50 protein-coding genes and 1 tRNA gene (2 of these 51 running past the window's edge) are annotated in these 57,671 nt (G+C 64.9%); 20 read left to right on the top strand and 31 right to left on the bottom strand.

Features of this window, described 5'->3' with window-relative positions:
* The 3 genes in view from J1N50_RS10465 to J1N50_RS10475 are tightly spaced (at most 10 nt apart) and all read right to left on the bottom strand, a layout consistent with a single transcriptional unit that may run on beyond the window.
* On the bottom strand, window positions 1–995 hold the 5' portion of the coding sequence (locus tag J1N50_RS10465) for a glycoside hydrolase family 1 protein (protein WP_234715579.1). It extends 334 nt beyond the left edge of the window; only the first 995 of its 1,329 coding nucleotides appear in the window; it begins with the start codon at window positions 993–995; its stop codon lies beyond the left edge, outside the window.
* Window positions 992–2,359: an alpha/beta fold hydrolase gene (locus J1N50_RS10470; protein WP_149037677.1), complete on the bottom strand. Its 1,368-nt coding sequence runs from the start codon at window positions 2,357–2,359 to the stop codon at window positions 992–994. Before J1N50_RS10470 ends, J1N50_RS10465 begins: the two co-directional genes overlap by 4 nt.
* Before the next feature lie 10 nt (window positions 2,360–2,369).
* Window positions 2,370–4,859, bottom strand: a complete 2,490-nt coding sequence (locus J1N50_RS10475) for a TonB-dependent receptor (RefSeq protein ID WP_082665233.1) — start codon at window positions 4,857–4,859, stop codon at window positions 2,370–2,372.
* Between the two features lie 139 nt (window positions 4,860–4,998).
* Here J1N50_RS10475 and J1N50_RS10480 point away from each other — a divergent pair, with 139 nt between their 5' ends.
* A complete protein-coding gene (locus tag J1N50_RS10480) occupies window positions 4,999–6,036 on the top strand; it encodes a LacI family DNA-binding transcriptional regulator (protein WP_235588039.1) in 1,038 nt (345 codons plus the stop codon).
* Window positions 6,037–6,496: 460 nt separating this feature from the next.
* Here the strand turns inward: J1N50_RS10480 and J1N50_RS10485 are convergent, their stop codons facing one another.
* The 5 genes from J1N50_RS10485 to J1N50_RS10505 form a co-directional block, all read right to left on the bottom strand.
* Window positions 6,497–6,685 carry a hypothetical protein gene (locus tag J1N50_RS10485; protein ID WP_082665232.1) on the bottom strand — a complete coding sequence of 63 codons (189 nt, stop codon included), beginning with the start codon at window positions 6,683–6,685 and terminating at the stop codon, window positions 6,497–6,499.
* Between the two features lie 69 nt (window positions 6,686–6,754).
* On the bottom strand, window positions 6,755–8,470 hold the full coding sequence (locus J1N50_RS10490) for an ATP-binding protein (protein WP_215353422.1): 1,716 nt from the start codon (window positions 8,468–8,470) through the stop codon (window positions 6,755–6,757).
* Window positions 8,471–8,550: 80 nt separating this feature from the next.
* Entirely contained in the window at window positions 8,551–9,027 is a 477-nt protein-coding gene (locus J1N50_RS10495; RefSeq protein WP_054588738.1) for a hypothetical protein, read from the bottom strand.
* Between the two features lie 74 nt (window positions 9,028–9,101).
* The gene (locus J1N50_RS10500; RefSeq protein WP_054588739.1) at window positions 9,102–9,563 is read right to left on the bottom strand and encodes a hypothetical protein; all 462 of its coding nucleotides are present in this window, start codon (window positions 9,561–9,563) and stop codon (window positions 9,102–9,104) included.
* Window positions 9,564–9,574: 11 nt separating this feature from the next.
* Window positions 9,575–10,219, bottom strand: coding sequence for a hypothetical protein (locus J1N50_RS10505; RefSeq protein ID WP_054588740.1), 645 nt, complete (start codon window positions 10,217–10,219; stop codon window positions 9,575–9,577).
* Window positions 10,220–10,511: 292 nt separating this feature from the next.
* Between J1N50_RS10505 and J1N50_RS10510 the strand changes: the two genes are divergently transcribed.
* On the top strand, window positions 10,512–10,703 hold the full coding sequence (locus J1N50_RS10510) for a hypothetical protein (protein ID WP_054588741.1): 192 nt from the start codon (window positions 10,512–10,514) through the stop codon (window positions 10,701–10,703).
* 33 nt (window positions 10,704–10,736) lie between these two features.
* Here J1N50_RS10510 and J1N50_RS17805 read toward each other — a convergent pair whose 3' ends face one another.
* The 11 genes from J1N50_RS17805 to J1N50_RS10560 form a co-directional block, all read right to left on the bottom strand.
* Complete coding sequence (locus tag J1N50_RS17805) at window positions 10,737–11,414, bottom strand: DUF5983 family protein (protein WP_246553349.1); 678 nt, start codon at window positions 11,412–11,414, stop codon at window positions 10,737–10,739.
* Between the two features lie 99 nt (window positions 11,415–11,513).
* Complete coding sequence (locus J1N50_RS10520) at window positions 11,514–11,777, bottom strand: hypothetical protein (RefSeq protein ID WP_058804208.1); 264 nt, start codon at window positions 11,775–11,777, stop codon at window positions 11,514–11,516.
* Between the two features lie 187 nt (window positions 11,778–11,964).
* Window positions 11,965–12,354 (bottom strand): hypothetical protein, encoded by a 390-nt coding sequence (locus J1N50_RS17810; RefSeq protein ID WP_234715582.1) that lies wholly within the window; start codon window positions 12,352–12,354, stop codon window positions 11,965–11,967.
* Window positions 12,355–12,410: 56 nt separating this feature from the next.
* Window positions 12,411–13,604, bottom strand: a complete 1,194-nt coding sequence (locus tag J1N50_RS10530; protein WP_215353423.1) for a DUF932 domain-containing protein — start codon at window positions 13,602–13,604, stop codon at window positions 12,411–12,413.
* 216 nt (window positions 13,605–13,820) lie between these two features.
* Window positions 13,821–14,456 carry a hypothetical protein gene (locus tag J1N50_RS10535; protein WP_054588744.1) on the bottom strand — a complete coding sequence of 212 codons (636 nt, stop codon included), beginning with the start codon at window positions 14,454–14,456 and terminating at the stop codon, window positions 13,821–13,823.
* Window positions 14,457–14,489: 33 nt separating this feature from the next.
* Entirely contained in the window at window positions 14,490–14,714 is a 225-nt protein-coding gene (locus J1N50_RS18085) for a zinc finger domain-containing protein (protein WP_420496811.1), read from the bottom strand.
* A 50-nt stretch (window positions 14,715–14,764) separates the two neighbouring features.
* Entirely contained in the window at window positions 14,765–15,808 is a 1,044-nt protein-coding gene (locus J1N50_RS10540; RefSeq protein WP_054588745.1) for a hypothetical protein, read from the bottom strand.
* A complete protein-coding gene (locus tag J1N50_RS10545; protein ID WP_054588746.1) occupies window positions 15,801–16,283 on the bottom strand; it encodes a hypothetical protein in 483 nt (160 codons plus the stop codon). The genes J1N50_RS10540 and J1N50_RS10545 overlap by 8 nt, the downstream gene beginning before the upstream one ends.
* 313 nt (window positions 16,284–16,596) lie before the next feature.
* The gene (locus J1N50_RS10550) at window positions 16,597–20,892 is read right to left on the bottom strand and encodes a strawberry notch-like NTP hydrolase domain-containing protein (protein ID WP_058804206.1); all 4,296 of its coding nucleotides are present in this window, start codon (window positions 20,890–20,892) and stop codon (window positions 16,597–16,599) included.
* Window positions 20,893–21,031: 139 nt separating this feature from the next.
* Window positions 21,032–23,053 carry a ParB/RepB/Spo0J family partition protein gene (locus J1N50_RS10555; RefSeq protein WP_054588748.1) on the bottom strand — a complete coding sequence of 674 codons (2,022 nt, stop codon included), beginning with the start codon at window positions 23,051–23,053 and terminating at the stop codon, window positions 21,032–21,034.
* Between the two features lie 31 nt (window positions 23,054–23,084).
* Window positions 23,085–23,834, bottom strand: a complete 750-nt coding sequence (locus J1N50_RS10560; protein ID WP_246553350.1) for a DUF7146 domain-containing protein — start codon at window positions 23,832–23,834, stop codon at window positions 23,085–23,087.
* Between the two features lie 391 nt (window positions 23,835–24,225).
* Between J1N50_RS10560 and J1N50_RS10565 the strand changes: the two genes are divergently transcribed.
* Complete coding sequence (locus J1N50_RS10565; RefSeq protein ID WP_054588750.1) at window positions 24,226–24,426, top strand: MerR family transcriptional regulator; 201 nt, start codon at window positions 24,226–24,228, stop codon at window positions 24,424–24,426.
* On the opposite strand, the gene J1N50_RS10570 is transcribed toward J1N50_RS10565, so the two are convergent.
* The gene (locus J1N50_RS10570; protein WP_054588751.1) at window positions 24,423–25,658 is read right to left on the bottom strand and encodes a tyrosine-type recombinase/integrase; all 1,236 of its coding nucleotides are present in this window, start codon (window positions 25,656–25,658) and stop codon (window positions 24,423–24,425) included. The genes J1N50_RS10565 and J1N50_RS10570 overlap by 4 nt on opposite strands.
* A gap of 173 nt (window positions 25,659–25,831) precedes the next feature.
* Window positions 25,832–25,918: transfer RNA gene (locus J1N50_RS10575), tRNA-Leu, on the bottom strand.
* Between the two features lie 202 nt (window positions 25,919–26,120).
* Between J1N50_RS10575 and J1N50_RS10580 the strand changes: the two genes are divergently transcribed.
* The 7 genes from J1N50_RS10580 to J1N50_RS10610 all read left to right on the top strand — a co-directional run bounded on the left by J1N50_RS10580 (window position 26,121) and on the right by J1N50_RS10610 (window position 36,598).
* Window positions 26,121–27,053 carry a complex I NDUFA9 subunit family protein gene (locus J1N50_RS10580; protein WP_215353425.1) on the top strand — a complete coding sequence of 311 codons (933 nt, stop codon included), beginning with the start codon at window positions 26,121–26,123 and terminating at the stop codon, window positions 27,051–27,053.
* 124 nt (window positions 27,054–27,177) lie between these two features.
* A complete protein-coding gene (locus J1N50_RS10585) occupies window positions 27,178–27,978 on the top strand; it encodes an undecaprenyl-diphosphate phosphatase (RefSeq protein ID WP_215353426.1) in 801 nt (266 codons plus the stop codon).
* 159 nt (window positions 27,979–28,137) lie between these two features.
* On the top strand, window positions 28,138–29,580 hold the full coding sequence (locus J1N50_RS10590) for an NAD(P)-dependent oxidoreductase (protein WP_215353427.1): 1,443 nt from the start codon (window positions 28,138–28,140) through the stop codon (window positions 29,578–29,580).
* A gap of 23 nt (window positions 29,581–29,603) precedes the next feature.
* Entirely contained in the window at window positions 29,604–30,761 is a 1,158-nt protein-coding gene (locus tag J1N50_RS10595) for a DUF2059 domain-containing protein (protein ID WP_246553353.1), read from the top strand.
* A 28-nt stretch (window positions 30,762–30,789) separates the two neighbouring features.
* Window positions 30,790–35,319 (top strand): glutamate synthase large subunit, encoded by a 4,530-nt coding sequence (gene gltB / locus J1N50_RS10600; protein ID WP_215353429.1) that lies wholly within the window; start codon window positions 30,790–30,792, stop codon window positions 35,317–35,319.
* Window positions 35,320–35,429: 110 nt separating this feature from the next.
* Entirely contained in the window at window positions 35,430–35,858 is a 429-nt protein-coding gene (locus J1N50_RS10605) for a hypothetical protein (RefSeq protein WP_215353430.1), read from the top strand.
* A gap of 68 nt (window positions 35,859–35,926) precedes the next feature.
* Window positions 35,927–36,598, top strand: a complete 672-nt coding sequence (locus J1N50_RS10610) for a glutathione S-transferase family protein (protein ID WP_058457227.1) — start codon at window positions 35,927–35,929, stop codon at window positions 36,596–36,598.
* A gap of 14 nt (window positions 36,599–36,612) precedes the next feature.
* Here J1N50_RS10610 and J1N50_RS10615 read toward each other — a convergent pair whose 3' ends face one another.
* Window positions 36,613–38,226, bottom strand: coding sequence for a DHA2 family efflux MFS transporter permease subunit (locus tag J1N50_RS10615; protein ID WP_215353431.1), 1,614 nt, complete (start codon window positions 38,224–38,226; stop codon window positions 36,613–36,615).
* A 55-nt stretch (window positions 38,227–38,281) separates the two neighbouring features.
* On the opposite strand from J1N50_RS10615, the gene J1N50_RS10620 reads away from it, so the two are divergent.
* From J1N50_RS10620 to J1N50_RS10630, 3 genes are read left to right on the top strand one after another with little or no spacing between them, the layout of a single operon-like run.
* Window positions 38,282–38,875, top strand: a complete 594-nt coding sequence (locus J1N50_RS10620) for a TetR/AcrR family transcriptional regulator (RefSeq protein WP_215353432.1) — start codon at window positions 38,282–38,284, stop codon at window positions 38,873–38,875.
* The gene (locus J1N50_RS10625) at window positions 38,872–39,288 is read left to right on the top strand and encodes a PaaI family thioesterase (RefSeq protein ID WP_215353433.1); all 417 of its coding nucleotides are present in this window, start codon (window positions 38,872–38,874) and stop codon (window positions 39,286–39,288) included. Before J1N50_RS10620 ends, J1N50_RS10625 begins: the two co-directional genes overlap by 4 nt.
* Window positions 39,285–40,403 carry an HlyD family secretion protein gene (locus J1N50_RS10630; protein ID WP_215353434.1) on the top strand — a complete coding sequence of 373 codons (1,119 nt, stop codon included), beginning with the start codon at window positions 39,285–39,287 and terminating at the stop codon, window positions 40,401–40,403. The genes J1N50_RS10625 and J1N50_RS10630 overlap by 4 nt, the downstream gene beginning before the upstream one ends.
* Here J1N50_RS10630 and J1N50_RS10635 read toward each other — a convergent pair whose 3' ends face one another.
* Window positions 40,404–41,651: an aspartate kinase gene (locus J1N50_RS10635; RefSeq protein WP_215353435.1), complete on the bottom strand. Its 1,248-nt coding sequence runs from the start codon at window positions 41,649–41,651 to the stop codon at window positions 40,404–40,406.
* Between the two features lie 159 nt (window positions 41,652–41,810).
* On the opposite strand from J1N50_RS10635, the gene ubiG reads away from it, so the two are divergent.
* Window positions 41,811–42,536 (top strand): bifunctional 2-polyprenyl-6-hydroxyphenol methylase/3-demethylubiquinol 3-O-methyltransferase UbiG, encoded by a 726-nt coding sequence (ubiG, locus tag J1N50_RS10640; protein ID WP_215353436.1) that lies wholly within the window; start codon window positions 41,811–41,813, stop codon window positions 42,534–42,536.
* Window positions 42,533–43,141, top strand: coding sequence for a DUF1801 domain-containing protein (locus J1N50_RS18090; RefSeq protein WP_425516936.1), 609 nt, complete (start codon window positions 42,533–42,535; stop codon window positions 43,139–43,141). The genes ubiG and J1N50_RS18090 overlap by 4 nt, the downstream gene beginning before the upstream one ends.
* 74 nt (window positions 43,142–43,215) lie before the next feature.
* Here the strand turns inward: J1N50_RS18090 and katG are convergent, their stop codons facing one another.
* Window positions 43,216–45,408, bottom strand: a complete 2,193-nt coding sequence (katG, locus tag J1N50_RS10650; RefSeq protein ID WP_215353437.1) for a catalase/peroxidase HPI — start codon at window positions 45,406–45,408, stop codon at window positions 43,216–43,218.
* Window positions 45,409–45,765: 357 nt separating this feature from the next.
* On the opposite strand from katG, the gene J1N50_RS10655 reads away from it, so the two are divergent.
* Complete coding sequence (locus tag J1N50_RS10655) at window positions 45,766–45,921, top strand: hypothetical protein (protein ID WP_215353438.1); 156 nt, start codon at window positions 45,766–45,768, stop codon at window positions 45,919–45,921.
* 73 nt (window positions 45,922–45,994) lie between these two features.
* Here J1N50_RS10655 and J1N50_RS10660 read toward each other — a convergent pair whose 3' ends face one another.
* Together J1N50_RS10660 and J1N50_RS10665 are read right to left on the bottom strand one after the other, a co-directional pair.
* A complete protein-coding gene (locus J1N50_RS10660) occupies window positions 45,995–48,547 on the bottom strand; it encodes a TonB-dependent receptor (protein WP_215353439.1) in 2,553 nt (850 codons plus the stop codon).
* A 99-nt stretch (window positions 48,548–48,646) separates the two neighbouring features.
* A complete protein-coding gene (locus J1N50_RS10665) occupies window positions 48,647–48,817 on the bottom strand; it encodes a YezD family protein (protein WP_215353440.1) in 171 nt (56 codons plus the stop codon).
* Between the two features lie 191 nt (window positions 48,818–49,008).
* Between J1N50_RS10665 and J1N50_RS10670 the strand changes: the two genes are divergently transcribed.
* The 4 genes from J1N50_RS10670 (at window position 49,009) to ptsP (ending at window position 54,069) form a co-directional block, all read left to right on the top strand.
* A complete protein-coding gene (locus tag J1N50_RS10670) occupies window positions 49,009–50,013 on the top strand; it encodes an NAD(P)H-dependent flavin oxidoreductase (protein ID WP_215353441.1) in 1,005 nt (334 codons plus the stop codon).
* A 32-nt stretch (window positions 50,014–50,045) separates the two neighbouring features.
* Entirely contained in the window at window positions 50,046–50,756 is a 711-nt protein-coding gene (locus J1N50_RS10675) for a hypothetical protein (RefSeq protein WP_215353442.1), read from the top strand.
* Between the two features lie 354 nt (window positions 50,757–51,110).
* Window positions 51,111–51,713 (top strand): hypothetical protein, encoded by a 603-nt coding sequence (locus J1N50_RS10680; RefSeq protein WP_215353443.1) that lies wholly within the window; start codon window positions 51,111–51,113, stop codon window positions 51,711–51,713.
* Between the two features lie 58 nt (window positions 51,714–51,771).
* Window positions 51,772–54,069, top strand: coding sequence for a phosphoenolpyruvate--protein phosphotransferase (gene ptsP / locus J1N50_RS10685; protein ID WP_215353444.1), 2,298 nt, complete (start codon window positions 51,772–51,774; stop codon window positions 54,067–54,069).
* Window positions 54,070–54,098: 29 nt separating this feature from the next.
* Here ptsP and J1N50_RS10690 read toward each other — a convergent pair whose 3' ends face one another.
* From J1N50_RS10690 to J1N50_RS10710, 5 genes are all read right to left on the bottom strand, one after another.
* Window positions 54,099–55,064, bottom strand: a complete 966-nt coding sequence (locus J1N50_RS10690; protein WP_215353445.1) for a phosphatase PAP2 family protein — start codon at window positions 55,062–55,064, stop codon at window positions 54,099–54,101.
* Window positions 55,065–55,151: 87 nt separating this feature from the next.
* Window positions 55,152–55,304, bottom strand: a complete 153-nt coding sequence (locus tag J1N50_RS10695) for a hypothetical protein (protein ID WP_215353446.1) — start codon at window positions 55,302–55,304, stop codon at window positions 55,152–55,154.
* A gap of 45 nt (window positions 55,305–55,349) precedes the next feature.
* Complete coding sequence (locus J1N50_RS10700) at window positions 55,350–55,706, bottom strand: MmcQ/YjbR family DNA-binding protein (protein WP_343227864.1); 357 nt, start codon at window positions 55,704–55,706, stop codon at window positions 55,350–55,352.
* A gap of 2 nt (window positions 55,707–55,708) precedes the next feature.
* Window positions 55,709–57,028 carry a replication-associated recombination protein A gene (locus tag J1N50_RS10705; RefSeq protein ID WP_215353447.1) on the bottom strand — a complete coding sequence of 440 codons (1,320 nt, stop codon included), beginning with the start codon at window positions 57,026–57,028 and terminating at the stop codon, window positions 55,709–55,711.
* Window positions 57,029–57,032: 4 nt separating this feature from the next.
* Window positions 57,033–57,671, bottom strand: partial view of a glycosyltransferase family 4 protein gene (locus J1N50_RS10710; RefSeq protein ID WP_215353448.1) — the 3' portion only. 519 nt of this gene lie beyond the right edge of the window; only the last 639 of its 1,158 coding nucleotides appear in the window; the start codon falls outside the window, past its right edge — the gene reads right to left on this strand; it ends in the stop codon at window positions 57,033–57,035.

The raw sequence follows: 57,671 nt of genomic DNA on the forward strand, positions 1-57,671 counted from the left end.
TACCATTCGCCGCCGCCCGGCCGGCGCGGTACGTCGGCGGGGATTTCGACGTCGCGTTCGGCCCCGACATAGGCACGGCCATAAGTCTGCACGCCGACGAAGTCATCCTTGTCCATCACCGCGAAGAAGGGACCGTAGACGTCTGCGCGCTTGCGCTCGATCGCACTGTTTTCCACGACCGCGACATTGTCGGGAATGGCAAGGCTCAATCCGATCGGAAGGTCGCCGCGCGCCGCGCGGATCGCTTCGCGGCCCTTGACATGCGCGGCAGTGACGCCCGGGATCATCGGCGCCGGATCGCCCGTGTTGAGTAACGAGAAACGGTCGGAACCGCTCGCCTTCGCCGCCGCCGCGACGCAGGCGGCGATGCGATCCATGAAGGCAGGCGGCGGCGGGCTCGCCGACCAGCGCCCGCCCAGCGCCAGATTGGGTTCGTTGAAGGTCAATGCGTGGCTCATCCCCGCCGCCATCGCACGCGCGACCTTGTCGCAATAGCGAGCGAACAAATCGGGTGCATCGCTATTCTCCCACCCTCCCGCCGCCGCGAACCAGCGTGGCGTGGTGAAATGGTTGAAGGTGACGACCGGCGCGAGGCCCTGTTCGCGGCAACGATCGACGATGCGCGCGTAATGATCGAGATAGGCCTGGCTGAACTGTCCCGGTGCGGGCTCGATCCGCGACCATTCGACGGAGAAGCGATATGCGTTGAGCCCCAGCGCCTTCACGATCGCGACGTCCTCGCGCCAACGGTGCAGGCTGTCGCACGCGTCGCCCGACGGTTCGGCAAACACCGTCGGATCGACTTGTTCGAGCAGCCAGATGTCGGCATTGACATTGTTGCCCTCAACCTGATGTCCGGCAGTCGCAGCTCCCCACAGGAATGGCTTCGCGGGTTTCGACGCCGCGCTCACTCGGCCGCTCGCCACCGTCGCGATAGCAGCAGCGCCCAGGCCAAGCATGTGCCGACGATCGAGTGCGAGCCGGTCTTCGGTCACTTTACCGCCTCCGGTCCCGGACGGCGGCCGGTGCGTACCCATGCGCGCATCGCATCGAAGGCATCGGCGTTCTGCTTGGGTGAAAAGCCACAGTGGGTATAGCCGTCGAAGCCCCCGGGCAGCGGCATCTTCGTAGGCGGCACGGCATATTGCGCTATTCGTGCGCCATTACCTGCCGCAGCGACGATCCGCCCCAATCCTTCCGACTGGGAAAAGGGTACCAGCGAGTCGATCGTCTGGTGCACGGTGACCAGCGGAACGCGAAATTTTCCGGTTGGTTCGTGCCATTGCCGCGCATAGGCAATGGCGTGCGGAGCGGCGTTGTAACGCTGCATGCGCCGATTGAAATCGGCTGTCTCCTCCGCGCTCATTTCCGGGGGCGCATAGGTCTTTGAGCCGTTGCCGATCGGCAAACCGCCCATCGTCGCGACGATATCGTCCATACCGAGAACCGCCGCATAAACGGGCGCGCCGATCGCCGCCGGGTCGGGCGCGAAGCCGCCCACTGCCGCGACCTGCCGAATGATCCGCGCCTCGCGCCCGTCAGGCCTCGCCTTGGCCGCCTGGAACAGCGCGAAGATCGGCATCAGGATGCGCATCTTCTGCTGCGCGCGAAAGGCATCCCCGGAGTTCGGGTCGCCCGCAGGCGGCTCAGTCGGCAATCCCGAACGCGTCAGATCATGCGCACCGGGAAGCGCATAGGGCGTTCCTTCGGTCAGAAGATCATAAGCGCCGCGCGTGTCGGCGAGTTGCTGGACGAGCGGCCGCCAGCCCTCGGTCACGCCGCACATCGATACCGCGCCCGCGAACGCCTTCGGATAGAGCTCTATCAGCGCCAGAACGATGCTGCCGCCCATCGATCCGCCGACGGCATAATGCCGCTTCGCACCGAGCCGCGTTGTCAGCGCGTGTAACCGCATCGCGTTCTTGGCGCCGCTTTCGGTCGCAATTCCCGATTTGTCGAACGCCGCGACGCCGACCGCGAGGCCCTCGCCATAAATATGCCGCAGGACGCCGCCGCTTTCGGACGGCGCGGTCGGATCTTCGGGCACCTTCGGGGTCGAATCGGGTGTCGCATACCCCTGCCCGATCAGCACGACCTCGCGGTTCCAGTTCGCCGGAATGGCGAGCACGAAGATACGCCCGTCGAGCTTGCCGTTCACAATCATCCCGCCGTCCGGAGCCGGACGCGTCGTGATGTCGGTCGCCCCCGCGCGGCGCGCCTTGGCGACAAGCGCCGCCTGCGCGGCGTCGGGAACGAAGACGCCCGGCGCAGAGGCGGAGGCGACTGCCTGCCCAGCCTGCGCCGGCCCCGAAAGGCCGATCGCCAGCGCTAGGAAGAAGGGGAAAGCAGATCGCGTCATCGCCGTGCGCTCAGAAACGATAGCGAAGCTGCACGCCATATTGCGCCGGCTCTCCGTAGATCGAGTTGATGAAACCCGAATTATTATAGCCCGGGTTCGCGGTGACGCGATATTCCTTGTCGAAGATGTTGGTGCCATAGATCGCGGCGTCGATGGGCGCACCGAACATGTTGTTCCACTCGAAGCGCAGGTTGACGAGGCCATAGCCCGCGATCGTGTCGAAAGGCTGTGCCTCCGGGGTCACCCGCTGGCTCGACTGGTAGGTCCAGTTGGCGTTGAACGCCATTTCGCCCACGCCCTCGACCGACGGCAGGTCGATCCGTCCGTTGAGACTGAACTTGTGCTTCGGCACGAAGGAGAAGGGGGTACCCGACAGGTCGCGGCTCGGCTGCGCCGCGGTCAACGCCTGTGGGATCGCCGGGATCGCGATCGAGTCATATTCGAGATATTTTGCCGAATTGTAGGAATAGACCGCGCTGAATGTCAGACCGCGCACCGGCACGAGCTGTCCTTCGAACTCGAGCCCCATGACCCGCGCCTTCTTGGCGTTGGTCAATATGTCGGAGCCCGCGATCGATGCGCGCTGGATCACCTGGATGTCGTTGTACCAGGTATAGAAGGCGGATATGTTCGTGCGCGCCCGCGCGTCGCCGCCGAGGTTCCAATCCTTCTTCACGCCGAGTTCGAGATCGGTCACCTGCTCGGGGCGGACCGCGAACAGCGGATGCTCCTCGCCGAGGAACAGCGATACGATCGGGTTGCTGGCACCCGACTTGTAGCCGCGCCGCGACACGGCATAAAGCAATGTATCGGGGTTTGCCTGCCAGTCGAGACCGAGCTGCCAGGTCGGCCCGTCGCTCTTGCCCTTGAACGTCGGTGTTGTGCAGTTCGGATAATAGAGCGTCGGGAAGCCGCCCGCCGCCACCGCCTTGAACGCGTCGTATACGCAAAGATTGGCATTCAGGCCGACCACCTGCGCCGCTTGCGCCGGAGTGATCACCCCGAGCGTGGCAAGCTGGTTGAATATCTGATAGCTTTGCGGATCCTGATAGGCTTGGATGTCGCCGCCGAAACGATCCCAAGTCCAGCGAAAGCCGGCCGTGGCGGTAAGATCGGGGGTCAGCTTATATTGCATCTGCGCATAGACCGCCTTGCTCCGCCCGTCGACATGCGCGGTGGGTTGCAGGCTGAGCGCCGGCGCGAGCGGCGTCGGCAAGCCGAGCGCGGCCTGCAGCGCGGGCGGCAGGATCAGCGGTCCGCCGCCGAGCAGGCCGAGTTGCTGCATCGGGTTGACGGTCTGGAAGGTCAGCGGCGACGGTGTCTTCTGGTCGAGGAAAAAGCCGCCGGCCTGGATGCGCAAGGTGCCATCGTCGTAACGCAGTTGGAGCTCTTCGGTAATCGTGCGGAGATTGTTGTTATAGCTGCCGGGGTAGGCGCCGAGCAGATCGGCGATCGGCAACGGCGTCGAATCGCGATCGGTCGCGCTCGTCGAGCGGGTGCGGGCATAGCTGAAGATATTCTTCAGTGTGAGCGTGTCCGAAAGATCGAACTCCGTATTGTTGAGCGCAAGAAAAGCCTTCGCGACTTCGCGGGTCGGGACGCTGAGCGCCGTCTCGCGCACACCTCGCGCCTGCTGCGCCAGCAGGTAGGGCTGCAGCAGGGCCGCGTAGGGACGTGCCGGATTGACCGCGAGCAGGATGCTGCCGCCGCCATGCTCCTTCACATCGACATAGCTGACCGCAGTATAGCTGCGGATCGTGTCGGTCGGGTTGAACTGCAGCCCGAAGCGCAGGCTGTAGTTGTTGCGGTTGAGATAGTCGAAACCCGTGACGGCATCGCGGACATAGCCATCGCGCTTGTCGAACTGCCCGGCGACGCGAATCGCCAGCACGTCATCGACCAGCGGAATGTTGAGCGCGCCCTGCCCGCTGCGGCGATTATAATTGCCAAGCGTCAAATCAGCATAGCCTTCGACCACGCCCATCTTCGGGCGCGCTGGTTCGAGCAGCACCGCGCCGCCCGTCGTGTTGCGGCCGAACAACGTCCCCTGCGGTCCCTTCAGCACCTGCAGCGAAGCAAGATCGTAGAAGCTGCCCGGTCCGCTGACGCTCGTCGGCACTTCGGCGAAATAGCCGACGACACCCGGGCCGCTCCCGGTCCCCGGTCCCCCATTGCCCCCCATGCCGCGGATCGAATAGGTTTCCTGGTTGCGAGCGACATCACCGAGCACCGACAGTGACGGCGTATAGTTCTGAAGGTCGGTGCCGGTGTTGACCCCCTTCTCGCGCAAGCCGTCCTGACTGAACGCGGTGATCGCGATCGGCACCTGCTGCGCGCGCTCCTCGAAGCGGCGAGCGGTAACAATGATCTCTTCAAGCCCGCCGCCCGCCGAGTCAGCTTGCGGCGCATCCTGCGCTGCGGCCGACGACGGATTGGCAGCGAGTGCCAACGGTGCCACGCCCCAGCAAAGCGACGTCAAAAATTTGCGCGAGATTGCCATCGATCATCCTCCCCATGACGGACCATATCGCCCGTTCGCGCAATTTGATAGGTTTTTATGAAATGCATTTCAATACAAAGTTTCATAATGGCGACTATTGGCGATTGCGCAGGGCCTGCAGCTGCCATATGAACGCAGAATGGCGCAAAAAAGCAGCGATACGACCACGATGCCGCGCACAACCCGGCCGACGATGGACGACGTCGCGCGCATTGCAAAAGTTTCAAAGCCGACGGTGTCACGGGTGTTGAGCGGAAGCCCGCTGGTCAGCGCGGATACACGCGAGCGTGTGCTGGCGGTCGCACGCGAGCAAGGATATGCGCTCAACCGTCATGCCCAGAAATTGCGGCGCGAACGCGCCAATGCGATCGCGGTCGTGCTCGACTTCGGATCGCATCGGCAAGGCGCGATCGGCGACCCTTTCATTTTCGAGTTGCTCGCCGGGATTTCCGAGGCCCTGTCGGTCCGCGATCTCGACCTGCTGCTATCGCCGTCGGGGCTGGACACGATCGACGGCTTTGTCGATCTTTACCAGTCGCGCGGTGCCGACGGCTTCATCGTGCTCGGCCAAGGCGCGCGCGACGCGCTGCTGCAAAAGGTCGCCCGCAAGGATATTCCCATGGTGGTCTGGGGAGCGGTCAATGAAGCGAGCGCCTACTGCGCGGTCGGAAGCGATAACAGCCTTGGAGGACGCCTGGCCGGTGAACGCTTCCTTTTGCATGATCGCCGCCGCTGGCTGTTCGTCGGAAGCCGCCAGCACGAGGAAATCCGCCTGCGCTTTGAAGGGCTGCAGGAAGCAGCCCGCAAAAATTCGGATGTCGAGATCGATGTTCTGTCGATCGAGTCCATGGCTTTTTCCGCGATTCACGACCAGGCCAACGCCTATCTGAAAACCTGTACCGTCCGCCCCGACGCAGTCTTCGCCTTTTCCGATACCGCAGCGATGGCGGTTATCGGCGCTTTCAGCAAAGAGGGGCATTTGACCCCGCGCGACTATTCGCTCGTCGGCTACAACGACATTCCGCCCGCGGCGCATTTTACTCCGTCGATCACGACCATCGCCCAGCAGACCGGAGTCGCAGGCGCGTTACTGGTGGAGAAACTGATGCAAGCGCTGGACGGTAGCAGGCCCCGATCCGCAATGCTACCAACTCAACTTGTCACTCGGCAGACCTAGCTGGCCGGTCGTCATGGCAGCTTTAAAGCGATGGTCCAAATCGGATAAACGACCGGCATCAGGCGCGTAGCTGCCATCCTCGCGGGGGTAAACGAACGACAGCTTATGGGCAGGCCCGCTGATTTCTCGAATGACCGCGATTAGGCGTATTCTGTTGAAAAACTCGGACGACGCACCTCATCCATGCCTCTTCCGTAATAAACATATAATAAGAACCCAATTGGCGATCCAAAGTTATGTAGCAATTAGAAATGTGCTAATATTTTTACTTGTGTCGAGGCGCCCAAAGCCGTGTGGATAGTTTTTCAACAGAATAAGGCGCATTCCCGACCAAATTCCATCGAAGCTCGACGTCTCGACGCTTGGCTTAGGAATCTGACGGACCGACATGCCTCTTGTGACGTCGTTGACCCGACATAAATGGCACCTACACCAAATGTGTGCCCAGGGAATGTCGGCTTCAGGCTACCCAGACCAGCAGATGTTCACCTAGCGGCGGCAATGTCGGAGAGACACGAAATGGCTGAATCGGCTTGCCGGTGCACACGATGAATTGACCACGACCGGTCGCGCCGCGGAGCTGAATCGCAACGGCATAGGCGTGGTCGAACGAGGCGAGCCGCGTCCGAAGGGGTGACAGGGCGGTCATGGATCACTCCGGCTGTGGGGGTAAGGGTAGAAGCGGACGCAAGGTCGCCAGCCTGTCATGGTCCGAATGCTATGCAGCGGTGGGCTCGGTTTCAGGATCAGCGGCTGCCAGATCGATTAGAACCTTGGCGACATCGGCCTTGAGGGTGAGTGTTCGACCCTCGGGGATCAGCCATTGGACATCGTCGCGGAAGGCCGATCGGATCTGTTCCAGAAGCGCCTCGTCCTTTCCGAGGAGGAGCTTGTTCGCCAGGTTACGCGCATCGCGGATGAAATCGTCATGCTGCCTGCCCCAGCTGTCGCTATCGCAATCCTCGTCATAAGTGAAGACCGCATCCTCGATCAGCTGCGCGAGCGCCTGCGGCGTGACGATTGCGCCCTCCCGGACAAAAACATGTGCTTCGCCGATATGGCTGCTCGCGTTCGCGCAGACGAGCATATCGACGGGAAGGCGAAGCGTGGCGGCGGGTTCATCGAGCCCGGCGCAGCGAACTATCGGAACATTAAGGGTGATCGCAGTCACCCAGCCCGATTCAACATGATCGAGCATCTGGTCGTCGTCGGCATAGTGGAACAGTTCGCCCTCCCGTTCGACCGCAAAGGACAGGCGGGGGACGCGCGGAAGCACATCATACCATCGATAGCCGGCAAATTTGTCTTCAGCGAAGACAGGTCGGAAGCCGAGCTTCTCCTCGGTCAACACCTTCGCCGCGCATTGTTCGATATCGGCCTCGTGCCTGGGGATCAGGATCATTGGGACAGCTTCGACGCGCTCGTCCTCGACGTAGGCATTGCCGTCCGCGGTTCGCGGGCGCCATGCACAGAGCCACGGGCTGGCTTCGGGAAGGCCAACGCCGAGCTCGGTAGCGCGCTTCCAGTCCTTGAACGACAGGCGATGTTGGCCTTTGAGCGCGATGGTCCGGAAAATGGCCGCCTGCACTTCAACCCGCAGATCGGCGAGTGCGGCATTCTCGACCATCTCCTTGCGCGCGGGCAAAACGAGCTGGAGCGAGGGCGCGTCGACGATGTCGATCCGGACCGTCCATTTCCGCCGTGCGTCGATTTCCCCGATGGCGGGCATGCGGCAGGGAACCTTGATGCCATGAAAATTGATGCGCGGATCGCTCGCGATGTCATAGGAATCGCTGAAGATTCCGATCCGGCAGCCATGCCACTCTTCGATCCGGCAGGCGCCCTTGAGGAAATCCTCGCGCGGCAAGACTGCGCCCTGAAATTCGACGGGCAACGGGAAATGCTTCGCCGCTGCTTCGACCCGCGATTGGAGATTGGGCAACCATTCGGCGGGCATGGCAATGACGAGCTGTGTGCCTTTGCGGACCTCGTAGGCTTCGACCGTTAGGGGATTTTCGCCCTGCCAACCGTCCTTGGGAAACGTGACCGTCCATCCGGCATTGGCGGCTCTCGAGAAGGATCGCACAGTAACGCGCTTGCCGGCGAGGCTGAACACACCCATTCCGGCAGGGTCTTCCCGCCGTGCGATCTGGTCGCTCCAGTCAGAGCGGCCCAGCGTCACGAAGGCGGCGGGATCATCGATGCCGGTGCCGTCGTCTGCAATAAAGAGGGCTGGATTGCCTTCATGCTCGCCGAGATCGACGGCGATTCGCTGCGCACCGGCACGGCGGGCATTCTGGAACAGCTCGTTGAGAACGTCGGTGATCGTCCCGTTGAAGAGGCGCGACACCTTAGTGATAAGCTGCTCGCCGACGGAAGGGCGGATTTGAGCGGGAAGCGTCATGGGAATACTCCGGTTGCGCGGCAGCCTCATTGCCGCCGCACGTCCCCGCCTCCTTTCCTCCCGGCCGATGACGATCGGTCGCGAGCGATTGAGTGCGGGCGGCTCAGGCTTCAGGCGGAGCGAAGTGCCTTCTCGGCCGCGGTTTCGACATAGATTTGCCGCGCGCGCCCGCGACGCCGTTTCCGGATGCGGCCCTCAGCATAGGCCTCAGCCCATCGTTGCGCCTCGGCGGCACGCGCTCCGGCGGAGCATTCGTCCGCTTGCTCGAAGATCGTATAGGCGAGCGCATATTGCTCGCGTTCCGGAAGCGCGAGCAGCGCCGAGGCGATGGGCAAGGTGCTTTCGTAGAATTCGAGAGCGTGGCGACCGCCGCCATGGTGCATCAGTATGGCGAGCCGGCCCTTGCTACCGATCCCGGTCGGCCTCGCAATCATCACATCGTGCGAGGCATAGGTGACGGCGCCAAAACCATCGGGTTCCGCCGGATAGAAAATGCGGTTATCACGATGGGGAAGCGGGTGCGCGAGAATCTCATATCTGTCGAAGTTCTCGACTTTCCGGATGTCATTATGTCCGATGACCGTCATCGCAGGCCCTTTCTGCTGGGGTGAAGTAACTATGCCCAGGGCAGGCGCCTTGGGCGGCTCGTCGATGACGGCAATCAGGCAGCCCGGAGGCTGTCGCGCTGACGCAGACCGAGGTCGATAGCTGAGAGGCTTGCGAACCCAGGTTCGACGGCATCAAAGATGCCGGTTAGGTCGTCGAGGTCGGCCCAGACGCAGGCGTCGCCCGGATCAGGATCGAGCTGGAAGACGATCGGTAACGAGTCCGCGGTCATCTCCCGGAAGAAGGTGCGAATGATCAGCCACTCGATCCGGCGTCCGACTGCCCCGACGCGCGAGGCAAGCGCCGTCCGCTCGACAGGGCGCATCGCGAGGTAGCGCTCGGGCGCAATGAGCGGAGCGATCCGAATGCAAGCAATACGACCGGCGACCCCGGGCGCGTGAACGGTGCCGGCGCTCGCGATACGCTCCACCGCAACACCCTCGGCCGGAACCAGCGCGCGATAGACATAATGGGGCAGCGCCCCCGCGATGCGGGAACGCGAGACAATGACTTTCATCGACGTTCTCCTCAAGCGACCAGCCGCATCGGCGGCGTTCCGGGTTCGGCGAGGTGCAGTTCGCGCCGGATGCGCGCGGCGAGGCGGTCAGGCTCGAGCAGTTCGCCGACCGCGGCCCAGTGGTTGCGGTCGCCGCAATAATCCTTCCGCCCGGCGACGCGGCGGAACATCACTTCACGGCCGGATCCGATGCCAAGCCGGAGCTGGACATAGATTTCCTCGGTATGAAGGATGATCTCGCCGCTGACGGCAATACCGCCCTTGATCGATCGAAGATCATAGGTGCCGTCCTCCATGCAAAGGGCCTCGGCAAGCCGCTTCAGGGCCTTTCGGCCGTCGCTATGGAAGAGCTTCTTTGCCTGCTCGTCGTAGCTGACACCCCTATGCGCCAGCACCACGAGTGCGGATTTGCCGCGCATGTCGGCGATGCGGTCCAAGCAGGCGCGCCGAAGCGCGGTGTCGCCGCCGCCCGTGGCGCCCGCAACGGCACCGAGATGCCGCGCGAGCAACAGTACTGCGGGATCGGTTTCGTCGGGATTGCCGGCATTTCGGCAATCCTTGATCGCCGCGATCAGCGCGTGGAGACAGGCCGGCAGCGTCGAGAGTGCCGAAGGATCGAGCGCCTGCTGGAAGCGGAACGCGATATCGTATGACATGGGACAGGTTCCTTCTCCGGACGCCTATTGCGCCCGCCCCTGTCCTTCCCTCTCTCCTCCCATTTCGCAGGGATATTGAAGGCACCCCAAGTGCCCGCAGCCGCGATGTTCCACATCTGTCGATCGATGGCGAGCGGGAGGCAAGCGAGCGGGCGCCCCTCGGGCTCGGGTTCGTGCAGTGCACGTCGTGGCGCTGCAATTCATCGCCGAGAGGAGAATTTGCGCAGCCGACGATCGTCCGAATGTGCTAGATTACGTGCCTGCCCAAAATTGCGTCCCGCGGAGAATGACGATGCGCGAACTGGACGAGGAAGAACGCCATCTATTGCGCGCGCTCGATGGCCCGCTTGCGACCGGCGATCTGATCACGATGGTCAGGGATCTCGGCGAAATCCTGCGCAATCGCGGCCATGTGATCCAGGCCAATGTCGCGGAGCTTGCCGCCGATCGGCTGGAAATGCTCGATGCGCGGTCGCAGGCTTAATGGGAATTACGCCAAACATACCAAGGACCGGCTTCACCAGTCATGCTTCGGCAATGCCTCGACGCTGCCAGCGTCGCAGTCGAACAGGATATGGTCGAAGCCATGTGCACGAGCAAATCTCATCGCGGCAAGAAGATCGGCCGGTAGCTTGGCCTGCGCCGGCTCATCCACCTCGCGCGCCGGAACGAACCATCCGTATATGGTACTCGCAACATTGATCGGCCGGTCGGAGGTTGCCGCCGCGCACCATTCATCAAGCATGGCTGCCGTCGCAGTCGACAGATGCGCCGTGGCAATGACGCAATAGTGCCCGGTTTCGGGGCCCAGTGTCTGCATGTCGGCGAGTAGCGGATCGATATGGACGCGGTCAGTCTTGAGATTCTCGCTCGGATGATCATCGAAATAGATGTCCGCGATCGTTTGATCGTCGAGCGTCGCCGGATCGCGCCCATCTTCGATATCGGACCACCACTCGCGGCAATATTCGGCGACTTCCGCCATCAAGGCTTTCTGAGTCAGCGCGGCATAATGGTTGGTGCCATGCTTATGATCGATTGAACCGATGTGGATGTCGAAGCCCCACGGAATCAATCCCCGCGCAAGGCAATCCTCGAACGCAGCGATATCCTCGATCACCGCGGCGCGGGCAGCGTCATCGAGGTCGGCCGGCGTTTCGATGGCGGCACGGGCACGAGCGAGCAGTTGCGCCAAGGCGCGGATGCCAATGTCAGACATGATATAATCCTGTTCGGCTGATGTGAGCCTGCGCCGGCACTCGGCGAACTACGGCGCTTGGGCATGCTGGATCGATCAAATGACAATCGTTTGATCGATCGCGTCGATAACGCAGCGAATATCAGCTGCAGCCATTTCTAGGCGGCGCAGCGCTTCTTTCCGGCAATCACAGCCCTCGCTCGATGCTAGCTCAGCCATGAGAAAGGCAAAGAGCGGATCGCCCAAATCGTGGGTCTCCTCGATGCTTTCGATGTGGGCAAAGTCGCCTTCACCGTATGCGACGGCGCAAATTCGCTGGAATGGATTCAACATCGTCGGAACCGTTTCGGCAATGGTCATGCTCCCAAAGCAAGAAGGGACATGCCGGGCGTCCGGCATTGATCTCGCGAAGTGATGACCTTCACGAAGGATGAGGCCTGTCGGCGCGTGTCGATGACGTCCACGGAAAGGGAGCCTGGGCCGATATTCGTCGCATTCGGTAGCCAGCGACAGCGCCGTTCGCGCCATCGTGGGGACCGATCGACAATCATATCGGCGCGTCGGGATCGTCCATCGGCCTCGCGGTCGCGGCGCGCGAGAGGTCCGGAATGCGCGGGTCGTTGTAAATGCAGTCGAGCGACATCGACAGCGCGTGGTGCTCCGCCCCCTCGGGTGTCGAAGCATCGATCGTATAGACTGCGCTCGCAAAGCAATCGTCGCCGCTGAAAAATGCGACATCGACAAGGTAGGTAGCGACGACGGCGGTTGAGACCGCGCCTCGGCAATGCCTGTCGATGAGGTCCGCGACGCTCGAACGCAGCCCATCGATGTCAGGGTCAAAATCTTCCCACGTCACATCGTTGGGGCATTCGTCGAGGAGATAGTTGGACATGAGGTCCTGCATCGTATCGAGCAAGCGGTAGCGCGCATCGGTCATGGCGGGTCTCCATGGGAAGGAAGCCGCCGGATCGAACGAACCGGCGGCTTCGGACGTCAGTGGGCGGTTTCGAGAAGCTTGCGGGCCTTGCCCTCGACTTCGAGCCGGCTGTCCTGGTTGGTCCTGGTGCGCGCAAAGGCCGTGATGCCCTGCACGAAATCATAGATCGTCTCAGGCGGGCGGCCCTCTTCATTGAGCACCGTCGCGACGATCTTTGCGGTTTCGGCCTTCGAGAAGCCGCGTTTGCGCAGGAACGTCTCGCGGTCCTCATCCTTGCGGGCGACGATGCGCTCGCGCGCGGTCTTGATGCCGCTCAGGAATGGCATCGGCGAAGAGTCCGCGAAATGCTCGAGCGCGGGCGCTGCTTCATGGGCGAAGCGGTTGGCTGCGAATTTCGAGTGGCGGATCTTCACCTCCTCGAAATTCTCGACGCCCCAGAGGTTGCGGTTCATGCACACGGCGCGCAGATAGAAGGTCGCCATGCCGAGCGTCTTCGCGCCGACCTCGGAGTTCCAGCAGTAGAAGCCGCGGAAATAGAGATCGGGATCGCCATTGGGTAGCTTGCCCGCCTCGATCGGGTGCGTGTCATCGACCAGGAAGATGAAGACGTCGCGGTCGGAGGCATAAAGCGTCGTCGTGTCGCGTGTGACGTCGACATAAGGATTATAGTGCATGCTCGACCAGTCGAGCACGCCGGGGACCTTCCACCGCGTTTGCCCGATGCCGTCGCCGGCGATCTTCATCACCGCTTCCACGAGCTCATAATCCCAGATACGGCCATATTCGGGCCCGGTCGCGGCGCGAAGTTCGGTCCGCCCGTCGTCGGTCTGCAGCAGTTTCACCTGCTCGCCGCGGTGCGCGACGAGGCCGTGCTGAAGATTGATGCCGGCAAGCGCAGCCGGAAGCTCGCGAAGATAGGACGCGGGCGCGCCGACGAGGCTGCAAAGCTGTCCGAATGCCCAGTTCGTCGGCGCAACGGGCCGCTCTTCGTCGGGGACCATCAGCGAGAGTCGCTCGGGGCTATCGCTCCGCGCCTCGACACGGATCGCCTTGCTGTCGACGACGCGCGCGGTTGCCCGGTCGGCGCGGGCGCGAACGACATCATAGAGATCGGTCAGCGAGAGGAAGCGCTCGTCGTCGGGACGCGAGAACCATTCGGACGAAACGCGGCCGATGTTGCGGCCGCGGGAGATATCGACGCGATAGGCGCCGCCGACCGGACGGTCGGCAGCGGGGACAAGATTGGTCATGGGAAATCTCCGGCAAGAGTGGAACGTCGAGCCGGACCGAAATCACTGACCGGCTCGCCCCGTTCCCACCCCCTTCCCTCCCGACCGGCAGTCAGATGGCGTGGTGCGCGCTCGTTTGGTCGGTACCGCGCCGGTTCGCCTTGAGCAGCCCTCAGGCGGTGCAGAACGTGACCGTCTTGCCATCGACGCCCATCAGCGAGGCAAGGAAAGACGTGGTCAGCCGAACGGCTTGCCATTCTCCACGAAGGTGTATCCGTTGGCGGTTATCGCCTCATCTACGGCCTGCTCGGACGTCAGATACTCGAATTCGCTTTCGAGGCGCCGATAGAGCCAGCGGGCAAGGTCGCGCAGTGCTTCGATGATGGTTTCTTCCGCGGGGGAACCGAAGGCGATCCCTTCGCGCTCGACCGCGATGTCCATGCAATATTCATGGTAATAGCGACCGCGGTGGCGAATATCGGCGCTGAGCCGGTAGAAATGCTGGCGCTGGATGTAGCGAAGCGCATCGGCGATCTGGTGAAGCCTGGCATCCTGCGGCGCGTAGACCCGGATGGCTTTCGATGATCTGGGCCGATAGGCGTAGCTGCCGGCAAAGCTGGCGCCGTCTCCCTGGCTGGCAAAGCCCGTGAAGAATATCTGCGGCTCTTCGCGCTTTGTGCCTCCGACATGGGAAACCGGGTTGGTGCGAAGCGTGATACCGAGGATGTCGCAGATCGCCTCGAAGTCGCTGAAGACGAAGTCGTACCAGTCATGGTCGAAGGCGCCCTGACGATACCAGTCGCGCGCCTTGTCCTTAGCGCGCTCGTCCAGTTCGTCGAACTGATAGACGGTGATGGGGATGATTTCGGGCATTGCGGAAACCTCTCCGATTGGCGGCGCCGCGGTTCAATCGAACAGCGGCAGGCCCAGTTGAGGCGAAACGCAGCCGAGACCGCAGAGCCCGAGCGGGCACGGTCCATACTTGCCCTCGCGGTCAGCGAGGATGTCGCGCGAGGTGTGAAATTCGACGAATGGCCCGCTATGCCCACTCGGCCGGCGGCAGCCGACACCTACCGCGGCGTGGCAGTTGGGGCAGACAACCTCGAGAATGGGATCGCGGTGCCGGGACATTGTGCAGCCCGGTTTCTGGCAGAGGGCCTAGCCTTTGACGATGTGCGCCATCACGCCGCCTTCGCCACCTTGGCGAACCGCTCATCGACCTCACTGGGCGTGGCGGCGAACACGGTCCAGTCGCCATAGTAGATGCCGTCATATTCGACATAGTCGTCGAAGATGGTCAGGCGCCAATCACAGAGCGGACCCGCGACGTTGGACAATCCGCGTGCGCACCATTCGGCCATGACCGCCGGGAAGAATCGGTCCATGACATCGGGAGCCGCCGCGAACTTGACGTCGCACATATAGGTCGTGTGCACATAGGCGAGCGGGCCGATCACCGGTCCTTCGCTCCCCCAGTCTTCAAGATTTTCGTCGGGATCCTTGCGGCCGTGATAGAGATGCAGGTAGAGTCCGGGCGCCTCCGGGACAGGCGAGGTCGCGTCGGTGTCCCCGGCAGTATCGTGCGGCTCGCCAAGCACGCGCGCCGCAATCCAGTCCCGATAGCCAAGGCGTGTGTCGTCGTTCGCGATCTGGTATTTCCAATCCGCGAGCGGGTGGGCTGGATACTCGGTCCAGGCATCACGTTCCAGGTGAGGCGGGTCGCTCGGCGCGGACTGCCCGAGCGCCGCCGACAAGGCCTCGCTTGTCGAATGCATCTCGATGCGATCCGCGAAGATGGCGCACCAGCCGCCGCCAAACTCGCCCTCGCGAGGTTTGGAGCAGCTTTCCGACCATTCGAAACCGATAGCGGCGCGAAGAAGGGATTCGGCGCAGCACCGATGGATGACCGTTGCGACCGGGTCGGGCTGGAAGGTTGGCGTGCCATAGATATGCGCGATCTGACCGACCCCGTCGATCGACGCAGTTCCCGCCTCGAAACGGGCACCGAAATCGGGAAAATACGCATCGCAGAATATCGTGCCAAGGCCGCTCCACAGATCATCTTCGTCTTCAGGAGGAAAGAGTTCGAGGATTTTCGGGCTTGGCGCCGGTGCGACGATACCGCTCATCATGTCGCTGGCCGCCCCGAATATCTCCTTGAGCAGCGCCAGCTCGGCATCTGTGCAGGCGAAGCTGAAGCTTGCCTCGAGATAATGTTCAGCCATCGCCATTCTCCCGGCACAAGGACGGGCTTTCGCGGGTTCCGATGGACAAGGGCGGCAGAGCGAAATCGCCCGCTTGAAACCAGGCGTTCGCCGCAGCGATCGAACCAAGGTCGTTCAGCTCTCGTTGATTGAGGACGATCTGGTCAGCGTCATTTACCTCGTAGTGTCGGGGCGCCCGATCGCCCGTATGAACCGCGCGCTCGGGTCCGAATGCGCCGGAACACGCGTCCGAGCGCCGAACGAAGGCGATGCCGTGATTGCAGCAGAAGGCTTCGACACATTCGAACTGACCGCCGATCAGTTCATAGGCACAAACCTCCAGGATATGCCCGTCGGCAATATGGGAAAACTCGATCGAATTCCCTTCCCAATCGGCTTTCCCGCCATCGCATTCGATAGCTTCGAGAAGCGCGGGTATCAGATTGCGAGAAATCGTGCCGCCGATCCGGATCATGGCGGATGCCCGGTCTGCCATGGGAACCTCCATCTTCTTGGTGGTCGGCAGACAATTCCGCCGCCACTCCCCGCTCCACCCCCTTCCCTCCTCCGGAGAATTGCTTTCGCGGGGCGAGCATGGAGGCGCGTAGGTTCCGCGTTTGACGAGCCAAGTTCAGCAAGTCCCCCCTCGTCGAGAAGCTCGAATATGGTGCAATCGGTCGGCAAGGTCGCGGGCGGCATGCTCGCCCGGCTTCCAGCACGGGCATCGCGGTGTCGAAACCGTCGACGAACTGCCGGTCGACCTGCCCATAGGCCCGCGACATGACCCTCTCCCTATGAGAGGTTCGATTTCACTGTGGCGGCTCGGCGATGATGGTGCTCAGGATTTCATCGGCCTTTCCCGCCGGGAGGAAGAGCCGGGTCTTGTATGCAATCACCTCGCTGAACGCGCCGCGCGCTTTCAGCCATTCGCGGTCCTGAGGCCGGAAGTCCCGGATCTCGATCCGGCGGCTGTCGTTCACCATCGCCGACACGAGACGTGCGCCGTGCAGCCCAGGGATCAAGGCGCCGTCGCCATGCCGGGCAGCCTCGATCAGTTCGCCAGGCGTGAGCATGATCGAGGAAGTGAGGCCGAAAGCCGATTGCAGCTTCTCGATCGCCCCGGGCATGACGATGCGGCCGAGGATCGACGTCCCCGCCGCGTCGTCGATCCGCCAGACACGAACGTCGTCCTGCGGCAGTTTGTTCCAGACGGGGAGCAGGAGACCCGTTGCGACACTGATCGTCTCGATATCGACCTTGTCGAGCGCCTCGGTCACTTCGGCTTCCCAGAAGCTCTGGAAGCTCTTGCGGTCGATCTCCTCCCAGTGCGTGTGCGCGAGCCCTGCAAGCTGGATGCGGTTCGAACCTGTCGGGCGGACAAGCTCCATCATCTTGACGGGCCTCCCGTCGTCGTCGGTGATCGACCAGGACGGAACGCAAAGGGCGACGCGCCCGGAACGGCTGTTCCGCAGAGACCGGCCATCCGCGGAACCGCCCCAGATCTTGTCAAGGCGCGCCCACCCCGTGACGCGCGGTTTGAGGTGAAGCTCGAGGCGGAGCAGCCGGGTCTCGGCGCCGGATACCGGATCCTCCCTCAGCACCTGCTGCGAGAGCTCGACGATACGCTCGGCGCGGATCGCCTCGACGCCAAGATCAAGCGTGCCGGCCTCGCGAGCGGCGTCGACGCGGGCCTGGATGAGCCCCATATATTCCTCGAAAATGGCATCCTGGGTCGCGATGCGTAGCGCGAGGATGCGGTTCAGCCAGCGCTGGATCGGCGGCAGCTTGTCGAGCAGGGTTCCATTCTCGTCGACGAGCTTCAGGCCCGTGATAATCTGGAACTTCTCGAGACCGATGCTCGCGAGCTTGCCGGCATGGAGCAGATGATACCATTGGGTCAGCGCTTCGCGAGCATAGCTGCTTTCGAGATTATCCGCGGGGTCGAATAGATTCTGGCCGCCGGTCTGACGCTGGCCGCGCGTGAGCGCGCCGAGGGTATCGAGACGGCGCGCGATGGTGCTGATGAAGCGGCGTTCGCCCTTGCAGGTAGTCGTGACCGGCCGGAACACCGGCGGCTTCCACTGGTACGTCCGATGCGTGCGGCCGAGACCCTGGATCGCGATGTCGGCGCGCCAGCCCGGTTCGAGCAGGAAATGGATGCGCCGCTTGTTCGCGGTCGGACAATCCAGGTCGGCGTGATAGGAGCGCCCGGTGCCGCCCGCTTCCGAGAAGACGAGGATCGGCTTGCGTCCTGACATGAAGGCGTCGGTCTCGGCGATATTGGAACTGGCGCTGCGGCGCTCGAGCTTCTGTCGGCCTTGCCCGTCAATGACAACGCGACGGCTGCGGCCAGTGACTTCTGCGACCGCGTCGGTTCCGAAATGCGCGATAAGGAAGTCGAGCGCGGCCGGGACCGGCGGCATCGAACAGAGGCTTTCGACCAGATTATCGCGCGCCTCGACCGCTTCCTGGCAGAGGACAGCATTGCCGTCGCCATCGTGCATCGGCTCGGAGCGCAATGCTCCGTCGGATGAGCGAAAGGCGCGCATCTGACGCGTCGGGAAGGCTGTCTTCAGATAATCGATCAGCGTATCGAGCGGCGAGACGTCGATCGCGAGGTTGGCGCGTTCGTCAGGCGAAAGGCCCGCAAGGCGGCGCTCGAGGATCGCCTCGGCCGTGCTGGTCAATTGCACGACGGCGACATGGCCTGCTGCCAGCTCCTCCTCGATCGAACGAACGACGGTCGGCATTTTCATCGCGATCAGCACTTGGGAGAAGAAGCGCTGCTTGGCGCTCTCGAACCGGCTGAGCGCCGATCCCTTGGCCATGGCATTCATCGTCTCGCCCGACATGCGGTCGACAATGTTCGACGCCTTCAGCACCTCGTCGAGGTTCTGGTGAACGATCGCCCAGGCGTCGGCATAGGCATCGTAGATCTCTATCTGGTCGGGCGTCAGCCGATGCTCGAGCGGGTCATATTCTACGCCGGCGAAACTGAGCGCACGCGCCGTGTAGAGACCCATGGACTTGAGGTCGCGGGCGACGATTTCCATCGCCGCGATACCGCCGTCGGTCATCGCAGCGAGAAAAGCGTCGCGGTTCACGAAGGCCGTGTCGGGCCCCCAAAGCCCGAGCCGCGAGGCATAACTCAGATTCTCGGGCTTGGTGGCGCCGGTGGCCGATTCATAGACCACCCGGGCGCGCGGCAGTGCGTTCTGCAGGCGCACTCCGGCCAATCCCTGTTCAGACCCCTTGGCCTGGCGATATTCGTCTTTGGTGCCCGCCGCATTGCCCATCGAATGGGATTCGTCGAACAGGATCACGCCCTCGAAAGTGCCTTCCGCCCATTGGAGGATCTGCTGGAGACGTGAGCATTGATCGTGACGCTGCGAGCGGAGCGTCGCATAGGTGAGGAAGAGGATGCCGCTCGCCATGCCGATCGACTGCCCAAGCGGAAAGGCATCGAGCGGCTGGATGTCGATCGGAAGGCCGCCGAGCGCGGTCCAGTCGCGGCGCGCGTCTTCAAGGAGCGTCGCGCCCTTCGATATCCAGACGGCGCGGCGGTTGCCGCAGTTCCACTGGTCGCGGATGATAGCGGCGCCCTCGCGGCCCTTGCCGACGCCGGTGCCGTCGCCGATGAAGAAACCCATGCGATAGGCGTGCCCGTCGGCATCCTCGCGGAGTTGGTCGCCCGCCTCGTTGGGCACGAATCGGCCCGGCAGGTCGCGCGAGAAGGCATCGCCAGCATAGATGATCGCTTCGAGTTGGGCGTCGGACAGCGCGCTGCTTGCCCGCTTCTGGAAGAGCGGCCGATATCGCGGGATCGGCGGCAGCACCGACGCCATGGCAAGCGATTCCACGAGATTGTCCGGATGCGGCGTCGCGCCCGGTATATCGATGCGCGCAAGCCGCCAGGGAGCGTAGATGCCGACCGGATCGCCGACCGGAAGCGGCGCGTCGCGAACCGAGTAAGCAAGCGGCTCGGCGCGATCGTCCTTCGCGGCGATCCGCGACGGCGCGATGACCTTGGGGCTCGCGAGCCCGGAAAAGAGCGATGCCGATCCGGATTTGAGCGCCGGACGGAACGGGATCACCGCCGGGGTGGCCGGGGGCGGCTCATCGGACGATCCCAATCGCGGCGGGAGCGCGAGCACGATGGGCAGCGCCGCCTCGATCGAGTCGACGGTGTGGCGTTCGGTCTCGCCGATCCAGCCCTTGTCGAAGACGATCAGCCGAACGGCGATGCCGGTGCCATGCTTGACGTACGGGCGGCCGAGAATGGTGATCTCAACGCGCGGACGTCCGATCTCGGCGACCGAGACATAGCCGCGGGCACCGCTGCCGTCGTGCGCGAATCCCGGCGACATAATCGCAACGCAGCGTCCGCCGTCGGCAAGACGGAGGAGCGCGGAGCGAAGGTGGCGAGCGCCGGCATGGCGATCCTCGCCGCGGCCTTCGCTACGGCTGAAGGGCGGATTGATCAGGACGACGGTCGGACGGACATCCGGCGGCAGCCGGTCGTGAATGAATTCGGCATCGTGTGTGGTGACGTCGCTGTTCGTCACGAGAGCGAGCAGTGCGGCGCGGCAGGCATCGCGTTCGTTGAGCGTTACGGAGGCGCCCGTGGCGATCGCGCGGGCGGCGAGCATGCCGATGCCCGCCGACGGTTCGAGCACATGGTCGTCGGCCGTAATCGCCGCTGCACGTGTCGCTAGCCAGCCCAGCGCGTCTGGCGTGCTGAACTGTTGCATCTCGACTTGATGCTCGCTGCGATAGGTCTGCGTTGGTAGCGCCTTCTCGAATGCAAGAATGGCTGCGAAGGCATCTTCGGGCGGGCAGTCCGGGTTCTGGTCTTCACCGAGCGACAACATGTTCGAAGCCTGCGCCGCTTCGAGCGCATCATAGGCGTCGCGCATCGACCAGTGTCCGTCGGCATCGGATCCGCCGAACGCCTCCGACATGAGCCCTTTGAGCAGCGAACGGGTGACCGAATGCGGGTCGGCGAGCCGGGATTGCAGAGCCCGCGCTACGCCGTGAAGACGCTCGGCCTTTTCCCGGGCGCTGGAATCAGGGGTCTCGGCGAGATTGAGAAGCGGAAGGGTCATGGAAGATCTCCTGAACGGGCTCCGGGGCACCTGCCCCCGCCGCACACAGCCCTCCCCCCTCTCCTCCAGGGTGGAAGGCGGCATGAAAAAGGGGCCGCGACGCGTGGTCACGGCCCCAATCGAGGTCGGCTTTGCCGGGTCAGGCCGCGTCGGCGATCGGTTCGTCCTCGTCGCCATCACCGACCGCTTCGTCGTCGAACGTTATTTCGGCGGCATCAGCAGGCTCCAGGTCGGCATCGTCGTTCGCCAGCGCAGCGACGGGATGCTCGAAGCGCATCGCGTCGGGAAGCCAGGCGAGCGCCTTTTCCTTGACGTCGGCTTCCACGATGATGTTGCCCGCGAAGAGCTGTTCGGCCGAGGATGCAAGGAGATCCTTCTTTGACGCGCCATAGCGTTGGCCGAGTTCGCTGCCGCCAATTTCCGCGAACAGGTCGAGGATCGTCGTCTTGGTGAGCCGCTTGAAGTAATTCTTCGCGGTCGGTCGCCACCAGGCGGCGACATCGATCCCGAGCTTGCAGCCGAGATGGTCGACGAAATCGCTGCCGGTCGTCTTGGCGGGCACGGCGTGGATCGTACGGGCGATCGCCCAACCCAGCCATGCCGCGCGTGCTTCCTCACCAAGCGCACAGAAGGCATCGTAGCGGCCAGTGACACCGGCATCGGGGTCGATCCAGCTCCGATCGAGTCCGGCTTCGAGCTTAGCCCATTCCTCGGCCGCCGTCGTGCCGCTCTCGAACCCGATGACGCGCGACGGCGCCGCATCGGCCCTCAGTTCGCTCGCGAGATCGCTCGCCCCGTAACGCCGCTGCGCGGCATCGACCATCACGAACGTCCCGAGATCGAGCGCGAACCGCGGGTCGCTGGCGACATGGACGCGGAGCAGTTCCGCCTTCATCGTTGCGAGTTCGTCAGCAAGCCGCTGGCTGATCGCGGGTTTGCCTGATGCTCCGCCAGGAGCCGCATCGTCGCGGTCATCGTCCGAGTCATCGGTTTCGCTCATCGCTTCGGGGGTTCGGTAGACCTGATGATGAACCCGGGGCTGGCCATCCTCACCGAGGACGACGAAGGCGAGCGCCGAGGCCTTCTGGTCATCGGACAACACCGGCGGACGATTCTGGATTTCACGGAGTTCGGATTCCAGATCGCGATAACGCTGTTCGTCATCATCGGTGATGCCGTCGTCGCTTTCGTTCGCGGCTTCGCCGATGATGGTCATTTCGGCCTCGATCTCGGCGCAGCGCGCTTCATCCTCTGCCGTGGGTGGCGGAATCTCTCCGCGAACCGGGCTCAGACCGTCAAGCTCGATGTAGGAGACGCGCGTCGTCGGCAGCGCACGGATTTCGCCAAAACCCTCACGTTCGCGGATAGCCTCGGCTTCGACCGCGAGTTTTTCATCCGTCAGCCGGTCGAGTATGTCACCGTCGATCCAGTTTTCGGACGCGCTGTCGGAGAAGAGGTCGGAGTCGATCCGTCCGCCCGCTTCGAGATAAGCTTCGCGGCCGACAAGCAGCGCCTTGGGGTCACCGCCGCGATAGCTGCCGGAGGCGAGCTCGCGCCGGATGGTGTAGACGTCGTCCCCGTAATAGCTGTCCTGATACTGCTCGAACACACGGGCCTGACGAACGGTGTCGGACGTGCTGCCATAGGCCTTGGCGACCTCGAGCGTGATGTCGCCCTTGCGGAGCGCCTCGAAGATCGTCTCGTGAAGATCGGCGAGACGAACGCGCCCGAGCACGAAACGCTCGGTCTTGCCGAACCGCGCGGCAACCTGCGCGGGGGTTTTGCCTTCCTTCTCGATCATATTCTTGAAGGCCGTGCATTCATCGGCGGCGGTCATCGGCAGCTTCTGGTTTTCAGCGAGGCTGAGCTCGATGGCGTTTTTCGCGTCCGGCATCACCATAACCGGCACGCAGAAGTCTTCGGGAAGCTGGCCCTTTTCGATCAGGGCATGAACCCGCGCGAGACGCCGGCCGCCGCCGAAAATGCTGTAGCTGTCCTTCTTGCGTTTTATTGCGGTGCCAATCAGGTTCTGGAGCACGAAGCCGGCTTGGCCGATCATCGCTTCCAGTTCGGCGTCGGCGTCGGAGTCGCTTTCCGTTCGGACATTCAGCGGGGAAGCGACGCAGTTACGCGCAAGCGCGTATACGATCGGATATGTCATAGTCCGTCTCCTGGCGGCGGAGGCCCGACCATCAGGCCACTCGGCGCCGCCAGTCCCCCACCCCCTTCCCTCCTTCCCGTAGGACATCGTTCCAGTCGTTCCGCCCGTGCCACGGCCAGATCGTGCCGATCTGCCGCCCGGGTGCCGTATAGGCCTCGGTTGCAAGCGGCACGGCCAAGCGTCCCGCATTGTCATTGTCGGGGAGCAGGATGAGGCGGTTCACGGATTTCGGGATGGCAACATGGGGGAGGCGTTCATTGCCGAGCGTCGCCCAGACCGGGATGCCGAGCAGAATCATCGCCGAAACCGCTGTCTCGACACCTTCGGCAATCCCAAGCGTCTCGGTGGCGGAAGCGAGCCGAACAGCACCGGCGCAGGGGTTGCCTAGCAGGCGTCGAGGATGGCGAAGGTCGCGTGCACGCCGCCCGCGGGCATCGAGAAAGGTCCTCTGGACGGCGAGCAGACCGGAATCGTCGGTAACGGCGGCGAGCATCGCCGGGCGAAACCGTGCCGCCTTGCCCTTGCCGAGCGGAGTTCGGTCGCAGAAGCGCAAAGAGTCGAGCGCGATGTGAATCGACCGATTGCGTAGGTAGGTCTCGGCGATAGTCCAATTTATCGGCCGTCCGACCCTCCAAAGATCGAAGGCGCGCTTTTGCAGCCATCGGTCGAGCTTGAACTGCTTGGCGATTCCATTGCCCTTTGCGCCCAAGGCATTCGGATCGAGCCGCCGAATGGCGCGCAGCACGTCGCGCGTGTCGCAGCCGGCAAAGCATTTGAACAAGAGTCGGGTGTCGCCAACGCGAACCGATAGGCTCGGCGTTCGGTCATCGTGGGCTGGGCAGCGACACATTCCAGTCGACCCCTGCCAGAAACCGCCAAGGCCCCTGACCAGTGCGGCCCCGGCAGCCTCCAATTCGGAATCATGGAGAGTCGAAAGGACAACAGACATTGGAATTCTCGCAATCAGATCAGACTTCGCTCAAGCTCCCCCTCTCTCCTGCCGTGCTTTTCGCGGCCACCTGGTGACGAAGTCACGCGGCGCGGCGACACCGCTCAACGGCACGATCCTGCCCTGATTATTGTGAGGTGGCGTAGCAACCGGCACGCTTGCGATGGCGAATGCTGCGTTGGAACCGCGCTCGCGACATTGATCCATCCCGAGGACAAGGAAAATGCAGGATCTCGATTTGTCACGGTCCGAAATCGTCTTCATGGAGCCATTGACCGTGCGGATTCCGACCGCAGTCGAACTGACAGGGCTCAGTCGGTCAAGAATCTACGAGTTGATCGTGTCCGGCGACCTTGAGGTCGTCAAAGTCGGCCGGTCCACGCTGGTCCTCTATACGAGCCTCAAGGCCCTGATCGGCCGCTAGGCGGTCGAGGTCGCACTCTTGCCGAAGGCGGGGCGCAGAATTTGCGCCCCATCGCGCAGCTCGTCGAGATAATCGGACCAATGCTGCATCATGCGAACACGTTCGTCCCAATATTCGCCGCGGGTGTAGACCCGGCGCGTCGCATTGGCATCGAGATGTGCCAGTTGCCTTTCGATCGCATCCGGGTGCCACATTCCCATCTGATTGAGGAGAGTGGCGGCCGTCGCGCGGAATCCATGAGCCGTCATCTCCTCACGGCTGTAGCCCAGCCGCCGAAGCGCGGCGCTGACAGTATTCTCCGACATGCAACGGCGGGGCGTCCGAAAGGACGGAAAGAGGTATCTCCCATGGCCGGTAAGGGCGTGGAGCTCTTCGAGCATCGCAAGAACTTGCCGTGACAGGGGGACGCAAAGCGAGCGGCGCATTTTCATCTTTTCTGCCGGGATCGACCAGACGGCATCATGGGAATCAATCTCCGCCCATTCTGCCTGGCGCAGTTCGCCCGGTCTGACGAAAAGATGCGGCGTCAATCGAAGCGCGACCGCGGTGAGCTCGTGACCAGCGTAGCCATCGATCGCGCGGAGCAGCGCGCCGACTTCCTTCGGGGCCGTGATGGCGGCGTGGTGCTTCACCTTCGGAGTGATCAGCGCACCACGGAGATCGGCCGCCAGATCGCGGTCGGCCCTTGCGGTCGCAATGGCGTAGCGGAACACTCGGCTAATCACGCTCCGCATGCGCCGCGCGCTTTCATATCGGCCGTTCGCCTCGACTTTACGGAGAACGGCCAGGATTTCCTGCGCGGTGAGTTTCGATATCGGGCGACTGCCGATCATCGGTTCGGCGATGTCGAGGAGCCATCGCACCTTCCGAAGCGTGACTGGCGCGCGCTCTTCTCGTTCGATTTTCACCAGCCATTCCTCGGCGATCGCCTTGAACGTATTGTCCTGCGCGATCTTCTGGGTGATCCGCGCGACCTTCTTCTCCGCTGCGGGATCAAGCCCGGCGACAAGCTTCTTGCGCGCCTCGTCGCGAAGTTCCCGAGCGGACGCGATGCCGACATCGGGCCACGACCCGAAATACAGCGTCTTTTGCCGTTCGAGATAGCGATAGTTCATTCGCCAGACTTTTGCGCCGCTCGGCCTGACCACGAGGTACAGGGCGTCGGCGTCAGCCATTTTATAGGCTTTTTCCTTGGGCTTAGCGTTCGAAATCTGGATGTGGGTAAGCGACATGATGGTTTCACCTTCGATAGGCTGACCGAAACCATCAAAAACACCATCAAAGCTGATGGTACGCTGATGGTTCCGGCTGGATCAGCCTGGATTCCACTCAGCGAGTCTCATCGAAAAAGCGGTGAGAAACCAGCCGCTTACTGGACGTCCTCGGACATTCCGAGGAGAACAGATGGTGCCCAGAAGAGGACTCGAACCTCCACGACCTTGCGATCGCCAGCACCTGAAGCTGGTGCGTCTACCAATTCCGCCATCTGGGCACGGGGTAGGAGCGGGCGCTTAGCGGTGGCGTGACCGGCTTGTCAACCGCGCGAGCGCGCGGTGCGCAATTTTATTCGCCAAGCCGCGGTTTCGCGTCGTGCCGCGCCCCCTGCCCCCTTGCTCCGGCGGGCGCTTCGCGGCATGGGGAACCGATACGGCGCCGCGGCGCGCTCCCCAGAGAATCGGACACAGGCGGACATCATGCAAAAGCTCGACGGACAATTGATCACCGTGCTGGGCGGCGGCGGCTTCCTTGGCCGCTATGTTGTCCAGCGGTTGCTCGCGCGCGGCGCGCGCGTCCGCATTGCCGAGCGCGAGCCGCGCAAGGCGCTGTTCCTGAAGCCGCTCGGCGGGCTCGGCCAGACGCAGTTCGTCGCCGCCGACGTCCGCGACGCCGCGAGCGTCGCCCGCGCGGTGCAGGGAAGCGATGCGGTGATCAATCTCGTCGGCGCGTTCGACGACATGGTCGCCGTGCAGGCCGATGGCGCGCGCCATGTGGCAGCGGCCGCCAAGAGCGCGGGTGCGCGGGCGCTCGTCCATATCTCGGCCATCGGCGCCGACAGCGACAGCCCCTCGGCCTATGGCCGCAGCAAGGGCGATGGCGAAGCCGCCGTGCGCAAGGCGTTCCCCGGCGCCGCGATCCTGCGCCCCTCGATCCTGTTCGGCCGCGAGGATAATTTCATCAACCGCTTCGCCACGATGATCCGCTTCCTGCCTGTCGTTCCGGTGGTCGCGCCGCAGACGAAGTTCCAGCCGGTCTATGTCGGCGATGTCGCCGATGCAGTGCTTGCGACACTGGGCGAGGACGCGGCCGGAAAGATGTTCGAGCTTGGCGGGCCGCAAGTTCTGACGATGCTCGACCTGCAGCAGTGGATCGCGGCGGCGACCGGCCGCAAGCGCCTGTTCGTCGAATTGCCCGACATGGTTTCGGGTGCGCTTGCGACGGGGCTCGGCTGGGCCCCCGGCGCACCGATCACAAAGGACCAGTGGCTGATGCTCCAGCGCGACAATGTCGTCGCGGCGGGCGCCGCGGGCCTCGGCCAGCTTGGCATCACTCCGACCTCGCTCGCCGCGGTCGCCGACGGCTGGCTGGTGCAATATCGCCGCCACGGCCGCTTCGCCCAGACGGCCTGAGAGCGGCCGGAAATAGCGGCTGGAAAATGGCGCGCGGGCTGTTAGGCTCGGCCAAGGACATAGGGGGCGTCCGGCATCGATCGGGCGCCCTTTCGTTTATTCGCAACCTTCAAGACGGAATCCCATGAGCATCTGGCTGACCGCGATCATCCTCGGCATTGTCGAGGGGCTGACCGAATTTCTTCCCGTTTCCTCGACGGGGCACCTGATCCTGGCGACCGAGTTGCTCGGCTATGACGCAGCGAAGTGGGCGGTGTTCAACATCGCGATCCAGCCCGGCGCGATCCTGGCGATCGTCGTGCTTTACTGGCGAACTTTCCGGGACATGCTCGCCGGGCTGTTCCGGCGCGACCCCGTCGCCTTCGCCTTTGTGCGCAACCTGCTCCTCGCCTTCCTCCCCGCGGTCGTGCTCGGGCTCGCCTTCGGCGACTATATCGAGGCGCTGCTCGAAAATGCCGCCGTCGTCGCCTGGGCGCTGATCATCGGCGGCATAGGCATCCTGATCGTCGAGCGCTTCGCCAAGCCGAACGAAAGCGGCGGCGTCGCGGCGCTCTCGACGCGCCAGTCGATCATCGTCGGGCTCGTCCAGTGCCTCGCGATGATCCCCGGCGTCAGCCGCTCGGGCGCCACGATCATGGGCGCGATGGCACTCGGCATCGATCGCAAGACCGCCGCCGAGTTCAGCTTCTTTCTCGCGCTGCCGACGCTGACCGGCGCGACGGTGCTCCAACTCGCCAAGCATCACGATGCGATCACGAGCAACGACGTCGGGCTGATCGCGCTCGGCGCTTTCGTGTCGTTCATCGTCGCCTGGGCCGTGATCAAGGCCTTTCTGGCCGTGGTGACCCGCTATGGCTTTGCGCCTTTCGCCTGGTATCGAATCATCGTCGGGGTCGCGGCACTCGCATGGCTGGCCGCGAGATAGGGCCGGAACGGTATTATTTGCGAAACATAATTACGCCGGGAGCTCAAGCCGATCCGATCACGTCCGATTTAAGGTCAGTATTACTTACCTAATCGGCATTTCCTTCGTGACAGGCCGTTTGGAGCCATGCCATCGCCCCCGCAACGAAGGGGAAATTGCATGGCTTCCGAACGCATGCTCCAGTTTGTGGGGCGCGAACAATCCTACCCTGACAAGCGGTCGGCCGAGGAGCGCGCCCGCGATTTCCGCGAGATCGCCGAGCGCTATGCGGCGCCCGACGCCGACGCGCAGGCATCGCGCTGCTCGCAATGCGGCGTGCCCTATTGCTCGGTGCATTGTCCGCTGCACAACCATATCCCCGACTGGCTGCGCCTGACCGCCGAAGGGCGGCTGCGCGAGGCGTATGAGCTGTCGAACGCGACCTCGACCATGCCCGAGATCTGCGGCCGCATCTGTCCGCAGGATCGCCTGTGCGAAGGCAATTGCGTGATCGAATTTTCGGGCCACGGCGCCGTCACGATCGGCAGCGTGGAGAAATATATCACCGACACCGCCTGGGCCGAGGGCTGGGTCGAGCCGCTGCACGTCGGCACGCCCACCGGCCAGTCGGTGGGCATCATCGGCGCCGGTCCGGCGGGACTGACCGCCGCCGAATATCTGCGCGCGATGGGGCACGAGGTGCATGTCTATGACCGCCACGACCGCGCCGGCGGGCTGCTCACCTACGGCATCCCGGGCTTCAAGCTGGAGAAGGATGTCGTGATGCGCCGCATCGAGCGGCTTCGGGACGGCGGCATCCATTTCCACCTTGGCTTCGAGGTCGGCAAGGATGCGACGCTCGACCAGCTGCGGCAGAAGCATGACGCGATCCTTGTTGCGACCGGCGTGTACAAGGCGCGCGAAATCAACGTACCGGGCAACGATGCCGCGGGCGTCGTCGCCGCGCTCGACTATCTGATCGCCTCGAACCGCAAGAGCTTCGGCGACACCGTCGTCGAGTTCGAGGACGGCCGCCTCGACGCGCACGGCAAGCATGTCGTCGTCGTCGGCGGCGGCGACACCGCGATGGACTGCGTCCGTACCGCGGTGCGCCAGGGCGCGAAGTCGGTGAAGTGCCTCTATCGCCGCGACCGCGAGAATATGCCGGGTTCGCAGCGCGAGGTCGCCAATGCCGAGGAGGAAGGCGTCGAGTTCGTCTGGCTCTCGGCGCCCGAAAGCTTCACCGCCGACAAGAGCGTCAAGCAGGTGGCGGTGCAGGGCATGCGCCTCGGCGCGCCCGATGCGAGCGGGCGCCGCAGCCCCGAGCCCGATCCCGGCCGCAAGTTCGATCTGCCCGCCGACATGGTGATCAAGGCGCTGGGCTTCGATCCCGAGGAATTGCCGCACCTGTTCGGCGCCCCCGACCTCAGCGTCACGCGCTGGGGCACGCTGCGCGTCGATCACCAGACGATGATGACCAGCCTGCCGGGCGTTTTCGCGGCGGGCGACATCGTGCGCGGCGCCAGCCTGGTCGTCTGGGGCATCCGCGACGGCCGCGACGTCAGCGATCAGATGGCAAAGTGGTTGAAAGCGAAGGCGATAAGCGAAAAGAAGGCAGCATGACCAACAGGGGAAGGATCATGTTTATGTCGAAATGGAAATCCGCGCTGCTCGCCGGCGCCATGCTGATCGTGCCGGCGCAGGCTTTCGCTGCGCCGAACAAGGAAGCGCCGGTGGCCGAGGCCGTCGCGCCCGCCGACGATCAGGCGATCAGCGAGACCGCGATGGCCGACGCCAAGGCGAAGATGCAGAAGGAGATCGACGAGGCGATCAAGCTGGTCGAGAAGATCTTCGGCACCGACAAGCTGCCGCCGGTCGCGCCCGCGCAGCTCGCGCTCGCGCAGACGACGACCACCGCGCTGATCCCGCCGGGCAGCCTCGAGAAGATGCTCGACAATCTCTATGGCAAGCTCTTCAAGGGCCTGCTCGGCGAATTCGGCGGCCAGTCCGACATGATGCTGTCGATCAAGACCGGCATCGAGAGCGACAAGATCGCCGCGCTCGACGACAAGAGCAAGGCGGCGATCGCCGACCTGTTCGACCCCTATCGCAAGCAGCGCGAGGACCAGATCATGACGGTCGTCAAGCCGCTGATCAGCGAGGCGCTGTCCGATCTGGAAGGGCCGATGCGCAACGGACTGGCGCACGCCTATGCCCGCAAATTCTCTGCCGCGCAGCTCGGCGAGATGAACGCCTTTTTCGCGACCCCGACGGGCAAGGCGTACAGCGCCGAATGGATGGCGCTGCAGGCCGATCCCGAGGTGATGCTGGCGATGATCAAGGCGGTGCCGCCGCTGGTCGGCAAGTTCATCGACCGCGGGCCCGAAATCGAAGGCAAGTTCAAGGCGTTGCCCAAGGAAAAGCAGCTTGCCGACATGAGCGACGCCGAGCTGGCGAAACTCGCCCGGCTGATGAAGGTCGACGTCAAGACGCTGAAGGAAAACCGCGACGCGTGGAACAGCCCGCCGGTCGAGGACGCGGTCGACGCGAGTGAGGATTGGGGCGCTGCCGATGCCGCCGCCGATGCTGCTGCGGCCGATGTCGCAGAGGCCGCGGCAGCGGCTGCCGACGCCGCCGGGGACGCGATCGACGACCCCGCCTTCGACCGCGAAAACTGGTCGGCCGCCGATCGCGCCCGCGTCGAGCAGCTCGAGGAAGCGGCGAGCAGCGCCGCCACCGCCGCCTATGACGCGCAGGAAGCAGCTATCGCCAACGCGCGCAAGAAGAAGCCATCCGGAAAATAGAAGCGGCTGCGGCCGTCAGGAACCGTACATGACCCATTACCCCACCCCCGATCACGCGCGGCTCGCCGAAAGCGGTATGTATCGCCCCGACCTCGAATCCGATGCCTGCGGCGTCGGACTCGTCGCGGCGACCGACGGCAAGCCATCGCGCCGCGTCGTCGAGGCGGCGATCGAGGCGCTGCGCGCCGTGTGGCACCGCGGCGCGGTCGACGCCGACGGCAAGACCGGCGACGGGGCAGGCATTCATGTCGACCTGCCGGTCCGCTTCTTCGACGATGCGATCGCGGCGTCGGGGCACAAGGTGCGCCCGAACCGCCTCGCCGTCGGCATGGTCTTCCTGCCGCGCACCGATCTTTCCGCGCAGGAAGAATGCCGCACGATCGTCGAGGCCGAGATCATCGACGCGGGCTATACCATCTATGGCTGGCGCCAGGTGCCGGTCGACGTGTCGGTGATCGGCGACAAGGCGCAGCGCACGCGCCCCGAGATCGAGCAGATCATGATCGCCGGACCGCTGCCCGACGAGCAGTCGATCGACGAGTTCGAAAAGCAGCTCTATCTCGTCCGCCGCCGGATCGAGAAAAAGGTGATCGCCGCGCAAATCGCCGATTTCTATATCTGCAGCCTGTCGGCGCGCTCGATCATCTACAAGGGGCTGTTCCTTGCCGAGAGCCTCGCCGATTTCTACCCCGACCTCACGAACAAGCTGTTCGAAAGCCGGGTCGCGATCTTCCACCAGCGCTATTCGACGAACACCTTCCCGCAATGGTGGCTCGCCCAGCCCTTCCGCACCCTCGCCCACAATGGCGAGATCAACACGATCCGCGGCAACAAGAACTGGATGAAGAGCCACGAGATCAAGATGGCCAGCCTCGCCTTCGGCGAGCATTCCGAGGACATCAAGCCGGTGATCCCCGCGGGCGCCTCGGACACCGCCGCGCTCGATGCGGTGTTCGAAACGCTGTGCCGCGCCGGCCGCGACGCGCCGACCGCAAAGCTGATCCTCGTCCCCGAAGCATGGGCGACCGACAGCGAAATGCCGCAAGCGCACAAGGCGATGTATAACTATCTCGCCAGCGTCATGGAGCCGTGGGACGGCCCCGCCGCGCTCGCGATGACCGACGGTCGCTGGGCGGTTGCGGGCATGGACCGCAACGCGCTCCGCCCGCTGCGCTATACGCTGACCGCCGACAATCTGCTCGTCGTCGGGTCCGAAAGCGGCATGGTCCTGCTGCCCGAGGCAAGCATCCGCAAGAAGGGCCGCCTTGGCCCCGGCCAGATGATCGCGGTCGATCTCGACGAAGGGACGCTCTACGAAGATCGCGCGATCAAGGACAAGATCGCGGGCGCGCACGACTATGGCGCGCGTGTGAAGGGCTTCCGCACGATGGCCGACCTTCCCAAGGGCGGCAAGTCGACGCTCGGCCAGTGGGACCGCGCCGAACTGCTCCGCCGCCAGGTCGCCGCCGGTCTCACAATGGAGGATATGGAGCTGATCCTCTCACCCATGGTCGAGGATGCGAAGGAGGCCGTCGGATCGATGGGCGACGATACGCCGCTCGCGGTCATTTCGGACAAGCCGCGCCACGTCGCGCAATTCTTCCGCCAGAATTTCAGCCAGGTCACCAACCCGCCGATCGACAGCTTGCGCGAACGGCATGTGATGAGCCTGAAGACGCGCTTCTCGAACCTCGCCAACATCCTCGACGAAAAGGGACAGAGCGCGCACGTCCTGGTGATCGACTCGCCCGTTCTCGTCGGAGAGGATTGGGACCGCCTGCGCGCCTATTTCGGCGATGCGGTCGCCGACATCGACTGCACCTTCGCGGCAGGCGGCAACGCCTCGACGCTGCGCGACGCGATCGCCCGCATCCGCCGCGAGGCCGAGGATGCGGTGCGCGCCGGGCGCAGCGAGCTGTTCCTTTCCGACCAGAATATCGGCGAGAACCGCGTCGGCGTCGCGATGGTGCTCGCCGCCGCCGCCGTCCACACGCACCTCGTCCGAAAAGGCCTGCGCAGCTACGCCTCGATCAACGTGCGGTCGGCCGAGGTGCTCGACACCCACGCCTTCGCGGTGCTGATCGGCGTCGGCGCGACGACCGTCCATGCCTATCTCGCCGAAGCGGCGATCGCCGACCGCTGGACGCGCGGGCTGTTCGGGAGCGAGCTGTCGCTTGCCGACTGCCACCTCCGTTTTCGCAAGGCGATCGACGACGGCTTGCTCAAGATCATGGCGAAGATGGGGATCGCGGTGATCTCCTCCTATCGCGGCGGCTATAATTTCGAGGCCGTCGGCCTCAGCCGCGCGCTCGTCAACGACCTCTTCCCCGGAATGCCCGCGAAGATTTCGGGCGAGGGCTATCAGTCGCTCTTCATCAACGCGACCGAGAAGCATGCGGCGGCGTTCGACGGGCGCGTTACCGCCCTCCCCATCGGCGGCTTCTATCGCCAGCGCGCGGGCGGCGAAACGCACGCCTATTCCGCGCAGCTCATGCATTTGCTGCAGACGGCGGTCGCGACCGACAGCTATTCGACCTATCTGCAGTTCGCGCGCGGCGTCGCCGACCTGCCGCCGGTCTATCTGCGCGACCTTGTCGAGTTCAACTATCCCGCGCAGGGCGTGCCGCTCGACAGCGTCGAGGCGATCACCGAAATCCGCAAGCGCTTCGTGACCCCCGGCATGTCGCTTGGCGCGCTGTCGCCCGAGGCGCATGAAACGCTGGCGATCGCGATGAACCGCATCGGCGCGAAGGCGGTCTCGGGCGAAGGCGGCGAAGCGAGCGAACGCTATCAGCCCTATGCCAATGGCGACAACGCCAACAGCAACATCAAGCAGATCGCTTCGGGCCGCTTCGGCGTCACCGCCGAATATCTCGGCGCGTGCGACGAGATCGAGATCAAGGTCGCACAGGGCGCCAAGCCCGGCGAGGGCGGCCAGCTTCCGGGCTTCAAGGTCAGCGAATTCATCGCGCGGCTTCGCCACTCGACCCCTGGCGTGATGCTGATCAGCCCGCCGCCGCACCATGACATCTATTCGATCGAGGATCTGGCGCAGCTCATCTACGACCTTAAGCAGATCAACCCGAAGGCGCGGGTCTGTGTCAAGCTCGTCTCCAGCGCCGGTATCGGCACCGTTGCGGCGGGCGTCGCCAAGGCGCACGCCGACGTGATCCTCGTCTCGGGCAACACCGGCGGCACCGGCGCAAGCCCGCAGACCAGCGTCAAATATGCGGGCACGCCATGGGAAATGGGCCTCAGCGAAGTCAACCAGGTGCTGACGCTCAACGGCCTGCGCCACCGCATCCGGCTGCGCACCGACGGCGGGCTCAAGACCGGCCGCGACATCGTGATCGCTGCCATCCTCGGCGCCGAGGAATATGGCATCGGGACTTTGAGCCTCGTCGCGATGGGCTGCATCATGGTGCGCCAGTGCCACAGCAACACCTGCCCCGTCGGCGTCTGCACGCAGGACGAGAAGCTGCGCCAGAAATTCACCGGCAGCCCCGAGAAGGTCATCAACCTGATGACCTTCATCGCCGAAGAAGTGCGCGAAATCCTGGCCAAGCTCGGCTGCCGCAGCCTCGACGAGGTGATCGGGCGCACCGAGCTGCTGCGCCAGGTCAGCCGCGGCGCAGAACATCTCGACGACCTCGACCTCAACCCGATCCTTGCGAAGGTCGACGCCCCCGACGACCAGCGCCGTTCGCAGGGGCCGCACTTCCGCAATCCGGTGCCCGACAGCCTCGACGCGCAGATCCTGAGCGACGCGAAGCCGCTGTTCGAGCGCGGCGAGCGGATGCAGCTCACCTACAACGTCCGCAACACGCACCGCGCCGTCGGCACGCGCCTGTCGGCCGAGGTCACCGCGCGCTTCGGCATGAACGGGCTCGCCGACGACCATGTACAGGTGCGCCTCCGCGGCACCGCGGGCCAGTCGCTCGGCGCCTTCCTGTGCAGCGGCATCACGCTCGAGGTGTTCGGCGATGCGAACGACTATGTCGGCAAGGGGCTCTCGGGCGGCCGCATCGTCGTGCGTCCGACCGTGTCGAGCCCGCTCGTCAGCCAGCACAACAGCATCGTCGGCAACACCGTCCTCTACGGCGCAACCGCAGGCACTTTGCTCGCGGCCGGGCAGGCGGGCGAACGCTTCGCGGTCCGCAATTCGGGCGCCAAGGTCGTCGTCGAGGGCTGCGGCGCGAACGGCTGCGAATATATGACCGGCGGCACGGCGGTGATCCTTGGCCCTGTGGGTTCGAATTTCGGCGCGGGGATGACCGGCGGCATGGCGTTCATCCTCGACACCGACGGCAGTTTCGAACGCCGCGCGAACGGCGAATCGATCGTCTGGCAGCGCCTTGCGAGCAGCCATTGGGAAGCCGTGCTCAAGGAGCTGGTCGAGGACCATGCGCGCGCGACGGGCAGCAAATGGTCCGCCGAAATCCTTGCCGACTGGGAGCGCTGGAAGGGTCAGTTCTGGCAGGTGTGCCCGAAGGAAATGCTCAGCCGCCTGACGCAGCCGTTGAACGACGAAGAGGTCGCGGTAGAGGCGGCGGAGTAGTTCGCCGCGCTAAAAGGACGGTTCGCCGTACCGCGAACGGATGTTCAGCCGCGCGAAAGCGTCGGTCCGCTAAACGCGCGGATCGATTTTCGCGTCCGAAAGGATATGCCATGCGCCTGACCATCGCCGCCCTGCCCTTGCTCGCGCTTGCCGCGCCGCTGTCGGCCGCTGCCGCCGACCGCGAGGTCGCCGGCGCCGTCGCGACGCTCAACGACCCGGCGACGCAGGAGCGGATGGCCGATACCGTGACCGCGCTCGTCGGCGCGCTGATGCAGATGAAAGTCGGCCCGCTCGCCGACGCCGTCGCGCGCATCGACCCCGAATCGCGCGCCGCCGACATTCCGCCCGACGCCACCATCGGCGACGTCGCGGGCCGTGACCCCGCCTATGCCGAACGCATGGGCGCCGATGTCCGCGCGGGAACGCGGATGGCGGGACAGGCCGCCTCGGCGCTCGCAGCCTATGCCCCGGTGCTCAAGGACATGGCGCGCGACCTCGCCGCGCAGTGGGAACGCGAACGCGCCGCCGCGCGTCGCTAGGCCGGCCATTCGCAATAGCGCTGCCATAGGCGTTGCGTGCAGCGCCCGCCTGCCGCTATGCGATAAGCATGTGGCAGCTCTACCAATTCCCGCTCTGTCCCTTTTCGCGCAAGATCCGGCTTCTGCTGGGCGAGAAGGGTGTCGGCTATGAGCTGGTGCGCGAATCGCCGTGGGAGCGCCGCGACGAATTCATCGACCTCAATCCCGCCGGGCGCACCCCCGTGATGGTCGATCAGGCGCGCGGGCAGGTGTTGATCGACAGCAACGCCATAGCCGAATATTTCGAGGAGACCGTCGAGGGCAAGGCGATGATCAACGGCACCGCCGCCAATCGCGCCGAAATCCGCCGCCTCGTCGCCTGGTTCGACCAGGATTTCTATTTCGAGGTAACCGGCCCCCTGCTCTTCGAGCGGATGCAGAAGCGCATCGTCCACCGCCAGCCCCCCGATGCCGGCGCGCTGCGCGAGGCGATGAAGGCCGCGAACCAGCATCTCGATTATATCGATTATCTGATCGACCATCGCACCTGGCTGGCGGGCGCCACGATGAGCCTCGCCGACCTTGCTGCCGCCGCGCATATTTCGGTCGCCGACTATCTTGGCGGCATCGACTGGACGGGGCACGAGCAGACGAAGGGCTGGTATTCGGGTCTCAAGTCGCGCCCGAGCTTCCGCCCGCTGCTGGCGGAGCGGATGGAGATCGTCACCCCGCCCAAATATTACGAGGATGTTGATTTCTAGGGAAGCGGATCGCGCTAATGCGCTTCGGTCGGCGCCGGGCCGCCGATCGGCGGGGGCTTGCAAAAGGGCACCATGACCAGCGCCGCGAGGAATAGGTAGGACATCAGGCGGAAGACGTCGTCGAAGGCGAGCGTCAGCGCCTCGCGACCGATGATCCGGCCTAGCGTTCCCTCTGCCATCTGCTGCGCGAGTGCGGGGTCGGACACATAGCGGCCGATGCTCTGCGCCAAGCCCGCGGCCGCCTCGTTCGCGGCATCGGCCGAACGCCCGAGCGCTTCGGAGAGGCGCAGCAGGTGGAGCCGCATATTGTCGCCGAGCCAGGTGTTGACGAGCGCAATCCCGATCGCGCCGCCGAGGTTGCGCATCAGATTGAACAGTCCCGACGCGTAGCGCAGCTCCGGCCCCTCGAAATTGCCGAGCGCGAGCCCCACCGACGGGACGATGCACAGCATGATCGCAAAGCTGCGCACGACCTGCGGCCAGAAGAGCGCGGCGAAGCCCCATTCGGGGGTCATGAAGCTGAACATCCACAGGCCGACCGCGAACAAGGTCAGCCCGAAGGTGATCACGATCCGCTGGTCGACGCGCTGCGACAGCGCCGCGGCGATCGGCACGCCCATCAATTGCGCGAGCCCCGCGACGAACACCGTCGTCCCGATCTCCGACGCGTTATAACCCTGCACGCGGCCGAGATAGATCGGGATCAGATAGGTGCTGGCGTACAGCCCGAAGCCGATCACCAGATTGAAAAGACAGGCGAAAGCGAAGGTCGGTACGCGGAAGGGCGACAGTTTGACGATCGGCCCGTCCGAGCGGAACGAGCGTTCGAGAAACAGGCCGAAGGCGACGAACGACACCCACGCGCCGATCGCGATCTCGGGCTCGCTGAACCAGTCGTGCTTCGGCCCCTCCTCCAGCACATATTCCAGCCCCGCGAGGAACACCGCCATCGAGGCGAGATGCACCCAGTCGATCCGCCGCAGCATCGGCAGGTTCGGCTTGTCGACGCGAACGAGCGCCAGAATCATCAGCGTCACGATCGCGCCCGGCAGGACATTGATGAAGAAGACCCAGCGCCAGCCGAGCGCATCGGTGATCCAGCCGCCGACGGTGGGGCCCAGCGTCGGCGCCAGCACCGACACCATGCCGAGGATCGCGGGGATCATCGCGCGCTGCTTGCCCTGGAAGAGCATATAGCCGGTCGCGAACACCGTCGGAATCATCGCGCCGCCGACGAAGCCCTGGACAGCGCGGAACAGGATCATCGATTCGATGCTCCACGCCATGCCGCAGAGGATGCTTGCGATGGTGAACAACCCCGCCGACGCCGCAAACAGCCACCGCGTCGACAGCGCCTGCGCGAGGAAGGCCGAAAAGGGGATCATCACCAGCTCCGCCATCAGATAGGCGGTCTGCACCCAACTGATTTCGTCGGGCCCCGCGCTGAGTCCCGCCTGCACCTCGTTGAGCGATGCCGCAACGATCTGGATGTCGATCAGCGCCATGAACTGGCCGAACGCCATCACCGCAAAGATCAGATATTTCCGCGCGTTGGGCATCGCCGCCGGATCGAAAGGTGCATCGGGCGCGGCAGGCGACTGCCCGGTGGAGAGGGGAATGGAGGCCATGGGTCTTGTGTCCTGTCGTCTTTATATTATATGCGTCATATAAAAGGAGACGCAAGTGCGCTATTCGAGCGACCACAAGGCCGAGACCCGCGAGCGGGTGCTGAAAGAGGCGGCGAACGAAATCCGGGCCAAAGGACCCGACAATGTCGCGGTGTCGGGCATCATGGCGCGTGCCGGCCTGACCCACGGCGGCTTCTACGCCCACTTCCCCTCGAAGGACGCGCTGGTGAAAGAGGCCATCGGAACGATGTTCGCCGACGCCCGCGCGCGCAGCGACCGGATCGACGTCGACGGCGACCCGCGTGCAGCGCTACGCGCCTATATCGATTTCTACCTTTCCCCGGCGCACCGCGATCGGCGCGATCGCGGTTGCCCGTTGCCGACGCTGTCGGGCGATTTCGCGCGCGCACGGCCCGAGACGCGCGACCGCTTCGGCGCCGGCGTCGTCGGTATCGCAACCCGCCTCGCCGCGCCGCTCGCGAAGCTCGGCTATGCCGACCCGGACGCCGAGGCCCATGCGTTGCTGGCGCAGCTCGTCGGCGGCGTCGCCCTCTCCCGCGCGGTCGGCGATGCCGCTTTGTCCGATGCGCTGCTCGCCGATACGCATGCCAGCATCGTCGCCCGCTACGGCCTGGAGACCGCGCAATGACACTCGCCAAGGTGCAGGGCCTGATCGCGAGCGGCGGCCGTCCGCCGATCGGCGAAACGCTGGGCTTTCAGCTCGTCGACGCGGGCGACGGCTGGGCGGCGTTCGAAGGGGTGCCGGGCCCCGAACATTATAACCCGATGGGGATCGTCCACGGCGGCTATGCCGCGACCCTGCTCGATTCCGCCTGCGGCATCGCCGTGGTCACCAAGCTCGCCGACGATCAGGCGATGACCACGCTCGAACTCAAGACCTCCTATCTCAAGGCGATGACCCGCAAGACCGGGAAGGTCCGCGCCGAGGGCCATGTGATCTCGATCGGCCGCCGCGTCGCCTATGTCGAGGCGAAGCTGACCGATGCCGAAGGCCGCCTCTATGCGACCGCCACCTCGACCCTGCTGGTGATGCAGCCATGAACGCGCCCGTGACGATCGAGGCCGGGGCGCCCACCGCAGCTCCCACCGCTCGCCGCCTAGCGCTGCCGAAAAAGGCGTGGAAGGTGGGGCTGGTCGCGCTTGCGATCGCCGCACTCGGCATCTGGTGGCTCACCGCGCCGAAGAGTGCCGAGTCGACCGACAATGCCTATCTGCAGGCCGATTCGAGCGAGGTTGCGCCGCGCGTCGGCGGGCTCGTCACCGCGGTGCTGGTGAAGGATAATCAGGCCGTGCGCGCGGGCGACCCGCTCGTCCGCATCGACGTGCGCGATTATGACTCGCGGGTGATGGCGGCCGAAGCCGCGGTTGCCGATGCCGACGCGCAGCTCGCGACCGCGCGCGCCACTCTGGCGTCGCTCGGCGCCGAACAGAAGCTTGCCGCCGCGCACATCCGCTCGATGAACACGCAGATCGCGGCCGCGGACGCCGAATATGCGCGCGCGGCCGCCGACCGGAAGCGCTATGATGCGTTGCTGATCGACGGCTTCGTGCCGAAACGCGATGCCGAACAGGTGTCGGCAAACGCCGTGAGCGCCGCCTCGGCCGCGCAGCGGTCGCGCGCCGACCTCGGCGCCAGCATCGAGGCGGCGGCGGTGACGCGCGCCAAGGGGCCGATCCTCGCGGCGCAGGTGCAGGCGGCCGAGGCGAATGCCGCGAAAGCGCGCGCCGCGCTCGCGCTTGCGAAGCTCGATCGCGGCCATACGCTGGTTACAGCGCCGATCGACGGCGTCGTCGGCAATCGCCGCATCCAGGTCGGCGACTATGTCCAGCCGGGCTCGCGCCTGCTGACCGTCGTCCCGGTAAAATCGATCTACGTCACCGCGAATTTCAAGGAGACGCAGACGCGCGAGATGCGGCCGGGGCAAAAGGCCGAGGTCTATGTCGACGCGCTGGGGCAGACTCTGACCGGCACGGTCGAAAGCCTTGCGCCGGGGTCGGGCAGCGAATTCACGCTGCTGCCCTTCGAGCCCGGATCGGGCAATTTCACCAAGATCGTCCAGCGCGTCGGGGTGCGCATCCGCCTCGATCCGGGGCAGCCGGCGCTCGCGCAGCTCCGCCCCGGTCTGTCGGTCACCGCAAAGGTGCGGCTGCGCTGATCAGTCGGCGTCGAGCCCGTAAGCCGTGTGCAGCACGCGCACCGCGAGTTCGGTTTCGTCCTCGTCGATCAGCACGCTGACCTTGATCTCGCTGGTCGAAATCGCCTGGATATTGATGCCGCGGTCGGCGAGCGCGCGGAACATCGTGCTCGCGACGCCTGCATGGCTCTTCATCCCGACGCCGACGACACTGATCTTCGCGACCTTGTCGTCGCTGATGATGCGGTTGAAACCGATCTTGTCCTTCGCGCCTTCGAGCAGGTCGATCGAGCGGAGCAGGTCGGCGCCTGGGACGGTGAAGGTCACGTCGGTCTCGCCTTTGTCGCGCCCCACGTTCTGGATGATCATATCGACGTTGATCCCGGCCGCGGCGAGCGGTCCGAAGATCGTCGCGACGGCGCCCGGCCTGTCGGGGACGCGGGTGACGATGATCTTCGCTTCATTCTTGTCGTGGGCGATGCCGGTGATCAGCTGGCGTTCCATCTGGTGTTCCTCTATTTCCTCGTCGCTGACGATCATCGTGCCTTTTTTGGGAGCCTCGTCGCCCTCGACGAAGCTGGAGAGCACCTGCACCCGCACCCCCATCTTCATCGCAAGCCCGACCGAGCGGGTCTGGAGCACCTTCGCGCCGACGCTCGCGAGTTCGAGCATTTCCTCATAGGTGACATAGTCGAGCTTGCGCGCGCGCGCGACGATGCGCGGGTCGGTGGTATAGACGCCGTCGACGTCGGTGTAGATGTCGCAGCGGTCGGCCTTCACCGCCGCCGCGACCGCGACCGCGCTGGTGTCCGAGCCGCCGCGGCCCAGTGTCGAGACGCGACCATCGTCCATCATTCCCTGGAAACCGGGGATCACCGCGACCTCGCCCTTCCCCATCGCGGCGAGAAGCGCGCCGGTGTCGATGTCGAGGATGCGCGCGCGGGCATGGGCTTCCTCGGTGCGGATCGGGAGCTGCCAGCCGAGCCAGCTGCGCGCGGGAACGCCCATCGCCTGAAGGGTGAGCGCGAGCAGGCCCGAGGTCACCTGCTCGCCGGCCGCGACGACGACGTCATATTCGGCGGGGTCGTAGCGCGGGTTCGCCTCGCGGCAGAAATTGACGAGCCGGTCAGTTTCGCCCGCCATCGCCGAGACGACGACCGCGACCTCGTTGCCCTGCGCGACCTCGCGCGCGACAAGCCGCGCCACGGTGCGAATCCGCTCGGTGCCCGCCATCGACGTGCCCCCGAATTTCATCACGATCCGCGCCATCTCGCCCCGCTTTCCTGAACTGGTTTCGTCCGCAACTTTCCCATGGGTTTCTGCGGCGTCCGGCTGTTAGGCAAGGGGGCGGACGATAGCAAGCGCGCGAACGCGTGCGCGGGATAGAATTTCTTGCGCCCGCGAAGGCACGGTGCCAAATCGCGGGGCATGAGCGCCCAAACGATCAATCCGAACGAAGCCGCCCATTTCGGCGCTCTCGCCGCCGACTGGTGGGATCCGCACGGATCGTCGGCGATGCTGCACAAGCTGGGTCCGGTGCGCCTCGCCTATATCCGCGGCCAGATCGACGCGCATTGGCACGTCGATGCCCGCGAACGCTTTCCTCTCAAGGGCCGCACCGCGATCGACGTCGGTTGCGGCGCCGGGCTGCTCGCCGAGCCGCTGGCGCGGATGGGGGCGCAGGTCACCGGCGTCGACGCGGCGCCGGAAAATATCGCCGCCGCGCTGGACCATGCGGCGGGACAGGGGCTCGCGATCCGCTATCACGCGGGCGAGCTCGCGGCGCTGCCGCCCGCGACCTTCGATCTCGTCACCTCGATGGAGGTCGTCGAGCATGTCACCGACCCTGCCGCCTTCATCGCGGCGCTGGCGGCGCGGCTCGCGCCCGGCGGACTGATGATCCTGTCGACGCCGAACCGCACCGCACTATCCAAACTGCTGCTCGTCGAAGCCGCCGAGCGGACCGGCGCTGTGCCGCGCGGGACGCACGACTGGGACCGGTTCCTGAAGCCCGAAGAGCTCACCCGGTTAATCGAGGACGCGGGGCTCGATGTCGTCGACCGCACCGGCCTCTCCCCCTCGGCTGCCAAGGGCTTCAAATTGGGCGGCAGCGAGGCGCTCAACTATCTCGTTGCGGCGAGGCATCGGGTGTGAGCCGCGACCCGCGGGTCGATGCCTATATCGCGGCGGCGCAGCCCTTCGCCCAGCCGATCCTCAAACATCTGCGCAAGCTGGTGCACGACCATGCGCCGGGCGCGGAAGAGACGCTGAAGTGGGGCGTGCCGCATTTCGTCCTCGGCGGCCAGAACCTTGCGGACATGGCGGCGTTCAAGGGCCATGCGACCTTCGGCTTCTGGCGCGACGAGGAGGTGACGGGGTCGCCGCGCGACACGGGCGCGATGGGCAGCATGGGGCGCCTCGCGACGCTCGCCGACCTGCCATCGGACGAACAGCTGGCGGCCTGGATCGCCAAGGGCGGCGGCCCTCTGTGCCGAAACGAAGCCGAAGCGACCCAGGCCCGCGCCGAAACCGGCGCTCGACCTGCCCGCCGACCTCGGCGCGGCGCTGGCGGCCGATGCCGCCGCGCAGGACCAGTGGGACGGCTTCTCGCCCGGCAATCGCCGCGATTATATCGAATGGGTGCTGGAGGCGAAGCGCGCACAGACGCGCGCGAAACGCATCGAGACGATCGTCGCGCAGGTCGCCGAGGGCAAGGACCGCAACTGGAAGTACAAGAGCTGCTGACCCTGTCGCCTTGAGCCTAGAAAAGTAGACCCGCCCCCAGGCCCATGTCCCCGGGGGCGGGTCGCGACCCGTCGTCTGTGCCGAAAGCTCAGGCGAGGTCGAAACGGTCGGCGTTCATCACCTTGGTCCAGGCCTTGACGAAGTCCTTCACGAACTTCTCTTCGTGGCCCTTCTCGGCATAAACTTCCGCCACGGCGCGGAGTTCCGCGTTCGAACCGAAGATCAGGTCGGCGCGGGTTGCGCGCCAGGTCTCGCCGCCGCTCGTGCGGTCGGTCGCGACATATTCCTGGTCGCCCGAACCATCGACGGCTTTCCACACATTGGTCATGTCGAGCAGGTTGACGAAATAGTCGTTCGTCAGCTGGCCCGATCGTTTGGTGAAATGGCCATGGCCGCGGTCGCCGTGATTGGCGCCGAGGACGCGGAGGCCACCGATCAGCACGGTCATTTCGGGCACCGACAGGCCGAGCAGCGAGGCCCGGTCGAGCATCATTTCCTCGACCTTCACCGCCAGCTTTTTCTTGCCGACATAGTTGCGGAAGGCGTCGGCCTCCGGCTCCATCACCGCGAAGCTTTCGGCGTCGGTCTGTTCCGCGGTCGCGTCGCCGCGGCCGCCGGTGAACGGCACCGCGACGTTGAAGCCCGCATCCTTGATCGCCTTTTCCAGCCCGACCACGCCGCCCAGCACGATCGTGTCCGCGATCGACAGGTTGCCGCGCAGCCCCTCGAGCGTAGCGAGCACCTTGGCGAGCAGCGCGGGTTCGTTGACCTCCCAGTCCTTCTGCGGCGCCAGACGGACGCGCGCACCGTTGGCGCCGCCGCGGAAATCGGACTTGCGGAAGGTGCTGGCCGACGCCCACGCGGTCTTGATCAGTTCGCTGACGGTCAGGCCGCTCGCCGCGATCTTTTCCTTCACCGCCGCGACATCGGCATCCGACGGCATGGTGCCGGCGGGAATCGGATCCTGCCAGATCAGGTCTTCGGCGGGAACCTCGGGGCCCAGGTAACGCACCTTGGGGCCCATGTCGCGGTGGGTCAGCTTGAACCAGGCGCGCGCAAAGGCGTCCTTGAACGCTTCGTGATCGTTCCGGAACTTTTCGCTGATCTTGCGGAACTCGGGATCGACCTTCAGCGCCATGTCGGCGGTCGTCATCATCGTGGGCACCTTGACGTTCGGATCCCACGCCGCCGGGGCCATATCCTCGGGCTTCTGGTTGATCGGCTGCCATTGCTGCGCACCGGCCGGCGAGTGGACGAGCTCATACTCATAGTCGAGCAGCAGGCGGAAATAATTCGCGCTCCATTCCGTCGGCGTGTTCACCCAAGACCCTTCGATGCCGCTCGTCACCGCATGTTCGCCGATGCCGCCGCTTTCGTGGCTGCTGACCCAGCCGAAGCCCTGCGCCGCCAGATCGCCGCCTGCGGGCGCCGGGCCGAGCAGCGACGCGTCGCCATTGCCGTGCGCCTTGCCGAAGGTGTGGCCGCCCGCGGTCAGCGCGACGGTTTCCTCGTGGTTCATCGCCATGCGGTGGAAGGTTTCCTTGATGTCGCGCGCCGACAGCAACGGGTCGGGGTTGCCGCCCGGCCCCTCGGGATTGACATAGATCAGCCCCATCTGGATCGCGGCGAGCGGCCCCTCGATCGCCTCCATGCCCTTATCGGGATCGATACGGGTCTGAACGCCTTCGTTCACCCATTTGTCTTCGCTGCCCCAATAAATGTCGCGCTCGGGCTCGAACACGTCGGCGCGGCCGCCGCCAAAACCGAAGACCGGCCCGCCCATGCTCTCGATCGCGACATTGCCGGCCAGAATGAACAGGTCGGCCCAGCTGATCTTGTTGCCGTATTTCTGCTTGATCGGCCACAGCAGGCGGCGCGCCTTGTCGAGATTGCCGTTGTCGGGCCAACTGTCGAGCGGCGCGAAACGTTGCTGCCCGCTGTTCGCGCCGCCGCGGCCGTCGGCGGTGCGATAAGTGCCCGCGGCGTGCCAAGCCATGCGGATGAAGAAGGGACCATAATGACCATAGTCGGCCGGCCACCACGGCTGGCTGTCGGTCATCAACGCGGTCAGGTCATTCTTCAGCGCCTGATAGTCGAGCGACTTGAACGCCGCCGCATAGTCGAAATCGTCGCCGAGCGGGTTCGACGACCCGTTGGGGGTGAGGATTTCGGTCGCCAGCATGTCGGGCCACCAATCCTTGTTGGTCCGGCCGAGCAGGGCGCGGACGCCGCCGGGCTGATGCACCGGGCAACCGCTGCCGATAGGGGTCTGGTCGTTCATGCAGTCTCTCCTCTTTTCGGATGTTGTAGGATCGTGATGCGGCAGGATGACGGGCACATGGCGGCGCGGCGGCCAGGGGGCCGCAAGGGACAGTCGGCGCGGGCAGGCGTCGAGTCGATGGCGTCATCCTTTCGTTCTGACCGGGAGAGACTACGCCGCGCCGTCCGATCGACCTAAACGAATAAGCTGAATTCAGTCATCGACCGAAGCGATCAACGGCGCGGCGCGCCGCAGGTGCGACGAGCCGCCCGTCGCGGTCGGGCCACGCCCCGGCGCGACGGCGCAACATCCCGATCTCGCACGAGTTGATGAGGGGTCGCAGCATGATGGCATGATGCGACATCAAGGAGATGGAAAGTGGCTAACACCCCCGACCAACATAACCAGAAAAGTCCCCAGGCTGACCGCGACGAAGAACAGCGTCGCCAGCAGCAGCAGCAGGGCGGCAACGATCGCCAGCAGGGCGGCCAGCGTTCCGATCAGGATCGCAACAAGAACCCGCAGCAGCGCTGAGCCCAGGCTGCACGAGAAAGGGCCGCTCCCTCGCGGGAGCGGCCCTTTTCTTTGGTGCGGTGGAAGCCCGCACCTAGAAACTGAACTTGATCGTTCCGCCCCACGTCCGCTCGTCACCCGGCGTACCGGCGATGAGGCCGGTGTTCCCGGGCGCGACCTGCAGCAACTCGATATAGTTCACGTCGAACGCGTTGCGGACCCAGCCGAACACATCGACGCCATCGCTGCGGAAGCCGACGCGGAAGTTGGTCAGCGCATAGCCCTTGACCTCGGTATAGATCGAGGGCGAGGCGTTGGAATTCCAGCGCGAGCGGTAATTGCCGTCGATGCCGAAATAGAGCTGCCCCTCCTTCGCGAACAGGTCGAGCGGCGCGTTGATCTCTGCCCCGTAGGAAAAGGCCCATTCCGACACGCCGGGCAGGCGCTGGCCGGAAATGTCGCACTGCCGCGGGCTGAGTGCGCCCGGCACGCCCGGCTGCGAATAGTCGGGAACCGCGTTCGCCGGCTGGAAGGTGCCGCCCGACAATTCGGGCGGGCATGGCGCGTTGGTGAAACTCTTGTACTTGGCGTCGGTATAGGCGCCGTTGGCATAGGCGGTGAGGCGGTCGTTCGCGACGATCTTGAAATCGGCCTCGATCCCCTGCGACCGTACCTTCTCCGCATTGGCGAGATAGCCGCGCACCGTGCCGAACTGGCCGCCGTTCACGGTCGCCTGGAAATTCTTGATTTCGGTCCGGAAGGCGGAGAGATTGAAGGTCGCCCGGCGGTCGAGGAACTGGGTCTTGAGTCCGATCTCATAGTGATTGACCGATTCGGGCTTCACCGTGCTCGCGTCGAGGTTCGGCGTATTGTCGGCGTTGAGCGGCAGGCCGTTCTGGTTGATGCCGATGGTCTTGAAGCTCTTCGCATAGGTCGCATAGGCGAGGATGTCGCGCGCGAGCTTGTAGTTGACGTTGAAGTCGTAGCTGAAATTCCAGTCGCTCACCGACGGCTGGGTGAGCTGCGGCTGATAGACGCCGCACTGCGCCGCCAGCACCGATCCCGCAGGCAGGCTCGTCGCCGGGGGGATAGGGGTACAGTTGAGCACCTGCCCCGCACCATTCGTCACGATGCGCTGATAAAAGCCCGTCTTCTTGTCATAGTTGAGGCGCAGGCCCGGCTGGATCGTCAGCGCGTCGGTCACCTTCCAGCTGAGCTGTCCATAAGCGGCGGCGCTCGTCGACTTCAGATATTGCGTATTCGACGCAGTGAGCCCTTCGAGGATGCCCGGAATGCCCGCCTGCGCGCCGGTGAGGCTCCAGCGGCTGGCGTCGGCGCCCTGCTGCTCGGTGCCCTGGGTGTCGATGCGCTGTTTGAAACCGAACAGACCGACAACGAAGTCGACCCGGTCGCCCTCGTAATTATACCGGAATTCCTGGCTATACTGGTCCTGCTGCGAGGGGTTCTGCGACCTGGAAACGATCGACAGGCCGGTGAAGTCGCGGTCGTTCTCGGGCTTCCAGTCCCAGAAACGCCACGCGGTGATCGAGGTAAAGGTGCCCGGGCCGACATCCCACTTCACGCGCAGCGACGCGCCGCCGATCTTGTTGCCCGCGTTCAGGCTGGCGTCGATGTCGGTCAGGCGGTCATAGATGTTGCGGCTGGGAACCGCATAGGGCCGCGTCGGATTGGCCGCATTATAGGCGGCCACAAGCCCGTCATACTGGCGCGCGAGCGCGCGCTGCGTCCGCCCGACGCGGACGAAGGCGGTGCCGAAGCCCTCGGGATCCTGCTTGCTATAGTCGCCCGAGAGCGTGATGCCGAGATCGTCGTTGGGCTCGAACAAGAGCTGGCCGCGCAGCCCGAGATTGTCCTGCTCATTGATCCAGCGATCGCTCGTCGTGTTGAACAGCGTCCCGCGGCGGCTGGTCGCGGCAATCGCGAGACGCGCGGCGATCTTGTCCGAAAGCGGACCGGAGATCGCCGCCTTGGCCTGGCGGTATTTGAGATTGCCGACGCTCACCTCGGCGCGGCCCTCGAAGTCGAAGGTCGGCTGGTTGGTCGTGATGTTGATCGCACCCGCGGTCGTATTTTTTCCGTAGAGTGTGCCCTGCGGCCCGCGGAGCACCTCGACCTGGTCGACGTCGAGGAAATCGAAGGTCGCGGCGGCGACGCGCGAATTATAGACATCGTCGACATAGATGCCGACACCTTGCTCGAAGCCGTCGCTGGTGAGGCCAAAGGGCACGCCAAGGCCGCGGATGTTGACCGAGGTGTTGCGCGGGTTCGAGGTATAGACCTGCAAGGTGGGGGCGAGCTGCTGCAGCTTCACGACGTTGAAATTGCCCGTCGCCTCGATCGAATCGCCCCTGATGACCGATATCGCGACCGGCACTTCCTGAGCCGTTTCCTGACGGCGGCGCGCGGTGACGATGATCACGTCGCCGCGGCTGACATCGTCGTCGATCTGCCCCGCGGCTTCGGCGGCGCCGGCGGCTCCCACCGTCGCGTCGGCGGCATCGGCGCCCGCCCCGTCCGCCGAGGTCTCCGCGGCGAGAGCAGGCGTGGCGCCGAGCGCGAGGAGGAAGGAAAGCGTAAGAGCCGACGCCGGCAAGCGGCGGCGGGCGGACGGATATTTTGCGGTCATGACAATTTCCTGTTGCTTTGATGATGCACGAAAATTGCCACATCCGGCGGTCCGGTCTGCGGCAGGAAGGGGAGAATCCCCGGTCGGGAGCTCTGAAAATCAGTTGGGGTAGCGGTGCCGTTCGGTCACATCGACCTGCACCAGGCGTCCTTCGTGGACGGTGAGCTGGATCGCGCCGAATTTCAGTTTTTCGAGCGCGTCGAGCACGGTCTGCACAGCGCGCGGCGTATCGCCGCTTTCGCCCTGCGGCTGTTCTTTGTTGGTGCTCATGCTGTGCCTTTCCCTCCTTAATGAGTCGGCGAAACCGTATCCTAAGTGTTTTAGTTGACAATAACCAAATTTGCTTTGTGCGCCCAAAGGTGAAGTTGCCGCGCCGAACGGATTCTGCGCTGCGACCAGCCGAAACACTTCGTCGCCGAAGTGATTGCGCCCGCGCGCCAAGGCTGGCAAAGGCGCAGCCGATGAGCAAAATGAACGATCTGATGGCGCGCGGGACCGGCCTTCTCGGTAGCGACTATGCCATTCTCTGCGGCGCGATGAGCTGGGTCTCCGAGCGCAATCTGGTGAGCGCGATCAGCAACGCCGGCGGCTTCGGCGTGATCGCCTGCGGCGCGATGACACCCGAACTGCTCGATGCCGAGATTGCGGCGACCAAGGCGCTCGCGACACGCAACTTCGGGGTCAACCTGATCACGATGCACCCGCAGCTCTTCGACCTGATCGACGTGTGCGCGAAGCATCAAATCGGCCATGTCGTCCTCGCGGGCGGTCTGCCTCCCAAGGGCAGCCTCGAGGCGATCAAGGCCTCGGGCGCAAAGGTCATCTGCTTCGCGCCGACGCTGGCGCTGGCAAAGAAGCTCGTCCGCTCGGGCGTCGACGCGCTGGTGATCGAGGGCATGGAAGCCGGGGGCCATATCGGCCCCGTCTCGACGAGCGTGCTCGCACAGGAAATCCTCCCGAGCCTCTCCGAAGAGGTGCCGATCTTCGTCGCCGGCGGCATCGGCCGCGGCGAGGCTATCGCGGGCTATCTCGAAATGGGCGCCTCGGGCGTCCAGCTCGGCACGCGCTTCGTCTGCGCGACCGAGAGCATCGCGCATCCAGATTTCAAGAAAGCCTTCATCCGCGCCGCGGCGCGCGACGCCGTCGCCAGCGTCCAGATCGACCCGCGCCTGCCGGTGATCCCGGTGCGCGCGCTCAAGAACAACGGCACCGAAGCCTTCACCGCGAAACAGCGCGAGGTCGCGAACAGGCTCGACGCTGGCGAGGTCGACATGGCGGCGGCGCAACTCGAGATCGAACATTATTGGGCCGGCGCGCTGCGCCGCGCGGTCATCGACGGCGACGTCGACGGCGGTTCGTTAATGGCAGGGCAATCCGTGGGTATGGTAACCTGCGAGGAGAGCGTTGCCGAGATTATCGCAACTTTGGTGCAACAGGCCGACGAGGCGTTGCGTGCTCGGGGTTGAAACCGCATGGTCGAGCGGTTGGGGAGAATATCATGACTGTGTCGCGTAAAATCATCGCAGCCGGCTTGCTGGCGAGCGTTGCCGCCTGTTCGCCGAAAAAGCCCCCTGCCCCGCCGCCGCCGCCGCCGGTCGCGATCGTGATCCCGCCCCGCCCGCTGCCCCCCGGCAACGCAGCGCACACGCAGATCCTGCCGGGCCGCGGCGTCGACGGCCGTTTCGTCACCGCCAATACCGCCGTCACCGGCGACCGCGCCTTCTGGCAGCTCAAGATCGGGCTCAACGTCGCCGCGATCGGTTGTCGCGGCACCGAGGAAGCGACGCTCGTTGCCGCCTATAACAAGATCATCAAGACCCACGCCAAGGTGATCAAATCGACCGAAAAGTCGGTCATCACCGAACTGGGCAAGCAGAACGGGAACAACGGCATTGCGCCGCGCGACCGGCTGTCGACCCAGCTGTTCAACTATTTCGCGCAGCCGCCCGCGCAGCGCGCCTTCTGCGCGCGCGCCAACGAAATCGCGCAGCTCGTCTCGTCCGAACCGACGGCGCAGGTGATAGCGCAGGCGCCGGGCCATCTGTCGCGGCTCGACCAGCCGTTTATCGACTTTTACGAGGCCTATGCCGCCTATCAGGTCGAGGCGGCCGCATGGGACGCGAAATATGCCCCGGCGCCGGTCGCCACCACGCCGGTCGCACCGATCGCGACGCCGATCCAGCCGACCGGGTCACCGGCCGGCATGTGACGATCCGCGGCCGCGGGCGGCGGGGTTGCATTCGCGCAACGCCGCGCCGGGTGCGTCGCGAGAATCGCCTTCGGCTCGTCGCATTTCGGGTTAACCCCGTTGCGGGCGATGTGACGTCAAACCGCCAATGCCCGGTCGCACCCGGTTTTCGCCCTGCCGAAAAAGCCGCGCATTTCGAAATTCATGCGCCGGTTCGCGGCATATCTCCCATGGTGGACCGGAACCTGCGGAATAGCCTTTCGGCCGCGTTCATGATGAATTTCCGGCAACGTTTCGACTCTCCACCGCCCCTTATCGTCCCCTTTGCCGGAACCGTCCGGAGCCGCTCGCGAGAGCCTTGGGGGACTTGGAACCATGACCAGATCGATCGGATTCGCCGCCGCTTGCGCGGCGGCGCTGGTGGCCGCGCCTGCCGCCGCCCAATATAGGACGCAGGAGCCGCAGGCACCCGGCTATGCCGCGCCCAACCTGCGCCTGCCGCCAGTCGACGCGCGGGGCGATTTCGTGACGCCCAATCGTGATTTGACCGGTCACGCGGCGTTCTGGAACGTCAAGATCGCGCTCAACGTGGCCGCCATCGGCTGCCGCCATCCGGGTTCGCTGCGGCTCATCGCCGACTATAACGATATCATCGCGCGCCACGGCAATCTGATCCGCGCCGCCGAGGGCGCGGTGATCGCACGCACCGGCGTCGCCGTGCGCGACCGCATGTCGACGAAGCTGTTCAACTATTTCGCCCAGCCGCCCGCACAGAAGCAATTCTGTCCGGTCGCCGGATCGGTGGCGGAACGGATGCGCGGCATGAGCAGCGCCCAGGCGATCGAAGCGGCTCCGGCCCTGATCGCCGAGCTCGACCGGCCCTTCACCGACTTCTATCGCGCCTATGCGCAATATCAGGTCGATCTGGCCGAATGGCGCAGCGGACGGACCGTGGAGCTGGCCTCGGCAAAGCCCTGAACGAAAATATCGTGGGGCGATAGCAACGGTTGAAAGCATCTGTTAGCAGGGTGGAGCGATGACCAATGCTCCGCCCCCTCCCTCGACCGCCGCGCAGTCGGCGCGCGAAATCCTGACCCGGCTGCACGAGGTGATGGCGGCGCGTACCAACGCGCAAAGCAAGCTCAACCAGGTCGTCGGCATCATCGGCGAATGCCTGCACAGCGAAGTCTGCTCGATCTATCTGTTGCGCGACGGCGCGCTCGAACTATATGCCACGCGCGGCCTGAAGCAGGAGGCGGTGCACGTCACCCGCCTCGGCCTCGGCGAAGGTCTGGTCGGCACGATCGCCGAACAGATCGAGACGCTGAACCTCGACGAGGCCGCGGCGCATCCCGACTTTTCCTACCGCCCCGAGACGGGAGAGGAATTGTTCCACAGCTTTGCGGGCGTACCGATCATCCGCCGCGAACGCGCGGTCGGCGTCCTCTGTGTCCAGCACAGCGACCCGCGCCGCTATGAAGAGATCGAGATCGAGACGCTGCAGACGGTCGCGATGGTGCTGTCCGAACTCATCGCCAACGCCGACCTTGTCGACACCGCGGCGCGCACCGACGCCGCGGCGGCCGACCAGTCGGCGCAGCGATTGACCGGCCAGAAGCTGGTCGACGGCATGGGCGCCGGCGTCGCCGTGTTCCACCAGCCGCGCATCACGATCGAGCATACCGTCGCCGACGACACCGAAGCCGAGCGCCACCGCGTCTATGCCGCGTTCGACAAGATGCGCGAACAGATCGACCGCATGGCGAGCCAGGCCGAATTCGGCGTCGGGGGCGAGCATGAGGAGGTGCTCGAAACCTACAAGATGTTCGCCTATGACGAGGGCTGGTCGCGCCGGATCAACGAGGCGATCGACAGCGGCCTGACCGCCGAGGCGGCGATCGAGCGCGTCCAGCAGCGCACCCGGATGCGGATGCGCCAGATCGACGACCCGCTGCTCCGCGACCGGATGCACGACCTGGAGGATCTGTCGAACCGGCTGATCCGTATCGTGTCGGGCCAGATGGGCACCGCGGCGCAAATGGGGCTTCGCCAGGATTCGATCCTGATCGCGCGCAACCTCGGCCCCGCCGAGCTGCTCGAATATGACCGCCGCCGCCTGAAGGGCGTGGTGCTGGAGGAAGGATCGCTCACCGCCCACGTCATCATCGTCGCGCGCGCGATGGGCGTTCCGGTGATCGGCCGCGTCCGCGACGTCCGCACCTCGATCCGCGAAGGCGACGCGCTGCTGCTCGACGCCGGGGCGGGAACGGTCCAGGTCCGCCCGACTCCTGCGGTCCAGGAAGCCTTCGACGCCAAGCTGGAAATATCGCAGAAGCGCCGCGCCAATCTTGCTGCGCTGCGCGACCTGCCCGCGGTCACGAAGGACGGCGTGCCGATCGAACTGATGATCAACGCCGGGCTGCGCGAGGATGTCGCGGCGCTCGACCTCACCGGCGCGCGCGGCATCGGCCTGTTCCGCACCGAATTCCAGTTCCTCGTATCGGCGACCCTGCCCCAGCGCGAGCGGCAGCAGCGGCTCTATCGCGACGTGCTCGACGCCGCGGGCGAGCGACCGGTCATCTTCCGCACCGTCGACATCGGGGGCGACAAGGCGCTCCCCTATATGAACCTCGACGACACCGCGCAGGAGGAAAATCCCGCGATGGGCTGGCGCGCGCTGCGCCTCGCGCTCGAACGCGAAGGGTTGCTCAAGGTCCAGGCGCGCGCGCTGATGGAGGCGGCCGCGGGCCGCACGCTCAACGTCATGTTCCCGATGGTGTCCGAACCCTGGGAATATGAGGCGGCGCGCGACCTGTTCGTGAAGCAGCGCGCCTGGCTCGCGCAGCACAACAAGAAGCTGCCCGTCGCGATCCGCTATGGCGCGATGCTCGAAGTGCCGGGGCTGGTCGAAACGCTCGACCTGATGCTGCCGCACCTTGATTTCCTGTCGATCGGGACCAACGACCTTACCCAGTTCCTGTTCGCCGCCGACCGGGCGCACCCGCGGCTTGCCGAACGCTACGACTGGCTGTCGCCGACCGTCATGCGTTACCTGTCGCGCGTCGTGAAGCTCGTCGCGGGAACGAAGGTGCAGCTTGGCGTCTGCGGCGAGATGGGCGGGCGGCCATTGGAGGCGATGGCGCTGCTCGGCATCGGAATCGAACGACTGTCGATCACCCCGGCGGGCGTCGGCCCGGTCAAGGCGATGATCCGCTCGCTCGACCTCGCGGCGCTCCGCGCCGATATCCCTGCCATGCTCGCCCGTCCCGCCGCCGATCCGCGCGGACAATATCTGGCGTGGGCAAAAGCCCACGGGGTCGATCTGGGGGAATAGGATTGAACCCGCGGGTCGGTCCAGACGCCTCAGCCGACTGCCGGCGCAGCCGTCCCGATCGGTTCGTCCTTCTCCATTTGCTGCGACGGCATGATGTGCTCGGCGATCCGGATGCACGCCCATGCAAGCGCCATGCCGGCCGGAAGGTCGATCAGATAGTGCCAGCGGCTCGCCACCGCGGTGACCAGGATGAAGACGAGCACCACCGCATAGAGCGGAACGAGCAACGGCGCGTGCTTGCGCGCATAGAGAAAGAACAGAAACGCCCCTGCGGCATGGAGCGACGGCATCGCCGCCAGGCCGACGGTGAAATTCGTGTCACCTTGTCGGGCAATGAAATCGGGCCCGTTCGCGACCGACTGGCGATAGAAGTCGAGCATGTGATGCTGGCCGCTGCCGATCGTAGGGTCGATCCCGGCTTCGTATAGAAAAGGACCGATGGCGGGCGCGACAAGATAGCTGAGGCCGCCCAGTGATTGCAGCAGCAGCACAGCGATGACCAGCGGCCTGAACTGTTCGGGTGTCCTGATCGCATGGTACAGGAAGCTGCAATAGAACATACCGATGAAGGAGGTCATGTAAAAGTTGGATTCATAGGGGATGAAGCCGAACAGTTGCGCCCGCGCAAACATGCAGAAGTCGACGAGCGGCCGCAGCGACCGGTCGACGGACATGTAGAAATCGTCGAACAGCATCGGATTCACATGCGGAATCCAGAGCTTGACGTTAAAGTGGGCGAACAGGATCGCGACATAGCAGGGCAAGGCGACGAGAAAGCCTTTGGCGACTTCGCGCTTGCCGGCGATCAGGGTCAGAACGCCCAGCACCGCGACCCCGATCAGCGGATAGATGTAATGGATGCCGACAAATTCCGCGCGCTCGCCCGACGGGACCATGATCGGCAGGCCAAAGGCGACCGACAACAGCCACATCGCAAGCAGCATCAGGCCGGCGATGCCGATCTCGGGCGGAATGTCGCGCAGATTGAATCGCATATTCCCTCAGCCAATCCGATATGTCCGGCGAGATCCAAGCTGGGTCGCCGTCCGTCCGCCCCTTCGCATATCAAGGTTAACCGGACGCTAATTGGCGGCCGTCCCGGTGCCCTTCTGATTGTGCTCGATCGGCTCCAGCACCGCCTGGTCATCCATTGGCCAAAGGCGATCGTCGAGGTCCGGCCGCGCCCGCGTTTCAACGGACGTCGGCAGGGAAGTCGCGCCGATCGGCAGCGTCAAACCGCGACGGCGAGCAGCAGGCCAATCACGGACCGCATCGGCCGTTCAGGGCCGCGCGCCGAACGCGATGCGCTGTGCCTTTTTGGCGCGGTCCCACCAGGCGCGGCGGAGGACGTCGGCGACGCGCCCGGGATCGGGCGAGCCGAAGCGGACGAGCAGCGCGTGCCAGCCTTCATAATGCGGGGTCTGCCAGAAGGTGTCGGGATCGGTTTCAAGCAGCAACTCCTTTTCGTCGGGCTTGCACATCACCGCGAAGCTCCCCTGCTCGCGCCCCGGCGCTGCCAGCGCCTTGCCATTCAGCTTCGGACACGGCGTACCATAGAAGGGGAGCATCTCGACCTCGGGCAGCGCGCAGGCGAAAGCGACGACGTCGTGCCAATCGTCGAACCGCGCCTCCGCCACCGTCACCCGCCCCGCTGCTCGCGCCGCCGCTCGTCCCACCAGGCGAGACGTTCGGCGATCCGCTTTTCGAAACCGCGATCGACGGGGCGATAATATTCGGCCGGCGGCATCCCGTCCGGCCAGTAATTGTCGCCCGAAAAGCCGTCGGGGGCATCATGGTCATAGGCATAGCCCGCGCCATAGCCCAGATCCTTCATCAGCTTGGTCGGGGCGTTCAGGATGTTCGCGGGCGGCGCCAGCGATCCCGTGTCGCGCGCTGCCGCCCACGCCGCCTTCTGCGCCATATAGGCGGCGTTCGACTTGGGCGCTGTCGCGAGGTAGAGACACGCCTGCACGATCGCCAGCTCGCCCTCGGGCGAGCCGAGGAACTGATAGGCGTCCTTCGCGGCAAGGCACTGGACGAGCGCCTGCGGGTCGGCGAGCCCGATATCCTCACTCGCAAAGCGCGTCAGGCGGCGCAGCGCGTAGAGCGGCTCCTCGCCCGCCACGAGCATCCGCGCGAGCCAGTAGAGCGCAGCCTGGGCATCCGATCCGCGCAGCGCCTTATGCAGCGCCGAAATGAGATTATAGTGGCCGTCGCGATCCTTGTCGTAAACGGGCATCCGGCGATGCAGGAAGGCCGCCAGTTCGCTCGCGTCGAGCGGCTGGTCGATCGCCACCGAAAACAGCGTCTCGACCTGGTTGAGCAGGAAGCGCCCGTCGCCGTCGGCGCTCGCGACCAGCGCCGTGCGCGCTTCGTCGGTCACCGGCAGCGGCTTTCCGACCTCGGCTTCGGCGCGCGCGACCAGCGTTCGGAGCGCCGCCTCGTCGAGGCGGTTCAGCACCAGCACCTGCGCGCGGCTGAGCAGCGCGGCGTTGAGCGCGAAGCTGGGATTCTCGGTCGTCGCGCCGACCAGCACCACCGTTCCGCGCTCGACATAGGGCAGGAAACCGTCCTGCTGCGCACGGTTGAAGCGGTGGATCTCGTCGATGAAAAGCAGCGTGCGCCTGCCCGCGGCCGCCATCTTCTCGGCATCGGCGAACGCCTGCCGCAGATCGGCGACCCCGGAGAATACCGCCGAAAGCATCGCGAAGCGCATGCCCACCGCCTCGGCGAGCAACCGCGCGATCGTCGTCTTGCCGGTGCCGGGCGGCCCCCACAGGATGATCGACGACAATTGACCGGCGGCGACCATCCGCCCGATCGCGCCGTCGGGTCCGGTCAGATGCTCCTGCCCGACGACGTCGGCCAAAAGGCGCGGGCGAAGCCGCTCGGCGAGCGGCGCGGCGCCGGGAACATCCGGCCGCGCGGGTGCATCCTCGCCGAACAGGTCAGCCGCCATGCGATCAGCCCCGCCGCCGAGTCTTCTGGCGGATCAGCCGCAGGTAGGTGTCGGCGACCGACTGGTTGATCGCATCCCATTGGTAGGCGCCGCTCTCGACCAGCGCCGCCTGCCCGTGCGCGCCGCGAAGCTCAGGATCGCGGCAATAGCGTTCGAGGTCGTCGGCGAACAGGCCGATCGCGCCCGGCGCGACGAGATAGCCGGTCTGGCCATGCTTGACGATGCTCGCGCTGCCCGTCGCGCGCGCCGCGACGACCGGCAACCCGCACGCCATCGCCTCCAGCGTCACATTGCCGAAGGTTTCGGTGACCGAGGGGTTGAACAACATGTCGCACGACGCGAGCGCGCGCGCGAGGTTCTCGCCGCCCTGGAAACCGACGAACTTCGCTTGCGGAAGGCGCGATTCGAACCATTCGCCCGCCGGCCCCTCGCCGATCACGACGACCTGATGCGGCACCTTGCGGCGCTCGAGCTGGTCGATCGTGTCGGCGAACACGTCGAGCCCCTTTTCCATCACCAGTCGGCCGAGGAAGGCGATGACCGGCGTTTCGTCGGCAATGCCCCACGACTGGCGCCAGCCCATGTCACGGCGCCCCGGATTGAAGGTGTCGCGTTCGACGCCGCGCGTCCAGATGCCGATGTC

This window comes from Sphingopyxis soli (genome assembly GCF_018682675.1).
GTDB lineage: Bacteria > Pseudomonadota > Alphaproteobacteria > Sphingomonadales > Sphingomonadaceae > Sphingopyxis > Sphingopyxis soli.

Bases quoted from the DNA above. Each gene is read 5' to 3' on its own strand.
- J1N50_RS10675 (WP_215353442.1), top strand. From the start codon at position 50,046: ATGACTGTGTCGCGTAAAATCATCGCAGCCGGCTTGCTGGCGAGCGTT.
- J1N50_RS10690 (WP_215353445.1), bottom strand. From the start codon at position 55,064: ATGCGATTCAATCTGCGCGACATTCCGCCCGAGATCGGCATCGCCGGC.
- ptsP (WP_215353444.1), top strand. From the start codon at position 51,772: ATGACCAATGCTCCGCCCCCTCCCTCGACCGCCGCGCAGTCGGCGCGC.
- J1N50_RS10480 (WP_235588039.1), top strand. From the start codon at position 4,999: ATGGCGCAAAAAAGCAGCGATACGACCACGATGCCGCGCACAACCCGG.
- J1N50_RS10545 (WP_054588746.1), bottom strand. From the start codon at position 16,283: ATGGCAGACCGGGCATCCGCCATGATCCGGATCGGCGGCACGATTTCT.
- J1N50_RS10520 (WP_058804208.1), bottom strand. From the start codon at position 11,777: ATGACCATTGCCGAAACGGTTCCGACGATGTTGAATCCATTCCAGCGA.
- J1N50_RS10705 (WP_215353447.1), bottom strand. From the start codon at position 57,028: ATGGCGGCTGACCTGTTCGGCGAGGATGCACCCGCGCGGCCGGATGTT.
- J1N50_RS10625 (WP_215353433.1), top strand. From the start codon at position 38,872: ATGACACTCGCCAAGGTGCAGGGCCTGATCGCGAGCGGCGGCCGTCCG.
- J1N50_RS10630 (WP_215353434.1), top strand. From the start codon at position 39,285: ATGAACGCGCCCGTGACGATCGAGGCCGGGGCGCCCACCGCAGCTCCC.
- J1N50_RS10680 (WP_215353443.1), top strand. From the start codon at position 51,111: ATGACCAGATCGATCGGATTCGCCGCCGCTTGCGCGGCGGCGCTGGTG.
- J1N50_RS10635 (WP_215353435.1), bottom strand. From the start codon at position 41,651: ATGGCGCGGATCGTGATGAAATTCGGGGGCACGTCGATGGCGGGCACC.
- J1N50_RS10485 (WP_082665232.1), bottom strand. From the start codon at position 6,685: ATGACCGCCCTGTCACCCCTTCGGACGCGGCTCGCCTCGTTCGACCAC.
- J1N50_RS10535 (WP_054588744.1), bottom strand. From the start codon at position 14,456: ATGCCCGAAATCATCCCCATCACCGTCTATCAGTTCGACGAACTGGAC.
- J1N50_RS10665 (WP_215353440.1), bottom strand. From the start codon at position 48,817: ATGAGCACCAACAAAGAACAGCCGCAGGGCGAAAGCGGCGATACGCCG.
- J1N50_RS10505 (WP_054588740.1), bottom strand. From the start codon at position 10,219: ATGTCATACGATATCGCGTTCCGCTTCCAGCAGGCGCTCGATCCTTCG.
- J1N50_RS10565 (WP_054588750.1), top strand. From the start codon at position 24,226: ATGCAGGATCTCGATTTGTCACGGTCCGAAATCGTCTTCATGGAGCCA.
- J1N50_RS10570 (WP_054588751.1), bottom strand. From the start codon at position 25,658: ATGTCGCTTACCCACATCCAGATTTCGAACGCTAAGCCCAAGGAAAAA.
- katG (WP_215353437.1), bottom strand. From the start codon at position 45,408: ATGAACGACCAGACCCCTATCGGCAGCGGTTGCCCGGTGCATCAGCCC.
- J1N50_RS10595 (WP_246553353.1), top strand. From the start codon at position 29,604: ATGTCGAAATGGAAATCCGCGCTGCTCGCCGGCGCCATGCTGATCGTG.
- J1N50_RS10610 (WP_058457227.1), top strand. From the start codon at position 35,927: ATGTGGCAGCTCTACCAATTCCCGCTCTGTCCCTTTTCGCGCAAGATC.
- J1N50_RS10500 (WP_054588739.1), bottom strand. From the start codon at position 9,563: ATGAAAGTCATTGTCTCGCGTTCCCGCATCGCGGGGGCGCTGCCCCAT.
- J1N50_RS10670 (WP_215353441.1), top strand. From the start codon at position 49,009: ATGAGCAAAATGAACGATCTGATGGCGCGCGGGACCGGCCTTCTCGGT.
- J1N50_RS10550 (WP_058804206.1), bottom strand. From the start codon at position 20,892: ATGACCCTTCCGCTTCTCAATCTCGCCGAGACCCCTGATTCCAGCGCC.
- J1N50_RS10490 (WP_215353422.1), bottom strand. From the start codon at position 8,470: ATGAGGCTGCCGCGCAACCGGAGTATTCCCATGACGCTTCCCGCTCAA.
- gltB (WP_215353429.1), top strand. From the start codon at position 30,790: ATGACCCATTACCCCACCCCCGATCACGCGCGGCTCGCCGAAAGCGGT.
- J1N50_RS18085 (WP_420496811.1), bottom strand. From the start codon at position 14,714: ATGTCCCGGCACCGCGATCCCATTCTCGAGGTTGTCTGCCCCAACTGC.
- J1N50_RS10605 (WP_215353430.1), top strand. From the start codon at position 35,430: ATGCGCCTGACCATCGCCGCCCTGCCCTTGCTCGCGCTTGCCGCGCCG.
- J1N50_RS10495 (WP_054588738.1), bottom strand. From the start codon at position 9,027: ATGACGGTCATCGGACATAATGACATCCGGAAAGTCGAGAACTTCGAC.
- J1N50_RS10585 (WP_215353426.1), top strand. From the start codon at position 27,178: ATGAGCATCTGGCTGACCGCGATCATCCTCGGCATTGTCGAGGGGCTG.
- J1N50_RS10530 (WP_215353423.1), bottom strand. From the start codon at position 13,604: ATGACCAATCTTGTCCCCGCTGCCGACCGTCCGGTCGGCGGCGCCTAT.
- J1N50_RS10590 (WP_215353427.1), top strand. From the start codon at position 28,138: ATGGCTTCCGAACGCATGCTCCAGTTTGTGGGGCGCGAACAATCCTAC.
- J1N50_RS10555 (WP_054588748.1), bottom strand. From the start codon at position 23,053: ATGACATATCCGATCGTATACGCGCTTGCGCGTAACTGCGTCGCTTCC.
- J1N50_RS10660 (WP_215353439.1), bottom strand. From the start codon at position 48,547: ATGACCGCAAAATATCCGTCCGCCCGCCGCCGCTTGCCGGCGTCGGCT.
- J1N50_RS10470 (WP_149037677.1), bottom strand. From the start codon at position 2,359: ATGACGCGATCTGCTTTCCCCTTCTTCCTAGCGCTGGCGATCGGCCTT.
- J1N50_RS10615 (WP_215353431.1), bottom strand. From the start codon at position 38,226: ATGGCCTCCATTCCCCTCTCCACCGGGCAGTCGCCTGCCGCGCCCGAT.
- J1N50_RS10540 (WP_054588745.1), bottom strand. From the start codon at position 15,808: ATGGCTGAACATTATCTCGAGGCAAGCTTCAGCTTCGCCTGCACAGAT.
- J1N50_RS10580 (WP_215353425.1), top strand. From the start codon at position 26,121: ATGCAAAAGCTCGACGGACAATTGATCACCGTGCTGGGCGGCGGCGGC.
- J1N50_RS17810 (WP_234715582.1), bottom strand. From the start codon at position 12,354: ATGACCGATGCGCGCTACCGCTTGCTCGATACGATGCAGGACCTCATG.
- J1N50_RS10510 (WP_054588741.1), top strand. From the start codon at position 10,512: ATGCGCGAACTGGACGAGGAAGAACGCCATCTATTGCGCGCGCTCGAT.
- ubiG (WP_215353436.1), top strand. From the start codon at position 41,811: ATGAGCGCCCAAACGATCAATCCGAACGAAGCCGCCCATTTCGGCGCT.
- J1N50_RS10475 (WP_082665233.1), bottom strand. From the start codon at position 4,859: ATGGCAATCTCGCGCAAATTTTTGACGTCGCTTTGCTGGGGCGTGGCA.